General features: G+C 72.0%; 43 protein-coding genes (1 of these 43 running past the window's edge). 18 read left to right on the plus strand and 25 right to left on the minus strand.

The features are described from left to right. Both WMF43_RS35720 and WMF43_RS35725 read left to right on the plus strand, forming a co-directional pair. Positions 1 to 935, plus strand: partial view of a CotH kinase family protein gene (locus WMF43_RS35720; protein ID WP_437671617.1) — the 3' portion only. 679 nt of this gene lie to the left of the window's left edge; the window shows 935 of its 1,614 coding nt (coding positions 680-1,614); the start codon falls outside the window, past its left edge; it ends in the stop codon at positions 933 to 935. 142 nt (positions 936 to 1,077) lie between these two features. Then, positions 1,078 to 1,518: a GNAT family N-acetyltransferase gene (locus WMF43_RS35725; protein WP_437671619.1), complete on the plus strand. Its 441-nt coding sequence runs from the start codon at positions 1,078 to 1,080 to the stop codon at positions 1,516 to 1,518. A 39-nt stretch (positions 1,519 to 1,557) separates the two neighbouring features. Here the strand turns inward: WMF43_RS35725 and WMF43_RS35730 are convergent, their stop codons facing one another. The 4 genes from WMF43_RS35730 to WMF43_RS35745 all read right to left on the minus strand — a co-directional run bounded on the left by WMF43_RS35730 (position 1,558) and on the right by WMF43_RS35745 (position 5,927). After that, the gene (locus tag WMF43_RS35730) at positions 1,558 to 2,406 is read right to left on the minus strand and encodes a hypothetical protein (RefSeq protein ID WP_437684154.1); all 849 of its coding nucleotides are present in this window, start codon (positions 2,404 to 2,406) and stop codon (positions 1,558 to 1,560) included. Between the two features lie 148 nt (positions 2,407 to 2,554). Beyond that, positions 2,555 to 4,822 (minus strand): molybdopterin cofactor-binding domain-containing protein, encoded by a 2,268-nt coding sequence (locus WMF43_RS35735; RefSeq protein WP_437671621.1) that lies wholly within the window; start codon positions 4,820 to 4,822, stop codon positions 2,555 to 2,557. A 2-nt stretch (positions 4,823 to 4,824) separates the two neighbouring features. Continuing rightward, the gene (locus WMF43_RS35740; RefSeq protein ID WP_437671623.1) at positions 4,825 to 5,283 is read right to left on the minus strand and encodes a (2Fe-2S)-binding protein; all 459 of its coding nucleotides are present in this window, start codon (positions 5,281 to 5,283) and stop codon (positions 4,825 to 4,827) included. Continuing rightward, positions 5,280 to 5,927, minus strand: coding sequence for an Isoquinoline 1-oxidoreductase subunit (locus WMF43_RS35745; protein ID WP_437671624.1), 648 nt, complete (start codon positions 5,925 to 5,927; stop codon positions 5,280 to 5,282). The genes WMF43_RS35740 and WMF43_RS35745 overlap by 4 nt, the downstream gene beginning before the upstream one ends. A 627-nt stretch (positions 5,928 to 6,554) precedes the next feature. Between WMF43_RS35745 and WMF43_RS35750 the strand changes: the two genes are divergently transcribed. The 4 genes from WMF43_RS35750 (at position 6,555) to hrpA (ending at position 13,475) form a co-directional block, all read left to right on the plus strand. Beyond that, positions 6,555 to 7,967 carry a serine/threonine-protein kinase gene (locus WMF43_RS35750; RefSeq protein WP_437671626.1) on the plus strand — a complete coding sequence of 471 codons (1,413 nt, stop codon included), beginning with the start codon at positions 6,555 to 6,557 and terminating at the stop codon, positions 7,965 to 7,967. Positions 7,968 to 7,982: 15 nt separating this feature from the next. After that, positions 7,983 to 8,918 carry a PEGA domain-containing protein gene (locus WMF43_RS35755; protein ID WP_437671628.1) on the plus strand — a complete coding sequence of 312 codons (936 nt, stop codon included), beginning with the start codon at positions 7,983 to 7,985 and terminating at the stop codon, positions 8,916 to 8,918. After that, entirely contained in the window at positions 8,915 to 9,616 is a 702-nt protein-coding gene (locus tag WMF43_RS35760; protein ID WP_437671629.1) for a hypothetical protein, read from the plus strand. The genes WMF43_RS35755 and WMF43_RS35760 overlap by 4 nt, the downstream gene beginning before the upstream one ends. Positions 9,617 to 9,701: 85 nt before the next feature. Further along, entirely contained in the window at positions 9,702 to 13,475 is a 3,774-nt protein-coding gene (gene hrpA, locus WMF43_RS35765; protein WP_437671630.1) for an ATP-dependent RNA helicase HrpA, read from the plus strand. 94 nt (positions 13,476 to 13,569) lie between these two features. Here hrpA and WMF43_RS35770 read toward each other — a convergent pair whose 3' ends face one another. Then, entirely contained in the window at positions 13,570 to 14,133 is a 564-nt protein-coding gene (locus tag WMF43_RS35770; RefSeq protein WP_437671632.1) for a hypothetical protein, read from the minus strand. Between the two features lie 1,069 nt (positions 14,134 to 15,202). Here WMF43_RS35770 and WMF43_RS35775 point away from each other — a divergent pair. Continuing rightward, entirely contained in the window at positions 15,203 to 19,072 is a 3,870-nt protein-coding gene (locus tag WMF43_RS35775; RefSeq protein ID WP_437671633.1) for a serine/threonine-protein kinase, read from the plus strand. 348 nt (positions 19,073 to 19,420) lie between these two features. On the opposite strand, the gene WMF43_RS35780 is transcribed toward WMF43_RS35775, so the two are convergent. After that, positions 19,421 to 20,713: a hypothetical protein gene (locus tag WMF43_RS35780; protein WP_437671635.1), complete on the minus strand. Its 1,293-nt coding sequence runs from the start codon at positions 20,711 to 20,713 to the stop codon at positions 19,421 to 19,423. 489 nt (positions 20,714 to 21,202) lie between these two features. On the opposite strand from WMF43_RS35780, the gene WMF43_RS35785 reads away from it, so the two are divergent. Continuing rightward, positions 21,203 to 22,426 (plus strand): hydroxymethylglutaryl-CoA synthase family protein, encoded by a 1,224-nt coding sequence (locus WMF43_RS35785; RefSeq protein WP_437671637.1) that lies wholly within the window; start codon positions 21,203 to 21,205, stop codon positions 22,424 to 22,426. A gap of 39 nt (positions 22,427 to 22,465) precedes the next feature. Here the strand turns inward: WMF43_RS35785 and WMF43_RS35790 are convergent, their stop codons facing one another. The 8 genes from WMF43_RS35790 to WMF43_RS35825 all read right to left on the minus strand — a co-directional run bounded on the left by WMF43_RS35790 (position 22,466) and on the right by WMF43_RS35825 (position 32,496). Then, a complete protein-coding gene (locus WMF43_RS35790) occupies positions 22,466 to 22,876 on the minus strand; it encodes a hypothetical protein (RefSeq protein WP_437671638.1) in 411 nt (136 codons plus the stop codon). A 313-nt stretch (positions 22,877 to 23,189) separates the two neighbouring features. Then, positions 23,190 to 24,047, minus strand: a complete 858-nt coding sequence (locus WMF43_RS35795; protein WP_437671640.1) for an aldo/keto reductase — start codon at positions 24,045 to 24,047, stop codon at positions 23,190 to 23,192. Positions 24,048 to 24,210: 163 nt separating this feature from the next. Beyond that, positions 24,211 to 25,689: an NCS1 family nucleobase:cation symporter-1 gene (locus WMF43_RS35800; protein WP_437671642.1), complete on the minus strand. Its 1,479-nt coding sequence runs from the start codon at positions 25,687 to 25,689 to the stop codon at positions 24,211 to 24,213. 83 nt (positions 25,690 to 25,772) lie between these two features. Next, complete coding sequence (preA, locus tag WMF43_RS35805; RefSeq protein WP_437671644.1) at positions 25,773 to 27,161, minus strand: NAD-dependent dihydropyrimidine dehydrogenase subunit PreA; 1,389 nt, start codon at positions 27,159 to 27,161, stop codon at positions 25,773 to 25,775. Between the two features lie 3 nt (positions 27,162 to 27,164). Further along, positions 27,165 to 28,562, minus strand: coding sequence for an FAD-dependent oxidoreductase (locus WMF43_RS35810; RefSeq protein WP_437671646.1), 1,398 nt, complete (start codon positions 28,560 to 28,562; stop codon positions 27,165 to 27,167). Between the two features lie 30 nt (positions 28,563 to 28,592). Continuing rightward, positions 28,593 to 29,996, minus strand: coding sequence for a dihydropyrimidinase (gene hydA / locus WMF43_RS35815; protein ID WP_437671647.1), 1,404 nt, complete (start codon positions 29,994 to 29,996; stop codon positions 28,593 to 28,595). A 179-nt stretch (positions 29,997 to 30,175) separates the two neighbouring features. Then, complete coding sequence (locus WMF43_RS35820; RefSeq protein WP_437671649.1) at positions 30,176 to 31,048, minus strand: nitrilase-related carbon-nitrogen hydrolase; 873 nt, start codon at positions 31,046 to 31,048, stop codon at positions 30,176 to 30,178. Then, complete coding sequence (locus WMF43_RS35825) at positions 31,048 to 32,496, minus strand: CoA-acylating methylmalonate-semialdehyde dehydrogenase (RefSeq protein WP_437671651.1); 1,449 nt, start codon at positions 32,494 to 32,496, stop codon at positions 31,048 to 31,050. Before WMF43_RS35825 ends, WMF43_RS35820 begins: the two co-directional genes overlap by 1 nt. Positions 32,497 to 33,150: 654 nt before the next feature. Here WMF43_RS35825 and WMF43_RS35830 point away from each other — a divergent pair. Further along, positions 33,151 to 33,567 (plus strand): hypothetical protein, encoded by a 417-nt coding sequence (locus tag WMF43_RS35830; RefSeq protein ID WP_437671653.1) that lies wholly within the window; start codon positions 33,151 to 33,153, stop codon positions 33,565 to 33,567. 96 nt (positions 33,568 to 33,663) lie between these two features. Then, positions 33,664 to 35,979, plus strand: coding sequence for an Rv1355c family protein (locus WMF43_RS35835; protein ID WP_437671655.1), 2,316 nt, complete (start codon positions 33,664 to 33,666; stop codon positions 35,977 to 35,979). Positions 35,980 to 36,177: 198 nt separating this feature from the next. On the opposite strand, the gene WMF43_RS35840 is transcribed toward WMF43_RS35835, so the two are convergent. Both WMF43_RS35840 and WMF43_RS35845 read right to left on the minus strand, forming a co-directional pair. Then, positions 36,178 to 36,546 carry an STAS/SEC14 domain-containing protein gene (locus WMF43_RS35840; RefSeq protein ID WP_437671657.1) on the minus strand — a complete coding sequence of 123 codons (369 nt, stop codon included), beginning with the start codon at positions 36,544 to 36,546 and terminating at the stop codon, positions 36,178 to 36,180. A 60-nt stretch (positions 36,547 to 36,606) separates the two neighbouring features. Next, entirely contained in the window at positions 36,607 to 38,751 is a 2,145-nt protein-coding gene (locus WMF43_RS35845; protein ID WP_437671658.1) for a PilZ domain-containing protein, read from the minus strand. A 371-nt stretch (positions 38,752 to 39,122) separates the two neighbouring features. Between WMF43_RS35845 and WMF43_RS35850 the strand changes: the two genes are divergently transcribed. Together WMF43_RS35850 and WMF43_RS35855 are read left to right on the plus strand one after the other, a co-directional pair. Then, positions 39,123 to 39,911, plus strand: a complete 789-nt coding sequence (locus tag WMF43_RS35850) for a TerC family protein (protein ID WP_437684155.1) — start codon at positions 39,123 to 39,125, stop codon at positions 39,909 to 39,911. A 172-nt stretch (positions 39,912 to 40,083) separates the two neighbouring features. Continuing rightward, positions 40,084 to 40,542, plus strand: a complete 459-nt coding sequence (locus tag WMF43_RS35855; RefSeq protein ID WP_437671660.1) for a response regulator — start codon at positions 40,084 to 40,086, stop codon at positions 40,540 to 40,542. A gap of 51 nt (positions 40,543 to 40,593) precedes the next feature. Here the strand turns inward: WMF43_RS35855 and WMF43_RS35860 are convergent, their stop codons facing one another. Both WMF43_RS35860 and WMF43_RS35865 read right to left on the minus strand, forming a co-directional pair. Then, on the minus strand, positions 40,594 to 41,355 hold the full coding sequence (locus WMF43_RS35860; RefSeq protein WP_437671662.1) for a ferritin-like domain-containing protein: 762 nt from the start codon (positions 41,353 to 41,355) through the stop codon (positions 40,594 to 40,596). After that, complete coding sequence (locus WMF43_RS35865; protein ID WP_437671664.1) at positions 41,352 to 42,551, minus strand: hypothetical protein; 1,200 nt, start codon at positions 42,549 to 42,551, stop codon at positions 41,352 to 41,354. Before WMF43_RS35865 ends, WMF43_RS35860 begins: the two co-directional genes overlap by 4 nt. Positions 42,552 to 42,793: 242 nt before the next feature. Between WMF43_RS35865 and WMF43_RS35870 the strand changes: the two genes are divergently transcribed. From WMF43_RS35870 to WMF43_RS35885, 4 genes are all read left to right on the plus strand, one after another. After that, positions 42,794 to 44,329 (plus strand): deoxyribodipyrimidine photolyase, encoded by a 1,536-nt coding sequence (locus WMF43_RS35870; RefSeq protein WP_437671666.1) that lies wholly within the window; start codon positions 42,794 to 42,796, stop codon positions 44,327 to 44,329. A 191-nt stretch (positions 44,330 to 44,520) separates the two neighbouring features. Continuing rightward, positions 44,521 to 45,213 carry a VTT domain-containing protein gene (locus WMF43_RS35875; protein ID WP_437671668.1) on the plus strand — a complete coding sequence of 231 codons (693 nt, stop codon included), beginning with the start codon at positions 44,521 to 44,523 and terminating at the stop codon, positions 45,211 to 45,213. Between the two features lie 155 nt (positions 45,214 to 45,368). Next, the gene (locus WMF43_RS35880) at positions 45,369 to 46,928 is read left to right on the plus strand and encodes a protein kinase domain-containing protein (protein WP_437671670.1); all 1,560 of its coding nucleotides are present in this window, start codon (positions 45,369 to 45,371) and stop codon (positions 46,926 to 46,928) included. Further along, positions 46,919 to 47,956, plus strand: coding sequence for a tetratricopeptide repeat protein (locus WMF43_RS35885; RefSeq protein WP_437671672.1), 1,038 nt, complete (start codon positions 46,919 to 46,921; stop codon positions 47,954 to 47,956). The genes WMF43_RS35880 and WMF43_RS35885 overlap by 10 nt, the downstream gene beginning before the upstream one ends. A 32-nt stretch (positions 47,957 to 47,988) precedes the next feature. On the opposite strand, the gene WMF43_RS35890 is transcribed toward WMF43_RS35885, so the two are convergent. The 3 genes from WMF43_RS35890 to WMF43_RS35900 form a co-directional block, all read right to left on the minus strand. Beyond that, positions 47,989 to 48,804, minus strand: a complete 816-nt coding sequence (locus tag WMF43_RS35890) for a Uma2 family endonuclease (protein ID WP_437671674.1) — start codon at positions 48,802 to 48,804, stop codon at positions 47,989 to 47,991. A 315-nt stretch (positions 48,805 to 49,119) separates the two neighbouring features. Continuing rightward, positions 49,120 to 50,130: a hypothetical protein gene (locus tag WMF43_RS35895; RefSeq protein WP_437671676.1), complete on the minus strand. Its 1,011-nt coding sequence runs from the start codon at positions 50,128 to 50,130 to the stop codon at positions 49,120 to 49,122. 76 nt (positions 50,131 to 50,206) lie between these two features. Further along, complete coding sequence (locus WMF43_RS35900) at positions 50,207 to 51,538, minus strand: aminotransferase family protein (protein WP_437671677.1); 1,332 nt, start codon at positions 51,536 to 51,538, stop codon at positions 50,207 to 50,209. Between the two features lie 195 nt (positions 51,539 to 51,733). Between WMF43_RS35900 and WMF43_RS35905 the strand changes: the two genes are divergently transcribed. Then, on the plus strand, positions 51,734 to 52,519 hold the full coding sequence (locus WMF43_RS35905; protein ID WP_437671679.1) for a DUF481 domain-containing protein: 786 nt from the start codon (positions 51,734 to 51,736) through the stop codon (positions 52,517 to 52,519). A gap of 63 nt (positions 52,520 to 52,582) precedes the next feature. On the opposite strand, the gene WMF43_RS35910 is transcribed toward WMF43_RS35905, so the two are convergent. Next, positions 52,583 to 52,903 (minus strand): hypothetical protein, encoded by a 321-nt coding sequence (locus WMF43_RS35910; RefSeq protein ID WP_437671680.1) that lies wholly within the window; start codon positions 52,901 to 52,903, stop codon positions 52,583 to 52,585. Positions 52,904 to 53,659: 756 nt separating this feature from the next. On the opposite strand from WMF43_RS35910, the gene WMF43_RS35915 reads away from it, so the two are divergent. Next, on the plus strand, positions 53,660 to 54,133 hold the full coding sequence (locus tag WMF43_RS35915) for a hypothetical protein (RefSeq protein WP_437671682.1): 474 nt from the start codon (positions 53,660 to 53,662) through the stop codon (positions 54,131 to 54,133). Between the two features lie 47 nt (positions 54,134 to 54,180). Here the strand turns inward: WMF43_RS35915 and WMF43_RS35920 are convergent, their stop codons facing one another. The 3 genes from WMF43_RS35920 to WMF43_RS35930 form a co-directional block, all read right to left on the minus strand. Continuing rightward, positions 54,181 to 55,632, minus strand: a complete 1,452-nt coding sequence (locus WMF43_RS35920; protein ID WP_437671684.1) for a cytochrome P450 — start codon at positions 55,630 to 55,632, stop codon at positions 54,181 to 54,183. Positions 55,633 to 55,768: 136 nt separating this feature from the next. Then, positions 55,769 to 56,968 carry a threonine--tRNA ligase gene (gene thrS, locus WMF43_RS35925; RefSeq protein WP_437671685.1) on the minus strand — a complete coding sequence of 400 codons (1,200 nt, stop codon included), beginning with the start codon at positions 56,966 to 56,968 and terminating at the stop codon, positions 55,769 to 55,771. Positions 56,969 to 57,280: 312 nt separating this feature from the next. Further along, positions 57,281 to 57,610 carry a transcriptional regulator gene (locus WMF43_RS35930; RefSeq protein ID WP_437671687.1) on the minus strand — a complete coding sequence of 110 codons (330 nt, stop codon included), beginning with the start codon at positions 57,608 to 57,610 and terminating at the stop codon, positions 57,281 to 57,283. Positions 57,611 to 57,671: the final 61 nt, after the last annotated feature.

Genomic DNA, 57,671 nt, shown 5'->3' on the forward strand with positions numbered 1-57,671 from the left:
CCGATCGTCGCAAGGTCGTGCTCATCAGCACCTTCGACGACAACTCCTATATCCGGCAGCGCCTCGCCTACGACCTCTGGAACCGCCTCGACCCGGAGCACATCCAGATCAAGGCCTACAGCGCGGTGGTGTACCTCGACGGGCAGTACCTGGGGCTCTACACCGTGACGGATCACGTCGACGGCTACCTGATGGAGGATCACGGGTTCTCGCAGGACGGCAACCTCTACAAGGCGGTCAGCCACGACGCGAACTTCGCGCTGACGACGTTCGCGGACAGCCGCAAAGAGAAGGATACGCTGCACGACGGCTACGAGAAGAAGGAGGGCACGCCGCCCGAGGGCGAGCCGGGGGCGTTCGACGACCTGGAGGAGCTCGTGAGCTTCGTGGCCTCGACCGACCACGCCACGTTCCGCTCCGGGATCGGGTCGAGGATCGATCAGCGCGACTACGAGGACTGGTGGATCTTCGTCACGTTCATCATGGCCGACGACTCGGCCGGGAAGAACAGCTACCACTACCGCGATCCGGCGGCTGACGGCGTCTTCCGTTATGCGCCGTGGGACTTCAACGCGAGCTTCGGCCAGAGCTGGGAGACGGAGCGCATCTGGGCCCCGATGACGGTCGACTACCAGGGGATGAACGGCCTCTTCCGGCGCTTCCTCAACGAGCCCACGATCGCCGACCCGCTGCAAGCCCGCTACGGGCAGGTCCTGCACGGCGTGTTCGACGACGCCGCGATCCAGGCCATCATCGACGGCTACGTCGAGCGCATCGACGCGAGCGCGCGCCGGGACGAGGCGCGGTGGGGCGAGGTGTACCGGAGCTACGAGGGCTGGAGCTGGCGCGAGGACTTCACGACGTACGAGGAGGAGATCGCGTACGTGAAGGCGTGGATCTCGGAGCGGTGGCAGTACCAGGACGCGCTCTACTGAGCGCCGGCGGCAGGCCGGCGGCGCCGTCGCGACCAGGCTCCCGAGGGCAGGCGGGCGCGGCCGAGCCGAGCGCCCGCGCCCGCCGCGGTTCGTGGTAACGTGCGCCCCGCGGCGGGGGAGCGCGCTCCGCCGCGAGCACCCCATGGCCAACGAAGACATCGTCATCTCCTCGGACAAATCGCTCCTCGACGTCGACCGGATTCACACGTTCCTGTCGTCCGCCTACTGGAGCAAGGGGATCCCCCGGGAGGTCGTCGAGCGCGCCATCGCGGGCTCGTTGTGCTTCGGCGCCTACAAGGCGGGCGCGCAGATCGGGTTCGCCCGGGTGATCACCGACCACGCGACCTTCGCCTACCTCGCCGACGTGTTCATCGTCGAGGCGGAGCAAGGGAAGGGGTACGGCAAGGCGCTGGTCTCTCGCGTGATGGAGTCCCTCGCCCCGCTCCACCTCCGGCGGGCGATGCTGGCCACCGCCGACGCGCACGAGCTCTACCGGCGCTTCGGCTTCGCGCCGATCGAGAAGCCGGACAGGTTCATGGAGATCAACGTGAAGGACATCTACCTGTCCGGAAGGACGCGGTGACGGCGGCGGCCCGAGGATCGGCGCGCGGCGCGCCCCCTCCTACAGGGGAGGCGCTCCGTAGACGAGCTTGGCGCCGTCCTTGTCCCGCTGCGTGAGCACCAGATCGCCCACGTTGGTTCCGTTGCACTGCCAGTAGTGCATCACCGAGGCGGCATCGTAGCTGGTCAACGCCCGCCAGCTGCCGTCCTCGAAGCAGGGCCAAGCGCCGGACTCGGGCCGCGTATGCTCGTGCCGGAAGCCGAGCGTGTGCCCGAGCTCGTGCCGCAGGACGCCGCTCAGCGTGTAGGGCGCGATCGGGCCGAACGCGCCGGCGTCGACGAGCATGCTGCGGTAGGCGCGCGGGTAGCTCGGCAGGAAGGCCCGCGCGAGGTAGGGCTGCCAGACCGTGGGGCTCACGTCGAACACCACCGCGGGGTTGTTCGCGGCGCAGGCCCAGTCATGGGCGCTCAGGTGAGTGAAGTTGACGTCCGCCGCCGCCTCCCACGCCGCGGTGGCGTTCGCCATCGCCACGACCACGGCCGCGTAATAGCCCCCGAAGGAGGTGCTCACGCAGTAGGTGATGTTTCGTTTCTGGGCGTCGCTCCACCGATCGTCCGCGAGGCCCGCGCTCTGGACGATGAGCGCCCCCTGCTGCACGTGCGCCAGATAAAAATCCTCGAGCTGCTCGCGCGTCGCGATCGGCATGTCCCCGTCGACGATGTAGACGCCGGTGTCCGGCTCCCGGTACACGCCGGCCTCGAACTCCTCGAAGCTCGTGGCCGTGGTCCCCAGCTCCTCGCTCGCTGCCGGGGCGTGCTCCCCTGGGTCCCCGATGCAGGCCCCCAGGGCGAGCGGCATCGACGCGAGCAGCGCAAGCGCACCCGCTCCATGAAATGAAGTCCAATGCATCACGACACTCTCCTTGAAAGCTACCGGATTCGATTGGAACTCGGAGAGAGCGGCCTCACGCCCAGCAGGCCAGTGCCGCCAAGAGGGCCAGGCGGCGAGGAATCGAGCCGTTTCACGAGAGACGGGGCGGGCCCGCGGCCCGCCCCCGTCACAGCCCGAGGCGCCGCAGCGGGAGCTCCCGCGCGCGCTGCTTCGTCAGGGCGAACACCGCGTTCGCGATCGCGGGCGCGACGGGCGGCACCCCCGGCTCCCCGACGCCGCCGGGCGGCGCGTCGCTCTTCACGAGCTCCACGTGGATCCGCTGCGGCACCTCCGGGCTGCGCACGACCGGGTAGTCGCGGAAGTTCGTCTGCTCGACCGCGCCGCCCTTCACCGTGATCGCGCCGTGGAAGGCGATGCTCATCCCGAAGACCACCGCGCCTTCCATCTGCGAGCGCGCGCGGTCCGGGTTGATCACCGTGCCGGCGTCCGCGACGAGCCACACCTCGTCGACCTTCACCTTGCCGAGCGTGTCCTTCGAGACCGCGGCGACGACCGCCACGTAGGTGAGGAAGCTCCGGTGCGCCGCGAGCCCCACGGCGCGCCCCGCCTTGCGCGCGGCGCTCCACCCCGAGATCTCCGTCACGCGCTCGATCACGTGCCGCAGCCGGCCCACGTCGACCGGGTGCTGCTCGATCGGCGCCCCGTAGTTCGGGACCTTCTCGACGCCGAGCTCCGCGAGCGTCGCCTTGCGCGCCGGGCCGAGCACCTCGAGCAGCACGTCGCGCGGATCGGCCTGCCGCGCGTGCGCGATCTCGTCGATGAAGCTCTGCACCGCGAAGGCGTGGAAGATGTTGCAGACCGACCGCAGCCAGCCGATCCGGACGTGCGCCGGCGCGTCGCAGGCCTCGACGCGGACGTTCGGGGACGAGAGCGCGAGGTCGAGCACGCCGAGGCCGAGCTCCCCCTCGCTCGGCGTCTTCTGCTTCGCGTCGAACGTCGACGGGATCGGCGGGAACGCCGTCCGGTGCAGCCAGGCGCCGACCTTGCCGTCCGCGTCGAGCCCCGCCTTCAGGTGCTGCGCGCTCACGCTGTGGAAGTAGCCGCTCTGCACGTCGTCCTCGCGCGTCCACTGCACGCGCACCGGCGCCCCCATCGCGCGCGAAAGGAGCGCCGCCTCCGCGACGTAGTCCGGCTTCGACTTCCGCCCGAACCCGCCGCCGAGGAACGTCACGTTCACCGTGACCTTGGCCTCGTCCAGGCCGAGCGCGCGCGCCACCTCGGCGCGCGCCGCCTGCGGGTTCTGCGTCGGCGCCCACACCTCGCAGCCGTTCGCGTCGACCTTCGCCACCGCCGACGGCGGCTCCATGGCCGCGTGCGCGAGGTGCGGCACGTGGTACTCGGCCTCGATCGTGCGCGCCGCCTTCGCGAACGCGCCGTCCACGTCGCCGACCTTCCGCACCACCTTGCCGGGCGCGCGCACCGCCTGCGAGAGCGCCTCGCGGTAGCTCGCCGAGTCGTACGCCGCGTTCGCGCCGTGATCCCACTCGACCTCCAGCGCCGCGCGGCCGCGCATCGCCGCCCACGTCGTGTCCGCCACGACGGCCACGCCGCCGAGCGGCTGGAACCCCACCGCGCCGCCCTTCGGCGCCGGCAGCTCCACGAGCTTCTTCACGCCAGGGACGGCCAGCGCGCGGGCGCCGTCGTACCGCACGACCTTGCCCCCCACGACCGGCGGGCGCGCGATCACCGCGGTGAGCATGCCGGGCAGGCGCACGTCCGCGCCGAACTGCGCGCGCCCGGTGACGATCGCCGGCCCGTCGATCAGCGGGAGCGGGCCGCCGACGCGCTTGAGCTCCGCGTTCGGGCGCAGCGCCACGGTCTTTTCGTCCGGCACCGGCAGCTTCGCCGCATCGGCCACCAGCTCGCGGAAATCCAGCGAACGCTTCGACTTCGCGTGGTGGACGGCGTGCCCCTCGGCGACGCACTCGGCCGCGGGCACCCGCCACCGCTTCGCCGCCGCCGCGACCAGCATCGTGCGCGCCGTCGCGCCCACGCGCCGCATCTTCTCGTAGCCGTCGCGCACGCTGCGCGAGCCGTCGGTGTTCTGATCGCCGTAGGCCTTGTCGCCGACCGCCTGCACGATCGTCACGCGCGCCATGTCGGCGCCGAGCTCGTCGGCGATGACCACCGGCAGCGAGCTGCGGATCCCCTGCCCCATCTCCGACCGGTGGCAGACGATCGACACCATCCCGTCGTTCGCGAGGTGGAGGAACAGGCCCGTCCGGAGCCCCTGCGCCGCCGGGGCCGGCCCCGGCGCCGGCGGCGGCGCGGCCTCGGCGTCGGCCCCGGCGAGCCCGAGCGCGAGCCCGCCCGCCGCGAGCCCGAGCCCCGCGAGGAAGGAGCGACGGAGGAGGACGACGCGTTGCTGTTCCATCTTCACTCCGTGGGAAGGCCGGCGGCCTTGCGGACCGCCGCGCGGATGCGCGTGTACGTGCCGCACCGGCAGATGTTGCCGGCGAGCGATTTGTCGATGTCCTCGTTCGAGGGGCGCGGGTTCTTCCGCAGCAGCGCGGCCGCGCTCATGATCTGTCCCGCCTGGCAGAACCCGCACTGCGGCACGCCGAGGTCCACCCACGCGCGCTGCAGCGGGTGATCGCCGGTCGGGCTGAGCCCCTCGATCGTCGTGACCGAGCCGCCCGCGGCGCGCCGCACCGGCGTCACGCAGGCGCGCACGGTCTCGCCGTCGAGGTGGACCACACACGCCCCGCAGAGCGCCTGGCCGCAGCCGTACTTCGTCCCCGTCAGGCCGAGCACGTCGCGCAGCACCCAGAGGAGCGGCGTCTCCGGATCCACGTCGAGCTTCTGCTCGGCGCCGTTCACCTTCAGGATGATCATGGTCGGGCCTCCTCGGGCGGGCACGCGGCGCCCGCTTTCACCCACGCGTCGATGAGCGCGCCGAACACCGCCTGCGTGCCGGGCGCCTTCGTGCGGCCGTGGCCGGGCGCCCACCCCCACGCGACGAGCTCGTCGTGCGCGGAGTGCTCGACGATCTGCGCGAGCGTCTTCTTGCCGTTGCGCGCCGGATCCTTGATCTGCCCGCAGATCGCCGACGGCGACCGGCCGAGCCACGCCATCTCGGCGGGCGCGAGGTGCCAGCCCGGCGCCCCGGGCACACGCGCGAGATCGAGGTTGTGCGCCTGGTGGCACGACGTGCACTCCAGCGCCGCGACGCCGCGATCCCGCTCGCCGCGCTCCACCGGCGGATCGTGGCGAGCGCCGCTGTCGCCCTGGCGCGGGACGCCGTCGTGCGGGTGGCAGTTCACGCAGCGCGGGTGGAGCAGCACCTTGCTCGCCTCGAGGAAGAGCTGGGCCGCGCGCGCGTCGTTGTCCCGGATCGAGGCGAACGCCTCCGGGCCGCGGAGCTCGCCCGGGGCCGCGGGCGGCAGGACCGGCGCCGGCGCCTCCGCGCGAGGGGGGGCGTCGCACGCCGCGGCGAGGAGACCGACGCCCGCGAGGAGCGATAGGAAAAGTGGCTGCATCGGTCGGCGTAGAGTGCTGGCTCCGCGCCCGCAACACAAGACATATTCGGAACTTACGACCTCGGCGCCGCCCCCTGGCCATCCACCCTCGAGCGCTCCACGACGTCGTGTCGAAACGCGATCGCGCTCCTGGGCGGGCTCGTGAGGAAATACGCTAGGTTACCCATCTGTTCAGCGCCTGTGGCCAGCAGCCGAGAACTTGCCCTGTCGCACCGTCCCCCCGCCGGCCCCGCGGCGGCGAGCCCGCGGCCGAGGCGCGGAGGCCGCGGCGTGAAGCCCGCAGGCGCGCGCCGCGAGCGAGCCCGAGACCCTCCGAGACACCCTCCCTGAGCCCATGGCAGGATGCATCGCGAGACGCCCTTTCAGCCACGGCACACGCCTGTAGCGAACTGTCACGAGGGCTCCGGGGAGCGCGGCTCCACGCCACGATGCGGCGCGCCGACTCCCGTTCATCCACCCTGAACCGCCAAATCCAGGGTCATGGCTCGCCGCATGCAAGCGTCTCGACGCATGAGCAAGACGATGGGATTGGGCGAGGCTACTCAGGCATCCCCGTACCTGTTCGCCCCAGTTGAGGCAAGCTGCCACAGCGCGCCGTTCAGCGCGGAGCGCGGGCCGACGCCGGGGATGCAGGTAAGCCCTCAGCTCCGGCTCATCCGCGCGCTGGGCCAGGGCGGCATGGGGAGCGTCTGGCTCGCCGAGCACGTCGCGCTCAAGACGCACGTCGCCGTGAAGTTCCTCCGCGACGTGTACATGGACCACCCGCAGGCCGCCATGCGCCTCCAGCGCGAGGCAGAGGCCGCCGCCCGGATCCAGAGCCCCCACGTTGTGCGCGTCTTCGACCTCGGCTTCACCGATCAGGGAGTACCCTACATCGTCATGGAGCACCTCGAAGGGGAGACGCTCCAGGACCTGGTCGAGCGCCGCACGCGGCTCTCGCTCGAGGAGACGGTCGCCATCGTGCGCCAGATCGGCGCGGCGCTCGCGAAGGCGCACGAGGCGGGCGTCGTCCACCGCGACATCAAGCCCGAGAACATCTTCCTCGTGGGCGGCGAGCGCGAGCCGTTCATCAAGGTGCTCGACTTCGGCATCGCCAAGAACACCGCGGTGGACGCCGAGCGGCTCACCGTCACGGGCGCCATCATGGGCACGCCGCACTTCATGTCGCCGGAGCAGATGGCGGGCGGGGCGCGGGTCGGGCCGCACAGCGACCTCTGGTCGCTCGGCGTCGTCACCTACTTCTGCCTGACCGGACGAATCCCCTTCGGCGGGGCCACCATCGCCGCGGTGGCGGTCGCGATAGACCGCGGGCCGCCGCCGCCGCCGTCCCAGCTCGCCCCGGAGCTGCCCCCCGCGATCGACGCGTGGGTCCTCTCGATGCTCCAGGCGGACCCGGCGCGCCGCCTCCAGAGCGCCCGCGCCGTGCTCGAGTCCCTGGACGCCGCCCTCGGCGCGCCGCGCGACTCGCGGCCGACCCCGATCCCGACCGAGCGCATGCACCGCGAGCCGTTCGGGTCGGGCGAGGGGTTCCAGTCGCTCGTGACCACGCTGATGCCGCCCGGCATGATCGGCTCGTTCTCGCCGCGCGCGCGGGTGCGCGGGCGCACGTGGGCCATGGCCGCGGCCGCGCTGCTCGGGGCCAGCACGCTGGCGTGGGCCGGCGCCTCCGGCGTGGCCGGGCACGCGTCCGCCGCGCAGAGCGCGTCGCTCGCCGCGATCGGCGGCAACCCGGTCGGCGCCCTCCCGGTCGAGCGCCTCGCCGTCGCCGCCGACAAGCCGGCCGAGCGCCCCGCCCCCGTCGTCGAGCCGGCCGCTCAGGACGCGGCGGAGGCGGCGGCCGCGCCGGCGCCCGGAGCGCAGGGCGCTCCCGAGGCCCAGGACGCGCAGGGCACGCCGGGCGCGGCCCGGGCCCCCGGCGCCGTTGCGGCCGCCCCCCGCGCCGTTCCGGCTGCCCCCTCCGTCTCCCGGGCGGCGCCCGCCGACCCGCAGGCCAAGAAGGTCGCGCCCCGCACGCGCGCGCGCCGCGACCTCGGCTTCTGATCGAGGAGACCCACCATGGTTCCCGGGGACAGAACGCTGAGGATGCTCGTCTGCCTGCTCATCGCCGCCTCGCCGGCGGTCGCCTCGGCCAGACAGGACGCCGGCGACGGGCCGGAGGAGAAGATCCGCAGCGAGGCCCGGGAGCTCGTGTACCAGGGCGACGAGCTCTTCGCCCAGAAGAAGTACGCGGAGGCGCTCCGCGCCTACCAGCGCGCCGAGACGCTCATCCGCGTGCCCACGACCTCGATCGAGGTCGTCAAGACGCTCGCCGCGATCGGCCGGCTCAGCGAGGCGCGTGATCTCGCGGCCGCGATCGGCTCGTCGCACGCGGCCCCGGACGAGCCCTGGCCGTTCACGCAGGCGCGGCGCCGCGCCGACGCGCTGCGGGACGAGCTTGCCAACCGCATCCCCAGGCTGCGGGTGAACATCACGCCGACCGCCGCCGGCGCCCGTCTCAGGGTCGACGGCCAGGAGATGAAGCCGTCCGCCGAGGGCTCCCTGATCGACCCTGGCAACCACTGGATCGAGGTCCAGGCCGACGGGTATGTCAGCGCCCGGCAGCGGGTCTATGTGCCCGAGCGGGAGGTCACGACGGTCGACGTCGCCCTCGCGCCGGAGCCTCCGGGGCCTGGTTCCGGGACCAGGCCGTGGGTCGTCGGCGGGTTCATCACCTCCGGCGCCGGGCTGGCGCTGGGGCTCGGCGCGGGCGCGGCGTACCTGAGCGCGAGGGGCGACCTCGAGGACGCGTGCCGGCGGGGCGCCGCCGGCTGCTCCAGCGACGCGCGCAGCTCCGCGAACACGGTCGGCTGGGTGTCCAACGTGGGGTTCGGCCTCGCCGTGGCCGGCGCGGCCGTCGGCGGCCTCGCCCTGGTCCTCGACGCGAAGGCGCCGTCCTCGGCGGTCACGTGGGCGGTTGGCCCGGGCTACATCGGCGTTCGGGGGACATTATGATCAAGAGAGCGGCGGCATGCCTCGGCGCCTTCGCCGCGTGCGTCGCGGGGTGCCAGGTCGTCGCCCCGCTGCCCAGCGTGAACGACGGCGGCGATGGCGAAGGCGGCGCGCTGGTGAGCGACGGGGGCGACGGCGACGCGGCGCGCGACGCCGGCGAGTCGAGCTACGAGGGCGACCCCTCGCCGGACCCGCCAGACCCGACGGGCCCCTGCAAGGTCGACGCGTGCTCGACGCACTGCGTTGGGTCGATGGCCCTCTGCGAGCTCGCGCCGCAGTACCCGTCGGTCAACGCATGCTGCACGATCTGCGACGCGATGCCGTCGCCGGCGGGCTACGCCGGATGCCGCGACGTGCAGACCGGCGATCCTGCCGGCTGCACCGAGGCCGGTCCGCTCGGCCCGGAGAGCGACGACGAGTGCATCGGCGGCTGCGAGGCGCTCTGCACGGTCTTCGCGGCCCGCTGCCCGGCGAGGATGCCGGACATCGACACCTGCATGGTCCTGTGCGCGCTCTGGCCGAGGCCGGAGGTGTTCAACGCGTGCGGCCGGCTCGACGACGAAGGGTCGCTCGACTGCCGCGTGCAACAGCTCTACATCGCGCTGGAAGAGCCGGACGAAGAGAAGCTCGACCAGGTATGCCGCGACGTCCTGCAAGGCCGTTGCCCCAAGCCGCAGTGCAAGGCCGGCGCGCTGGATTGACGGCCGTCGGTGGACGGGGCGCCGCTGCCCCGGGCGCGGCATGGAACAGCGCGCCGCGGCGGGAGGTGCTACCCCCTCGCCCACCGTGACCTCTCGCGTTCGCCAGGAAGAGTTCTCCCCCGAGCCGCGCGCCGCCGGCGACGCGGCCTCGCCCCCGCCCGCGTCGGGAGGCCCCGTGCGTTTTCCCGAGGAGCTGCCCATCTCCGCGCGGGTGCTCGACATCGCCCGGGCCATCGAGGGAAACCCCGTGGTGATCGTCGCCGGCGAGACCGGCTCGGGCAAGACCACGCAATTGCCCAAGATCTGCCTCGCCATGGGGCGCGGGCTCTCCTCCCGGATCGGCGTCACCCAGCCGCGCCGCATCGCGGCGACCAGCGTCGCGGCCCGCGTCGCCAAGGAGCTCGGCGTCGAGCTGGGCAAGGAGGTGGGCTACAAGATCCGGTTCTCGGACCGCACGAGCCCCGCCACCTACGTCAAGTACATGACGGACGGCATCGTCCTCGCCGAGATCCAGGGCGATCCGCGGCTCCTGGCCTACGACACGTTGATCATCGACGAGGCCCACGAGCGCAGCCTCAACATCGATTTCCTGCTCGGTTATTTGAAAAAACTCTTGCCGAAGCGGCCGGATCTCCGCGTCATCATCAGCTCTGCCACGCTCGAGACCGACCGGTTCGCCTCCTATTTCGGCGGGGCGCCGGTCATCGAGGTCTCCGGCCGCACGTACCCGGTGGAGGTCATCCACCGCGCCCCGGAGGGCGGTGAGCCCGAGATCGCCGACGCCGTCGCGAACACGGTCGAGGAGATCACCTCCATCGATCCGCGCGGCGACATCCTCGTGTTCCTGCCGGGCGAGCGGGAGATCCATGACACGATGGCCGAGCTGGAGCGCCACGGGCTGCCGCACACGACGCTCCTGCCGCTCTACGGGCGGCTCCCTCAGGGCGATCAGCAGCGCGTGTTCCAGTCGCTGCCGGGGCGGCGGATCGTGCTCGCGACGAACGTGGCGGAGACGTCGCTCACGATCCCGGGCATCGTGTACGTGGTCGACTCGGGGCTCGCCCGCGTCAATCGTTACAGCCCCCGCACGGGCGTCACCCAGCTCCAGATCGAGCCCATCTCGCGCGCGAGCGCCGATCAGCGCAAGGGGCGCGCGGGCCGCGTGCAGAGCGGCGTCTGTTTCCGGCTCTACCCGGAGCAGGACTACCAGGCGAGGCCGGCCTACACCGATCCGGAGATCCTGCGCGTCGGCCTGTCGGGCGTCATCCTCCAGATGAAGGCGCTCGGGCTCGGCGACATCGAGGATTTCCCCTTCCTCGACGCGCCCTCGAAGCGCGCGATCGACGAGGGGTACCGGGTGCTCGAGGAGCTCGGGGCGATCGACGAGTCCGGCGGGCTCACGGACATCGGCGGGAAGCTCGCGCGGCTGCCGCTCGACCCGCGGCTCGGCCGGATGGTGCTCGGCGGCGAGCGCGAGGGGGCGCTGGCCGAGGTGCTGATCATCGCCGCCGCGCTCGGGGTGCAGGACCCGCGCGAGCGGCCGCTCTCCGCGCAGCGGCAGGCCGACGAGGCGCACCGGAAGTTCAGGGACGAGGGCTCCGATTACGCGGGGCTCCTGAAGCTGTGGAGTTTTTACCAGGACGCGCAGGGCAGGCTGACCCAGAACCAGCTCCGCAAGGCTTGCCGCGACCACTTCGTCTCTTACCTCCGCATGCGCGAGTGGGTCGACGTGCACCGCCAGATCAGCCGCATCACGCGCGAGATGGGCTTCTCGCCGAACACCGCGCCCGCCAAGGGGGAGGCGATCCACCGCGCCCTCCTGCCCGGGCTGCTCAGCCGGATCGGCATGTGGAACCAGGAGAACAGGGTCTATCTCGGGGCCCGCCAGACGCGGTTTCAGCTCCACCCCTCCTCCGGCCTCGCCAAGAAGCCGCCGGCGTGGATCATGGCCGCCGAGCTGGTCGAGACGTCGCAGCTCTTCGCCCGCATGGCGGCGAGCGTCGATCCCGCGTGGCTCGAGGCCGCGGCCGGCCCGCTCTGCAAGCGCAGCTACAGCGATCCTCACTGGGCCGCGAAGCCGGCGGCCGTGATGGCCCGGGAGCAGGTGACGCTCTACGGCCTGCCGATCGCGCGCGACCGCAGGGTGGATTACGGCCCCATCGATCCCAGGTCCGCGCGCCAGATCTTCCTCCTGCACGCGCTGGTCCGGCAGGAGTACACGACGCGCGCGCCCTTCATGGAGGACAACCGCCGGCTCTTCGAGGAGGTCAGCCGGCTGCGCGACAAGGCGCGCCGGAGCGAAATGTTGGCCGACGAGCACGCGCTGGAGCTCTTCTTCGACCGGCGCGTGCCCGAGGGGGTCTACAGCGGCAAGACGTTCGAGGCGTGGCGGAAGGAGGCCGAGGCCGAGGATCCGCGGGTGCTCCACCTCTCGCTCGCCGACGTCCTGCTCGACGAGGCCGCGGAGCTGTCGCCCGAGCGTTTCCCGGACGAGCTCGAGCTGTACGGCGCCCGGGTGCCGCTCTCGTACCGCTTCGACCCGGGCGAGGACGACGACGGCATCACCCTCTCGCTCCCGCTCGTGCTCCTGCCGCAGGCCGATCCCGACGAGCTCGAGTGGATGATCCCCGGCTGGCACGTCGAGAAGATCGCGCTCCTGCTCGAGTCGCTGCCGAAGGCGATCCGCAAGGCGCTCGTCCCGCTCCGGGAAGTCGCCCGGGACATCGCGGCGGATCTGCGCCCGTTCCAGGGCCCGCTGCGGCCTGCGCTCGCGCGCGCGGTCGAGGAGCGCACCGGCGAGCGCGCGCCGCCCGACGTGTTCCGCCCCGAGGATCTCCCGCCCTACCTGCGCTTCTATTTCCGCGTGATCGGCGAGGACGGCCGCGTGATCGGCGAGGGGCGCGACCTCCGGGATCTGAAGGATCGCCTGTCCGGCCGCGCGCGGGAGGCCTGGGCGCGGGTCGGCAAGGCGGGTCTGGAGCGGGACGGCCTCACGTCGTTCGGCGTCGAGGCGTTGCCCGAGCGCGTGCCGGTGGACGTCGGCGGGCAGAGGGTGTTCGGTTATCCGGCGCTGGTCGACGCGGAGACCTCGGTGTCGCTGCGCGTGCTCGCCTCGCGGGCCGCGGCGGTCGAGGCGACGCGCGGCGGCCTGCGGCGGCTGATCCTGCTGCAGATCGGGGGCAAGATGAGCCAGCTCGAGCAGCCGCTGCGCAGCGCGGTGGCGGTGAGCGGCCTCGGCGCCAAGGTGGCGCCGGGCGAGCCGGGCCTCGCGCGGCAGATCGCGCTGCGCGCGCTGGACGAGGCGTTCCAGCTCGGCGACCCGGCCTCGTTCCCGAGGACCCGGGCCGCCTTCCAGGCGCGGCTCGACGAGGGCCGGCGGTCGCTGCAGGGTGTGCTGGGGAGGCTCGCGGGCCTCGCGCGGGACATCGGGGTGGAGCTCGATCGCGTGCAGTCGATGCTCCGGTCGATGACGGGCAAGCCCGGCGCCTCGCGGCCGGCGCTCGACGACGTGCGCACGCAGCTCGATTTCCTGCTCCCAGTGGGCCTCTTCCAGCGCGCCTCCCTCGACCGGCTCGCGCACCTGCCCCGTTACCTCCGGGCGATGCAGGTGCGGCTCGAGCGCCTGCCCAACGGCCCGCAGAAGGACCAGGCCAAGGCCGCCCAGGTGCTGCCGTTCTGGCAGGACTGGCTCAAGCACCACGACGGGCTCCGCCGGAAGGGCGCGCCGGTCGAAGAGCTGGAGTCGTTCCGCTGGATGATAGAGGAGCTGCGGGTATCGCTCTTCGCGCCCGAGCTGAAGGCGGCTGTCCCGGTGTCGCCGCAGCGGCTCACCGAGCAGTGGAAGCGGCTGATGGGCTAGGCCGCTCCCCCCGGAAGTCCGGCCAGGGTTGGCCGGACTTCCACCCCGCGTCCTGTCGACGCAGGGACCTGGGCGGGAGCTCTGCAGCGCGGAGCTACTCGCCGCACCCCTGCCCGCACGTGAGGAGCGCGCGGCAATCCGTGTTCGCCGCGCAGCCATCCACGACGTCCGTGAGGCAGGCGTCCGGCTCTGCGCCGCCCCCGAGGACGCCGTTCAGGCAGTTCACGCACGCCTCGGTCGGCTCTGCCTCCGGGTTGATCGTCCCGTCGTCCGCACACGCGTCGGTCGCGGCGTCCTCCGTGTCACACACGTCGTTGCACGTAGCCCCTTCCCCGCAGGCACAGGACTCGACGACCAGCCTGGACAGCTCCGCATCCCCCTCTTCGTGCTCCGCAGAGCAACACTCGAAGCACGCGTCTTCGGCCAGGTCGGCGCACTCGCTGCCGGAGCCGCCTCCGCCATTGCCTCCTCCGCCCTCGTTTCCTCCGCCCGTCCCCGTGCCCGTCGTGACGGTCGAGCTCGCGGAGGTGGTGGTCGTTCCGCCGGGCCCGCCGCCCGCGCCGCCCTCACCCCCCGAGCCTCCACCGCCGCCGTCGTCCGAACAGGCCGCCACCGCGCACACCGAGACCAGAATCGCTGCGAACTTAAGGCTCTTCATGAATGGTTCTCCTGACACTGACGGTTACGCTGCTCCGACGCGAACGAGGAGGCGGCGAACGCCGCCGCTCTTGCGGAGCGCCTTCTCCAAGCTCCGGCACCGGTTCGCGGCGCCGAGCCTCTCCCTACACTAGAAATTTTCAGAATGATATCTGCCGCGTGCACACGGCGTCCCTCATCCCGCCGGCGGCCCTACGCCGACAGCGGAACATAACTGTGATTTCAATCACAAAACACGCACAGGGACTCCAGCGGCAAGGTCTTTGTACAGGGGGAATAAACGGTAGCACGTCGGAAACGTGTGCAATTCCAACCCAGCGTTGGAAACCTGCTCTCGATTCGTTTCCCATGGAATCACGCTGCGAAGCGACATGCGCAGATGGGTTCGCGGCGTGTCTCTCCAGCGATGACGCCGTCTGCTCGCGCATCTCCCAATCCCCGGCGAGCGCGGCCGGCATCAACCAGACGAGCTCGTGGGTCGAAGGCCACTCCGGCCTGACATCGCGCGCGTGTTAGGCCGATCCCAATCGAGGAGCACCGCAGATGTACGTGCCCTCGCCGAACGAGCTTGGTATGCCGTGACAAGCTCTCTTCACCTCCCATCGAAGGTCCCCCTCAGCGCCGTCGGGAGGGTCCGCGCTCGCCGGCGTGGCGCGGGCGGGCGCGCCGAGCACCGACCGAGGTACCATAAGCCCTCCGAGGGCGAGGCGCCCCAGGCGCGCCTTGTGTGGCGCGCTCCATAACGCCTCAGCCATCAAGGCCCGAAGGGAGACATGCCGGGCGGTGTTCTCAGCTTCAGCTCCCGCGCCCCCGTCTTGGCGGATGGCCAGCGCCCGCCCGCGCCACGCCGGCGAGCGCGGACCCTCCCGACGGCGCGTTCGTCTGGGCACCACCGCCGTTCTCCCTCCCTAGCGCCCCACGCCCATCATTTCGTCGAGGTTTCCGCCCAGCTTTCCCGAGCACGTACGCCGCCTTGCGCCCCCGCCGCGCTGAATGAGCACTGGACGCAGCGCGCGCCTCGCTGGCACGCTGGTAGACGAGAAGGACCATCGTCGGGACCTCGGCGACCGATGCAGGCAGGAGAACTCATCGACGACCGCTTCTGCATCGAGCGCCTCGCGGCCTCGGGCGGCATGGGGAGCGTCTACCGTGCGACCGACCTGACGACCGGCGCCCCCGTCGCGGTGAAGATCCTGAACGCCGAGGGCGCGCAGCACCTCGGCCGCTTCGCCCGCGAGGCGCAGGCGCTCGCGGCCGCCCGGGTCCCCGGCGTCGTGCGGTACGTCGCCCACGGCGCCACCGCGTGGGGCCAGCCGTACCTGGCCATGGGGTGGCTCGACGGCGAGACCCTCTCCGAGCGGCTCACCCGGGAGGGCGTCACCCTCGACGAGACCGTCGAGCTCGGCCTGCAGGTCGCGCGCACGCTCGGCGCCGTCCACAAGCTCGGCATCGTCCACCGCGACCTCAAGCCGAGCAACCTGCTGCTCGAGGGCGGCTCGCTCGATCGCGTGGTCCTCATCGACTTCGGGCTGGCGCGCGTCGCGGCCGACGAGCCGCTCACGGTCGCGGGCCTCATCCTCGGCACGCCGGGGTACATGGCCCCGGAGCAGGCGCGCGGCGAGCTGAACGTCGACGCCCGCGCCGACGTGTTCGCCCTCGGCTGCATCCTCTACCGGTGCCTGACCGGCCGCGCCGCCTTCCAGGGCAACGCCGGCCTCGCCGTGCTGATGAAGGTCCTCCTCGAGGACCCGCCCCGCGTGCGCGAGCTCCGGCCCGGCGTCCCGGCGGCCCTCGACGCCCTCATCGCCCGCATGCTCGCCAAATCCCCGTCCGACCGCCCCCGCGACGGCGACGCCGTCGCCGCGAAGCTCGCCGCGATGAGCGGCCCCGAGAGCCTCGCCCGGCCCCACTCCTCGACGCGGGCGGTGGAGCTCACGACCGGCGAGCGGCGGGTGATGTGTCTCGTCGTCACCCGCGAGCGCCCCGCCGAGGGCCCCGCCGCGGAGGAGCCCCGCCGGGCGCAGCTCTGGCAGCTGCACGACGTCGCCGAGCAGTACCGCGGCGAGCTCGAGCTCCTCGAGGGCCGGTCGCCGGTCATCGTGCTCTCGGGCGCGGGCGCGCCGACCGACCTCGCGGCGCGGGCCGCCCGCTGCGCGCTCGCGCTCAAGGCGCTGCTCGGCGACGCCCCCGTCGCGCTCGCCACCGGCCGCGCCGAGCTCTCCGCGCGCCTGCCCGTCGGCGAGCTGATCGACCGCGCCTTCCAGATGCTCTCGGAAGGCGAGGACGGCGCCGCCAGCGCGAGCCGCGCGGGCGTCCGCATCGACGAGGTGACCGCCGGCCTGATCGGCGCCCGCTTCGACGTCGCCGAGGACGCCGCGGGGCGCGTGCTCCACGCCGCCCGCGACGAGCGGACCGCGCAGCTGCTCGGCCGGCCCACCACGTACGTCGGCCGCGAGCGCGAGCTCGCCATGCTCGTCGCCGAGATCGACCGGTGCATCGACGAGGGCGCGGCGGGCGCGGTGCTCGTGACCGCCGAGGCGGGCATGGGCAAGTCGCGCCTCCGGCAGGAGCTCATCCGCAAGCTCGACGAGCGCGGCGACCGGATCGAGGTCTGGATCGGCCAGGGCGACCCCATGGGCGCGGGGTCCGCCTTCGGCCTGCTCGCGAGCGCGCTCCGCCACGCCCTCGGCCTCGACGATCGCGAGCCGATCGAGGAGCGGCAGCGCACGATCCGGCGCCGCGTGGAGCGGCTCGAGGGCCTCGACGCGCCCCGCGTCGCCGCCTTCCTCGGCGAGCTCGCGGGCGCCCCGTTCCCCGACGAGAACGACGTGCAGCTCCGGCTGGCGCGGCGCGACGCGGCGCTGATGGGCGACCAGCTCCGCCTCGCCTGGGAGGACTTCCTCGAGGCCGAGTGCCGCGCGTGCCCGGTGCTCCTCGTGCTCGAGGACCTCCAGTGGGGCGATCTCCCCACGGTCACGCTGGTCGAGGGGGCGCTGCGCCGCCTCAAGGACATGCCGCTGCTCGTGCTCGCGCTGGGGCGGCCCGACGTGCACCGGCTCTTCCCGAAGCTCTGGGAGGGCCGGCTGGCGCACGAGCTCCACCTGACGCCGCTGCCGCGGCGCGCGAGCGAGCGGCTCGTGCGGGAGGCGCTCGGCGCCGACGCGCGGCACGACCTCGTGGCGCGGCTCGTGGAGCGCGCGGACGGCAACGCGTTCTTCCTCGAGGAGCAGATCCGCGCCGCCGCCGAGGGCGCGAGCGAGGGCCTGCCGGAGACGGTGGTCGCCATGGTGCAGGCGCGCCTGGAGACGCTCGACCCGGAGGCGCGGCGGCTCCTGCGGGCGGCGAGCATCTTCGGCGAGACGTTCAGGCCGAGCGCGGTCGCCGCGCTGCTCGGGAGCGTCGAGATCGCGCCGCTGCTCGCGGAGCTCCAGCGGCGCGAGGTGATCACGCGCCGGGGCGAGGGGCGGCAGCGGGACGACGCGGAGTACTGCTTCCGCCACGCGCTCGTGCGCGAGGCCGCCTACGGCATGCTGACCGCGCGCGACCGGCGCATCGGCCACGCGCTCGCCGGCGGCTTCCTGGAGGCGGCCGGCGAGGGCGATCCGATGGTGCTGGCGGAGCATTTCGAGCGGGGCGACGAGGCGGCGCGCGCCGCCGAGTGGTACCTGCGCGCGGCCGACAAGGCGCTCCGCGGCAACGACCTCGCCGCGGCGATCGCCTGCGCCGAGCGCGGCATCACCTGCGGGCCGGAGCCGGCCACGGTGGGCGCGCTCCGCCTCGTCCAGGCCGAGGCGCTGCTCTGGCGCGGGGATCCAGCCCTCGCGGAGCAGCGCGGGATCGAGGCGACCCGGTACCTCGCGCCGGGCTCCGTGGCCTGGTTCTCCGCCTTCACGCAGCTCGCCGGGGCGGGGCACAAGCAGGGCGACTACGCGCGCGTCGAGCGCTGGATGATGGTGGTCCTCGGCGCGGAGCCGCTCGCGGGCGCGCGGGTCGCGAGGAGCACGTGCCTGCTCGAGGGGGCGATCGTGCTGCTCCTCGGGGGCCGCTACGCGCGCGTGGACGCGCTGATCGACGCGGTCGAGCAGGCGACGGAGGACGACCCGTCGGCCGCCGACCTGATGACGGAGGCGAAGCTGCTCTACCTGCACGGGCTGCTCCGGCAGCACAACGGCGATCCGAGCGCGTCGATCGCGAGCCTCAGCGCGGCGCTCCGGGCGTTCGAGGACATCGGCGATCGCCGCGAGGCGTGCCGGGCGCGGCTCAACATGGGCATCTGCTACGTCGAGTTCGGGCATTTCGAGGCGGCGGTGGGGGTGCTCCGCGCGGCGCTCGAGGAGGCGGAGCGCATGGCGCTCGACGACCGGGTCCCGAGCGCGCTCCAGCACCTCGGGCTCGCGCTCGCCCACACGGGCGAGGTCGACGCGGCGGAGGCGGCCCTGCGCAGCTCGATCGAGGCGCTGCAGCGCCGGGGCGACGCGCGGCGGGAGTGCGAGGGGCGGCTGCAGCTCGCGCGGGTCCTGCTGCTCGCGGGCGCGCCTGCCGCGGCCGAGGCCGAGGCCGAGGCGCGGGCGGCCGAGGCGCTCGCGGGGGCGGCGCCGGAGCGGCGGCCTCTGGCGATCGCGGTCCGGGCGCGCGCGCTGCTCGAGCTCGGGCGCGCGGGCGAGGCGCTCGCGGCGGCGGCGGAGGCGGCGGCGCTGCTCGAGGCGGGGCGGCGCGAGGAGGACGGGCTCCTGGTGCAGCTGGTGCACGCCGAGGCGCTCGCGGCGGCGGGGCGGAGGGGCGAGGCGGAGGGCGCGATCGCGGCGGCGCGCAACGGGCTGCTCGTGCGGGCCGGGCGGATCAGCGATCCGGCGTGGCGCGAGCGGTTCCTCCGGGACGTGCCGGACCACGCGCGGATGCTCGCGCTGGCGCAGCGGTGGCTCGAGGACGGGGGCTCCTAGGGGGCGTCGCGGCGAGAGAGGGCGTCGCGCGGGAGAGGTCGAGCCAAGCCGGCGCGCCGTCGGGTGGGCCCGCGCGGCGGGGGCGGGTGGGCGCTGGCCAATCGGCAAGACCGGGGCGAGGGAGCTTGCGCAGGGGACACCACCCGGCATGTTTCCCTTCGGGCCATGCCACCTGGGACGTTTCGTCGCGCGCCACACAAGGCGCGCCTGGGACCTCGAGGTCCCTGAAACCTTATGGCACCTTGGTCGGTGCTCGACGCGCCCACCCGCCCCCGCCGCGCGGGCCCACCCGACGGCGCTGAGGTTGGGTCGTTGGGGCGAGGGGCGCGGCGGATTAGGTCTTGGGGGTCAACGGGCGTCCTCGGGGTCGCAGCCGTAAAGGACGTCGATGTGGGCGGTGGGGTCGGACTGGACCGAGAGGCACGCATCCTCGCAGAGCTTGATGGTGTCGTTCTCGATGTAGAACGCGTCGGTCTGGCAGGCGTCCAGGCCGGCGACCTGATCGAACGAACGCGCCTCGCCGCCCGCGCCGGGGGTGTACTGGACGACCACGGTCGAGAGGTCGATGACCTCGCCCGGGGGGGAGGCGGGGATCTCGAACTCGCACGCGACCTCCGCGCCCGAGATGACACCCTCGGCGATCGCCTGGAAGACCACGTCATAAGAGCTGGTCTGGCAGAGCGGGAACCGAAGGCCGCCGGTCCGCTGGCTCAGCGACTGGTAGCCCGTGCCGGGGCGGACGGCGGTGCCGCACGTCTCGAGGACAATGTCGCCCTCGGGCGGGTACGCGTCCGTCGCAGGGTCGTTCTCGTGGAGGCCGATGATGCTGTGAAAGACGTAGTTGCGCGCGGTGGCGTCGCCGAAGACCGCCGGCTGCAGCTTGAACAGCAGATCTTCGAACGTCGCGGCCACCTCCTCCCAGGGCAGACGCTCGTCGTCGATGTAGAGGTTGCGCGGGAGGTGCGTCGTCTGACAGCCGACGTTGTCGTCGGTGATCACCACGAACACCTTGAGCGACTCCGGACGCACCCACTCCGACCAGCCGAGCGGGGCGAAGCCGAAATCGTCGGGCAAACCGCCGTTGTAGGTGCCGAGGAGGTTGCAAATCGCGTCGTGGCTCCGGTTCTCGAGGCTGTAATGATAGAAGTGGGGGGGGTTGTGGCCCGGCTGCGACGGCACCGGGTCGCAGGTCGCAGAGCTGAGGGGGGCGCCGACGCACACGGAGTCGTCGACCCTCGGGTCGCCGTGATGGGCGAGCATGATGACGCGGTAATCGATGCCGCTCTCGCCGATGATCGCGGCGAAGCTGTCATTGATGTTGTTCTGCACGCTGATGATCTCGTCCGCCATGCTGGGCGAGTTGTCGATCATGAAGACGATGTCGACCGGCCGCTTCGTGAGCGTCGCCTCGGCGACCGTGGCGACACACGCGGTGTCGGGCGTCACCGGCCCAGAGCCCCCCATGTTGCCCTCATAGTCGAGCCCGGCGCCGCCGCCGGCGCCGCCGTCGCCGGCGCCGCCGGCCCCGGCGGTCCCGCCGCCGGCGCCGCCGCCGGCACCCCCACCGCCGGTGTCCCCGGCCGTCGCCCCTACTTCGCCGTCCGCGCCGGAGTTGCAGGAGCAGCCTGCCGCGCCGGTCATCGCCAAAAGACCCAACCCAAGAAGCGGAATCAACACGGTAGACCGGGAGAGCTTCACATGAACCTCGAGCGCTAGGGCGCAAGAGCGCGCGATACTAGGGTAAACAAACCCGACGCGCGGGTGGTGAACCAAATTGAGCTTCATGCGATTTTTTCTCGGCTGCTGTTCTTGGGAGGGCTTCGTCGCGCCGTCGAGGTCGTCCGTGTCGTGAGGATCGTCAGGGTCACCGCCGTCCCTTTCAACACGTTACGTACACGCTGCATGGCGTGACGTGTGCCGCGCTGTGCGCCCTGCTCCCGCGGCGCGAGCGCGGCGGGCGTTGCGCCCTGCTCCCGCGGCGCGGGCCCGGCGCGGCCTCGGCCCGCCGACCCGGCCTGCACGATCCGGCGTTGCTCGGCGGGCTCGGCGGGCTCGGCGGGCCAGCGGGCTCCTCCGAGCTTCCCCGCCCGCTCGATGGTCTCTGCACAATGCTTCCCTACGATGCAGGGTATGAGCGTACGTCATGGCTTTCCCCCCATCGGCATCGATGCGATCGCCCTCGGCGTCCCGCGCCGCTTCGTCGAGCTCAGCGAGCTCGCCGAGGCCCGGGGCGTCGCGCCGTCCAAGTACCTGACCGGCCTCGGCACCCGCCGGATGGCGATCGCGGCGCCCGAGGAGGATCCGATCACCCTCGCGGTCAACGCGGCCCGCCGCCTCTTCCTGCGCTCGGGCGCGAGCCCGGCGGACGTCGGGCTCTGCGTCGTCGGGACCGAGACCGCCGTGGATCACTCCAAGCCGGCAGCCTCCTTCCTGCACGGGCTGCTCGGGCTGCCCAGCGCGTGCCGGGTCTTCGAGGCCAAACACGCCTGCTTCGGGGGCACCGCCGGCCTGCTCAACGCCGTGGACTGGATCGCCTCCGGCTCGGCCCGCGGCCGCGCCGCGCTCGTCGTCTGCTCGGACGTGGCGCGCTACGCGCTCGGCTCCGCGGGCGAGCCGACCCAGGGCGCGGGCGCCGTGGCGCTGCTCGTGCGCGAGCGCCCGCGGCTGCTCGCGATCGAGGTCGGCCAGACCGGCTCGTACGCGCGCGACGTCTACGATTTCTGGCGGCCGCTCCACCACAAGGAGGCGCTCGTCGACGGCCACTTCTCGGTGCAGTGCTACCTCGACGCCCTCGCCGGCGCCTACGCCGAGTGGCGCCGGCAGGACGACCAGGGCGAGCCGCTCGCGCGCACCTGCTACCACGTCCCCTACGGCAAGATGGCCCGCAAGGCCCACCGGCACCGGCGGACGATCGACGGCCTCACCGAGCAGGCCGCCGACGAGAGCTTCGCCGTCGAGGTGGAGCCGTCGCTCGAGCTGCCAGCGCAGATCGGCAACATCTACACGGGCTCGCTCTACCTCGCGCTGGCGTCCCTGCTGAGCGCAGAGGCCCGCGACCTCGAGGGGAAACGCATCGGGCTCTTCAGCTACGGGTCGGGTAGCTGCGCCGAGTTCTTCGCGGGCAGGGTCATGCCGGAAGCCGGAGCGCTCGTGGCCGCGCTCGAGATCGACGGCCCCCTCGCGGAGTGCCACCGCACCTCCGTCGCCGAGTACGAGGCGCTGCGCAGGAACGACGAGGCCGCCGACCGGCGGCCCGCCCCAGAGGACGCCGAGCGAGGCGGCCCGAGCCTGGACCGCCGCGCGGTGTACCTGGGGCTCGACTCGAGCGAGCGGCGCGTCTACGCGAACGCGTAACCCCCCGCGAGGCGCAAGGAGCAGGGCGGGCGCGCTCGCTCAGCCGGACGAGAGATCACCCAGCGTGAAGACCTCCGCCCCGCCCCCCGTCGCGACGAGCACGCGCATCAGGTCGCGCTGCATGGACTTTTTCAGCTCGGCTGCAAACGGCTGCATGACGGGCGCCAGCGATCCCAGGACGTCGACCAGCGCCGAGCGCGGCACCACGCCGACCAGGAACGGCGAGCGCTCGCGGGACGTCAGCGAGGCGCGGAGCGCGCCCTCCGGGTCGAGCCTCCCGTCGCGCTGCTGCAAGCCGGCCGCGATCAGGTAGCCCGTCGGCTCGCGCAGGCCGAGGATATACCCCGACAGCGCCGAGATGGAGCCGCGGCGCGGCGTCTCGCGCACGAGGCGCGCGAACGCCGGGCGGTGCTCGTCGAGCACCTGGGCCCGCTCTTCATGCGGCGTCATGGGCGACCTCCCCTCCCGCCACGAGGGCGAGGCGACAAGGCACACCGCCGCGCGACGAGGCGCGGGGGAACGGCCGCAGGATGCTGAACGCGGGCGCGCTCAGCGGGTTTTCCGTTGCACGATGTTTCGGAACCATGGACCTCCAGCGAGGGGCTCTGCCCTCACTGCTTCCAGTTCCGAACACCGCGCCGCGCCTATCACGGAATCGACCACGGAATCGGCCACGGGATCGACCACGGGATCGACCGCAGGAGCGCCCGAGCCCGTGGAGGGCGAGGCGGCGAGGCCGGCCGGGGCGAGGCCGCGGCGCCGCTCAGACGAAGAGCGGCGCCATCCCGAGCGAGCGCAGCTGCGCTTGCATCTCCGCCTCCGGGGGGCGCGCCTCGTACCGCGCCGCGGCGTCCAGCACCTTGGGCAACACGTGGATGTCGCCCACCGTGTTGAGGAAGATGCCGGGCCGGCTCAGCACCCAGTGCACCGCCTTGTCGATCTCGCGCTGCTCCTCCATCGGGCGATACCAGGTGGCGCGGCCCCGCGGATCCTCGCCCCACGGCTTGTGGACGATCGACTTGATGGTCTGCACGGCCACGTTGCGCCGCGCGCACGCGGCGAGCAACACCTCGACCTCCGAGGCATACGTGCTGTCCTGGGACAGGATATAGCTGTACGGGAGCAGCACCGTGTCGAAGTCGAAGCGCTCGAGCGAGCGGAGGTGCATCCTCGCGGCGGAGAGGCCGTGTCCGGTCACGCCGATGAAACGAACGAGCCCCTGCTGCCGGGCCTCGATGACGGCCTCGAGCGCCCCGCCGGGGCCCATCGCCACCTCCCACTCCTGGGGCTCGACCAGGCAGTGGAGCTGCAGGAGATCCACGCTGTCGACGCGCATCCGCTCGAGCGAGCGGTGGATCTCGGCGCGCGCCTTCTCGTAGGTGCGCTCTCCGGTCTTCGTCGCCAGGAAGAACTGGCCCCGGTAACGGGCCAGCGCCGGCGCGAGGCGCACCTCGGCGTCTCCGTAGCTGGCGGCGGTGTCGATGTGATTGACGCCATGCTCGAGGAGCAGGTCGATCGTCGCGTCCGCCTCCTCTTGCGTGACGCGGCCCAGGGCCGCGGCGCCGAAGAGGGCGCGTGTGCTCATGTGTCCGGTGCGGCCGAAGGGGAGCTTCTCGATCATCGCGCCGAGGGTACTCCACCTCGGACTTCGAACGAAAGAGGGCCCCGGGGCCGCGCTCCGCTGCGCCGACGCGCCGCCGCGCCGCCGGGGCATCAGGGGCAGCCCACGCGCGGCGCTGGCGGTTCCACCCCTCCCCTCCTCACTCCCTTCCTCACTCCCCTCCTCAGCCCGCCGGCGACGCCCCCCGCGCGGCGCGCGCGGCCGTGGGCTCCGCCCGGCCGGCCAGCGAAAACAGCGTGTAGAGCCCTCCCGAGACGAAGAACCCCACGAACCACGCGTAGGTGTAGATCGCGCGCAGCACCTCGGGGACGCCGTCCTTCATCGAGGGGATCGCCTCGGCCAGGAAGCCGGGCAGGTTGATGAGCACGCCGACGGCGAGCGCCGCCATCGCCCGCCAGTTGACCCCGCCCTGGAACTCGTACGCTCCGCCGCGCCGGTACAGGTCGGCCACGTCGAGCCGCATCTTCCGGACGACGAAGTAGTCGGCGATCATGATCCCGCCGATCGGCCCGAGGAGCGCGGAGTAGCCCACGAGCCACGTGAAGATGTACCCCTGCGAGGACTCGATCAGCCTCCACGGCAGGATCACCGCGCCGAGGATCGCCGTGATCACCCCGCCCGCCCGGGCGGAGATCCGGTGCGGCGCCAGGTTGGAGAAATCGTTCGCCGGCGAGACGACGTTGGCGGCGAGGTTCGTCGACAGCGTGGCGACCGAGAGGCCCAGCATCGCGAGGACCATGATGAAGGCCCCGCCGATCCGCGCGAGCAGCTTCACCGGATCCCAGATGAGCTCCCCGAAGATGAGCGGCGTGGCCGAGGTGACCGCGACGCCGATGAACGAGAACAGCACCATCGTCGCCGGCAGGCCGAGCGCCTGGCCGAGCGCCTGATCGCGCTGGCTGCGCGCGTACCGCGTGAAGTCCGGGATGTTCAGCGAGAGCGTGGCCCAGAACCCGACCATCGCGGTGAGGCCCGGCGCGAACACGCGGAGGAACTGCCCTTCAGGGATCCTCGACGGCTGCGACAGCATCGGGCCGAACCCGCCCGCGCGCGAGTACGCCCAGACGAGCAGCACGAGGCCCATCACGATGAGGAACGGCGCCGCCCAGCTCTCGAGGAACTTGATCGACTCCGTGCCTTTCAGGATGAAATACAGATTGATCAGCCAGAACACCGCGAACCCGAGGAGCTCCCCGGGCTGGATGCCGATCGCCCCCTTGAACGCCGCCGAGGTGAGCGGCGCCTCGACCGAGGGCAGGAGCGCGACGAGGAGCTGCCAGAGCGCCTGCCCGCCGAGCCACGTCTGGATGCCGAACCAGCCGCAGGCCACCAGCGCGCGCAGCACCGCGGGCACGTTCGCGCCCGCCACGCCGAACGACGCGCGGGCGAACACCGGGAACGGGATGCCGTACCGCGTGCCCGCGTGGGCGTTCAGGATCATCGGGATGAGCACGATGACGTTGCCGAGCGCGACACACGCGATCGCCTCCTTCCAGCTCATCCCCTGATCGATGAGCCCGGAGGCCATGGTGTACGTGGGGATACACACGGCCATGCCGATCCAGAGCGCCGCGAAATGCCCCAGCTTCCACGTGCGCGCCGCCTCCGGCGTGGGCGCGAGATCTTCGTTCGTCAAGGACATCGATGCTCCTCCTGAAAGCCCGCCGGCGCGTGTCCGGGATCAGGTCGTCGCGAGCTCCAGGCCGGCGGGTGAGGAGCTCGATGTCACGCGCTCCGCGCCCGGGCGGTCGTCTCCAGGCCGCCAGGCACGAAGTCCGTCCCCTTCTGGACGCGATCGTTCCACGTCTCAGGCGGCTTGCCCGAGGGTACCTCCTTCATGGTGATGCACCCGGCCACCGGGCACACCAGCGCGCACAGGTTGCAGCCGATGCACTCCTCCTCGTCCACGAACGGGACGCGCGACGGCGCGGCCTCCCCGCTCGGGTTCGGCGTCGCGACCCGATCCGGGATGTGCTTCGGCAGGTGCGTGTGGCCCGCCGCGCGCGCCTCCGCCTCCGTCCGCCCGGGCAGGTGGATGCACTGGTGGGCCCCGTCCATGCAGGCCACGTAACAGAGCTGGCAGCCAATGCACTTGTCGGCGCCGATCTCGGCGACCACGCGGTACGAGAGGTCGAGCTCGCCCCACTCCTGGACCTGCGGGATCGCCCGGCCGCGGAGCTCGCTCACCGAGCTCATGCCGTGATCGTCGAGCCAGTCGCTCAGGCCCTCGATCATCTCCTCCACGATGCGGTAGCCGTAATGCATCACCGCGGTGCAGACCTGCACGCTGGTCGCGCCGAGCGCGATGAACTCCGCGGCGTCGCGGTAGTTCGAGATGCCGCCGATGCCGGAGATCGGCAGGCGGCCCACGGCCGGGTGGCGCGCGAGCTGGCTCAGGAGGTGGAGCGCGATCGGCTTGACCGCAGGCCCGCAGTACCCGCCGTTGGTCGATGCGCCGCCGACCCGCGGGAGCGGGACCATCCGCTCCAGATCGACGCCTATCAGCGACTTGATCGTGTTGATCAGCGAGATGCCGTGCGCCCCGGAGCGGAGCACGGCCTCGCCCGGCTCGACGATGTCGCCCACGTTCGGCGTGAGCTTCACGATGACCGGCGTCGTCGCGAACTCGACCGCCCAGCGCGCGATCTCCTCGAGCACGGCCGGCTCGTTGCCCACGGCCGAGCCCATGCCGCGCTCGCACATGCCGTGCGGACAGCCGAAGTTGAGCTCCAGCCCGTCGGCGCCCGTGTCCTCGGCCTTGCGGATGATCTCCCGCCACTCGTCCTTCGTCTCGACCATGAGCGAGGCGATGAGCGCGTGGCCCGGATACCGCCGCTTCACCTCGCGCATCTCCCTCAGGTTCACCTCGAGGGGGCGGTCGGTGATGAGCTCGACGTTGTTGAGCCCCATAAGCCGCATGTTGCCGTAATCGATGCCTCCAAAGCGGCTCGACACGTTGACGATCGGGTTTCCGAGCGTTTTCCAGACGGCGCCGCCCCAGCCCGCGTCGAACGCGCGCCGGACCTGGTCGCCGGTGTTGGTCGGCGGCGCGGACGCCAGCCAGAACGGGTTCGGGCTCTTGATCCCGGCGAAGTCGATAGACAGGTCGGCCATCGCTCAGCTCCCTCGCGGCGCGGGGGCGGGCGGCGCGCCGCCGGGCCGCTCCCCCCTCGCCATGATCGCCTCGTGCATCGCGCGCGCGGCGATCTTCGCCTCGGCCACCGCGTTGACGACCTCCTTGCCGCCGTTCACGCAGTCGCCGCCGCTGTAGACCCTCGGGTTGCCCGTGCGGTGCGTCGCCGGGTCGACCACCACGCGCCCCCGCGCGTCGAGCGCCACGCCCTCGAAGGCGAGCGCCACCCGCGTCGCCCGGCTCTGCCCGATCGCGACCGCGACGAGGTCGGCGGGCAAGAGCTCCTCCGCGGCCGCGGGGCCCTGCGCCGGGCCGCCCGCGCGCAGGGCCGTGGCCGCGACCCGCAGCCCGACGACCCTGCCGCCGTCCCGCACGACCTCGACCGGCGCCCGGTTCTCGATGAGCCGCGCGCCGGCCACACGCGCGCCCTCGAGCTCGTGCGCGTAGCCCGACATCTCGGCCTCCGAGCGGCGGTACACGATCGCCACGTCGACCCCGAGCAGCGCGAGCTCGTGGGCGACGTCGAGCGCCGTGTTGCCGCCGCCCACGACGACCGCGCGCCGCACCCCCGCGAGGTCGAGGCGCGGATCCGCCTTGAGCCGCTCGATGAACGAGGTCGCGCCCACGACGCCCTCGCCGTCCTCCCCGGGGATGCCGAGGCGCGCGTCGTCGCCGAGGCCGAGCCCGAGGAAGACCGCGTCGAACTGGGCGAGCAGGTCGCCCGCGGAGACCTCCCCCGGCGCGGCCGCCTGCGCCACGACCGAGACGCCGGTGCGGAGCTCGATCTCGCCGAGCGACAGCACCCACTCGAGCTCGCGGAGCGCCTCGTGGCCCTTCATCTTGTACGGCGCGATCCCGAGCGTGTTCAGGCCGCCGGGGATCTCCTTGCGCTCGAAGATCACCGCGCGGTGCCCCTCGAGGGCGAGGTAACCCGCCGCGGCGATCGACGCGGGGCCCGCGCCCACGAGCGCGACGCGCCGGCCCGTGGGCGGCTTCGGCCGGAGCAGCGCGGGGCCCTGCGCGAGCGCCGCCTCGACCGCGTAGCGCTGGAGGCGGCCGATCGCGATCGGCGCGCGCCCCCACGTGTTGTAGACGCAGTCGCCGGCGCAGAGCACCTCCACCGGGCAGGCCTGCCCGCACGACTGGCCGAGCAGGTTGGCCGTGAGGATCGTCCGGGCGGCGCCCTTCACGTTGCCCGTCGCGATCTTCCGGATGAAGCTCGGGATGTCGATGGCCGTCGGGCAGGCCTTCACGCAGGGCGCGTCGACGCAGTAGAGGCACCGGTTCGCCTCGGCGACCGCCTCGGCCTCGGTGTAACGCGGGTTCTTGTCCTCGAATCGCTCTTCGATCCGGCCGGACGGGAGGGAGGGCGCTCTGGTCATGCTGGTGCTCGCGCGTCTCTGGGCCCGCGGCTACGCGGCCCGGGAGCCCTGGGCCTTGTCGAGCCGGCGCGGGAGGTAACGCCCCGCCCCGCGCTCCACGTCGAGCTTGCCGTCCGCGAACTGGACCCGCCCGTTCACGATGACGTGCGTCGGCCTGCCCTTCACCTCGAAGCCCTCGAAGATGCTCCGATCGCACCGGTGGTGGTGCGTCTTCGCGGAGATGGTGCTCGTCCCCTTCGGGTCGAAGACCACGAGATCGGCGTCGCCGCCCGGCACGATCGAGCCTTTGCGCGGGTAGAGGCCGAAGATCTTGGCCGGCTGCGTGGAGAAGAGATCGACGAAGCGGTGGACGTCGATCCGCCCCTCGAGCACCCCGTAGGTCCAGAGCAGGGCGAGGCGGTTCTCGATGCCGGCGGCGCCGTTCGGGATGCGCGAGAAGTCGTCCTTGCCCATGTCCTTCTGGCCGACCTGGTTGAAGGGACAGTGGTCGGTCGCCACGGTCTGGATGAGCCCTGTCGCGAGCGCGGCCCAGAGCGCGTCCTGGTGGCCCTTCGGCCGGATCGGCGGGCTCATGACGTAGGCCGCCCCCTCGAAGCCGGGCTTCTCGTAGACCGAATCGTCGAGCAGGAGGTACTGGGGACACGTCTCGGCCATGACCACCTGGCCCCGGCCGCGGGCCTCGGTCACCGCGGCGAGCGCCTCCTTGCAGGTGAGGTGGACGATGTAGATCGGCTCGCCGATCATCCGGGCGAGCATGATCGCGCGCCCCGTCGCCTCCCCCTCGATCGGCGCGGGGCGGCTCTCGGCGTGGTAGCGCGGGTGGGTCTTGCCCTCCTTGAGGAGCTTCTTCTGGAGCGCGACGACGGCGTCGCCGTGCTCGGCGTGCACGGTCACGAGCGCGCCGAGGCCCTTCGCGGCCTCCATCACCTGGATGAGCTCCGGGTCGTCGACGCCGATGGCCCCGCGGTACGCCATGAAGGTCTTGAACGACGGGATGCCGTGCTCGCGCGCGCAGACGGCCATCTCCGAGAGCGTCTCGTCGCCGAACCACGTGACCGCCATGTGGAAGGCGTAGTCGGCGACCGCCTTCTTCGCCTTCTCCTGCCACATCGCGAGCCCGTCGAGCAGCAGCTGCCCGCGGCTCGGGATGACGAAGTCGATGATCGACGTCGTGCCGCCGGCGACGCCCGCGGCGGTGCCCGTCTCGAAGTCGTCGGAGCTCTCCGTCCCCATGAACGGCAGCTCCATGTGCACGTGGGCGTCGACCCCGCCCGGGAAGACGAGCTGGCCCGAGGCGTCGATCACCGTGTCCCCCGCCCGCTCCTTCGCGAGCTCCGGGCCGACCGCGACGATCTTCCCGTCCTCGCAGTAGACGTCGCCGACGAACCGATCGCTCGCTGTGATGATCTCGCCGTTCTTGATCAGGATACCCATGTTGCTTCTCCGCGGGTGCGCGCCTCGCGCGGCGACCCCTCTCGCGGGGAGCGCCGCCGGGGCGGGGGGGAACGCCGGGGGAGCGTGCCGGCCGCGACCAGCGCCCCGGCGCTGCTGGTGCCTTCGCGGTGGAGCGCGCGCAGGCCGGCTCGCGCACGCGCGCTCTCCGCAGCTCGCCCTCAGGGCAGCTGCTTCGTGAGCTCGCCGTAGCTCTCGGGCCGGCGGTCGCGGTAGAACTGCCACGTCCGGCGGACCTCCTCGATCATGTCGAGGTTCATCTCGGCGACGACGAGCTCGTCCTTGTCCTCGCTCGCCGTCGCGAGGAAGCTGCCCCGGGGGTCGCAGAAGTAGCTCGTCCCGTAGAACTTGCCGATGTTCCACGGCGCCTCCGTGCCGACGCGGTTCGAGGCGGCGATGAAGTAGCCGTTGGCCACCGCGTGCGCGGGCTGCTCGAGCTTCCAGAGGTACTGGGAGAGCCCGGCCACCGTCGCCGACGGGTTCCACACGATCTCGGCGCCGTTCAGGCCGAGCAGCCGCGCGCCCTCCGGGAAGTGGCGATCATAACAGATGTACACGCCGATGCGCGCGTACCGCGTCTGGAATGTCGGGTATCCGAGGTTGCCCGGCTTGAAGAAGAACTTCTCCCAGAACCCGTTCGTGTGCGGGATATGGGTCTTCCGGTACTTGCCGAGGTAGGTGCCGTCGGCGTCGACCACGGCCGCCGTGTTGTAGTAGACGCCCGCCATCTCCCGCTCGTAGATCGGGATGATCATCGCCATCTTGTACTTCTTGGCGTAGGCGGTGAGCCGCTCGACCGTGGGGCCCGGGACGGGCTCGGCCACGTCGCACCACGTCGCGTCCTGCGAGGGACAGAAATAGGGCGTATTGAAGACCTCCTGGAGACAGAGGATCTGCACCCCCTTCTTCCCCGCCTCGTCGATGAACGGCAGGTGCTTCTCGAACATCGCGTCGCGGATGGCCGTGACGGAGGCGCCCGCGTCGCTCGCCGGCGTGGAGCACTGGATGAGCCCGCCAAGTACATTTCGTGCCATCAGAACCACCTCGTGATGACGATCTTGCGCTCTGTGTAGAAGTCGATGGCGGTCGGGCCGTGCGCCTTGAGGTCGCCGTAGAAGCTGCCCTTCTGGCCGCCGAACGGGAAGAACGCCATGGGCGCCGCGACGCCGATGTTGACGCCGACCATGCCGGCGCCGACGCGGTGCTGGAACTCGCGCGCGGCGCGGCCGCTCGAGGTGTAGATCGAGGCCGCGTTGCCGTACTCGCTGCGGTTCGCGATCGCGATCGCCTCGTCGAGATCGGCCGCGCGCATCAGGCACGCGACGGGGCCGAAGATCTCCTCGGTCGCGATCACCATCCCCGGCCGCACGTCGTCGAAGACCGTGGGCCCCACCCAGTTGCCGTCCGGATACCCCTCGACCTTGGCGTCGCGGCCGTCGAGCAGGAGCTTCGCCCCCTCGGAGACGCCCTTGTCGATGTACGAGATCACGCGGTCGCGGTGCGCCGCCGAGATCACCGGGCCCATGGTCACGCCCGGCTTCGACCCGTCGCCCAGCACGATCGCCTTGGCCTGCCGGACGAGCCCGTCGCGCACGGCGTCGTGCGTGTCGCCGACGCACACGACGACGCTGCCGGCGAGGCACCGCTGGCCGGAGCAGCCGTAGATCGACTCGGCGAGGTTGGCGATCGCCTTGCCCGGGTCGGCGTCGGGCATGACCACGAGGAAGTTCTTCGCGCCGCCGAGCGCCTGGACCCGCTTGCCCGCCTCCGCGGCGGTCTTGTACACGTGGCGCGCGACCGCCGACGAGCCCACGAAGGAGACCCCGGCGATGTCCTTGTGCGCGCAGAACGCGTTCACGACGTCGCGCCCCCCGTGGACCAGGTTGACGACGCCGGGCGGCAGGCCGACGCGCTCGATCAGCTCGAAGATGCGCTGCTGCGAGAGCGGGACCTGCTCCGACGGCTTGAGCACGAACGTGTTCCCCGTGGCGATCGCGTACGGCAGGAACCAGAGCGGGACCATCGGCGGGAAGTTGAACGGCGTGATCGCCGCGAACACGCCGAGCGGCTGGCGGACCGTGTGGCAGTCGATCCCGGACGCCACGTCCTCGAGGCCCTGCCCCATCAGGAGCGCCGGGATGCCGGCCGCGTGCTCGACGTTCTCGATGCCGCGCCCGAAGTCGTTCTTCGCCTCGGTCAGGGTCTTGCCGTGCTCGGAGGTGCAGATCGCCGCGATCTCGTCGCGGTGGGCGTCGAAGACCTCGCGGAGCTTGAAGAGGTAGCGCGCCCGCTGCAGCGGCGGCGTCGCGCTCCAGCCGGGGAACGCCGCCTGCGCGGCCTTCACCGCCGCGTCGACGTCCGCCGTGGTCGAGAGGGGGACCTTCGCGAGAGATTCCCCGGTCGCCGGGTTCTTCACGTCGAGGTGCGTCGTCCCCGAAGAGCGAGACCAGGCGCCGCCGACGAAGTTTTCCAGCACGCGCATCGCGGACGAACCTCCCCAGGCGAAGGGGGTCGCATTGGCCTCCAGAGCAGGCAGGGCGCTGGCCCTGGCCTGCCGGGCAATACAACCCACGGATGATCGAGCGCTACATGCGGTTGGGGGCCTCCGTCAAGCCTTGGAGCAACACGCCTCGCGGAGCGGCCTCAGGAGGGAGATCCCCCACGCGCACTTCGTAGTATAACCTACAGGGTGGTTGGTGACCTCTCGTGCAACTGCCGAGCAAGACGTCATGAAATCCTCCGGAAATAACTCGGGTGCGCCCTGGTCGCGCGGCGGCAGCGCGGGCGCCGGCGCCGGCGCGCTCGGGCGGCGTCCTCCGCGGACGCGTCCCGGGCCGCAGCCGCGCGCGCCCGGCGCGCCGGAGCCCTCGGCCGCGCGTCCCCGGGCGCGCCGCGGCGGCGCCGCGCGCCACGCGCGCCATGCCGCGGGATGGCCGCCGCGTCGCGCTGGCCACCGCGTCGAAAGTCGCTCCAGGTCGTTGCCCCGGATCTCGAACCGTCCTACGTGCAACGACGTGGACTTCGCGAGCCCTTGCCCGGCGCTGGACGCACGGCCGTCCCGGGGGACGCCGTCGCGATCTGGCGGCTCGGCGGCACAAGGACGTAAGATCGACGCGCGCTCGGCGGCGGTGACACGATGAGCCACCCCAGCATGCTGTTCGACACGACGGAGCACGTGCTCATCGCCGTCCACGGCCGGGAGCCGCCGAACGACGAGGACTGGGAGGCGTATATGCAAACGGTGTTCGCCCTCCCCGCGAGCTGCTCCAAGACTCTGGTCGTGACCGCCGGCGGGGGCCCCAACGCGAAGCAGCGCGCGTCCATCAACGAGTTCGTCAGCAAGCACACGCTCACGGTGGCAATCTGCACGGACGCGCTGCTCGTGCGGCAGATCAGCACGGCGCTCAGCTGGTTCAACCCGAGAGTCAGGTCGTTCCGGGGCAACGACATCGCGGCCGCGCTGCGGTATCTCGATGTCGGCGGGCCCGAGGCCGCGCTCGTGCACCACAAGGTCGCGCGGATGAGGCTGGAGATCGAGGGCCGGCCGCGCTGACCCGGGGGGCCTGAGCCCGCCGGTATCCATGCGCGGCGCGCGCCGGCGCCCGAGCCTCTCGACGCCGGCGCGCGCCGCGGATACCGGTGGGCTGCGATGAACCCGACCCGCTGGCATCAGATCCTCGTCGAACGTCGGCAGTCCCAGGCGCCCTCGACCGCGTGGCGTCCCCGCTTCTTCCGGCCGGCGAACGCGGCAGACGCGGAGGAGCTCGAGCGCCTGCTCCGCGACGACGTGCGCGTCCAGGTCTTCGACACGATCGACCGGCAGCTCGCCGATCTGGTGAAGACCCGGCACCCTCGCCGCAAGCTCGATGAGCGCAGCGTCGAGCGGCTCGTGGAGGAGCACCTCGGGGGCGCCCCGCGCGAGGCCTACGGCGTCTGGGTCCACTACCCGTGGTCGCACCGGCTCGTGCACCTGCTCGACGAGGCGGAGTTCATCGAGCTGCGGACGAACCGCAACAAGTACAAGATCAGCGGGGAGGAGCAGGCGGCGCTCGCCGGCCGGCGGGTCGGCGTGGTCGGGCTCTCCGTGGGCCAGTCCGTGGCGCTGACCGTCGCGCTCGAGCGGAGCGCCGGAGAGCTGCGCATCGCGGACTTCGACCACCTCGATCTCTCGAACATGAACCGGATCCGGACCGGCGCGCACAACCTCGACCTGCCGAAGGTGGTCGCCACCGCGCGCGAGATCGCCGAGCTCGACCCGTTCCTCCAGGTAAGGTGTTTTTCCAAAGGGATCACCGCGGAGAACATGGATGACTTCCTGCTCGAGGGGGGCAAGCTCGATATCGTGATCGAGGAGTGCGACAGCCTCGATATCAAGCTCCTGGTCCGCCGCGCGGCGCGCGCCCACCACGTCCCGGTCGTGATGGACACGAGCGACCGGGGGCTCATCGACGTCGAGCGGTTCGATCTGGAGCCGGATCGGCCGATCCTCCACGGGCTCGTCGGCGACCTCACCCCCGAGCAGGTCCGCGGGCTGTCGACCGAGGACAAGGTGCCTTACGTCATGCAGATCATCGGGCACGACACGGTCTCGCCCCGGTTCGCCGCCACGCTCGTCGAGGTGGAGCAGACGGTGAGCACGTGGTCTCAGCTCGGCTCGGCGGTCGTGCACGGGGGGGCGGCGGCCGCGGACACGGCGCGCCGGATCCTCGCCGGGGAGCCGGTGCCGTCGGGGCGGTACTACGTCGATCTCGAGCAGATCATCGGCGGGGGGCGGCCGGAGGCGGCGCACGAGGAGCGCGAGGACCGCGAGGAGCGCGTCGCCCGCCTGGATCCGGCGTCGCTCGCGCTGCCGGCCGGCGGGGCGGCGGGCGCCGTGGAGCTCGACCGGGGGCGGCTCTCGCGGCTGGTGGAGGCGGGGATCGCGGCGCCGTCGGGCGGCAACTGCCAGCCGTGGTTCTGGGTCTACGAGGGGCGCCGCCTCGGGCTGTTCCACGATCGCGCGCGCTCGGAGTCGCTCGCCGACTTCCAGGGGGCGGGCGGCGTGGCCGCGCTCGGCGCCGCGGCCGAGAACGTCGTCCTCGCGGCGCACCAGGAGGGCCTGCACGTGCGCGTGTCGCCCTTCCCGCGCGACGGCGACGAGGCGCTCTCGGCGACGTTCGAGTTCTTCGACACGCCGGTGAGCGGCGCGGAGGCACACGCGGCCGACGGCCTGTGGGACGCCGTCGGCCTGCGGCACACGAACCGGCGCCGCTGCGCGCGGGCGATGCTCGCCGAGGAGCACGCGGCCGCCCTCGACGCCGCGGTGCGGTCGGTCCCCGGGGCGAGGCTCGCGCTGCTCGATGCGCCCGCGCAGCTCGACGAGATCGCCGCCCTGATCGGCGCGGGCGACCGCATCCGGCTGCTCGCGAAGGGCACCCACGCCGACATGATGAAGGAGCTGCGCTGGACCGAGGAGGAGGCGCGCGCGACCCGAGATGGCCTGTTCGTGCGCGCGCTGGAGCTCTCGCCGACGGATCTCGCGGGGCTCCGGATCTGCCGGGACTTCCGCGCCATGGAGCTCGTGCGGCGCTGGGGCGGCGGGCGGCGTCTGGAGGAGGCGGCCGAGAAGGCGATCGCCGGGGCGATGGCCGTCGGGCTGATCACGATGCCTCGGACGGGGCTCACGGACTATTTCCAGGGCGGGAGGGCGCTCCAGCGAGCGTGGTTGACGGCGACGCAGCGAGGGATCGCGGTCTATCCGATGGCGACGTTGCCTTACATGTTCGCGCGGCTGATCCGCGGCGGCGGCGACGGGATGGATCCGGAGACGGTGGAGGTGGCGCGGCGGCTCCGGGAGCGGTATGTGCGGCTGTTCGACGTCACGGACGCGACGGGGGAGATCCTGCTGTTCCGGCTGGCGCTCGCGGGGGAGGTGTCGACTCGGTCGCTCCGGCGTCCGCTGGAGGACGTGCTGCTCGTGCGCTGACGGTGGGGCTCTGAGGGGACAGCGGGCTAGTTCCGCCTGTCAGAGGTCATGGCAGGGATCACGGCGAGAGAAGAGAGATTTCAACGCAAAGGCGCAAAGGCGCAAAGGCGCAAACCAGAATTTCTTTGTATTTTTGCGCCTTTGCGCCTTTGCGTTGAAATCTTCTCGGGATCCCTGCGAGACTCGTGACGCTCGGAACTAGGGGGCGAGCAGCCAGGCGCGCGCGGCGGCTGCGTCCTTGAAGATCTTGAGGCGATCTCCGATGCCGGCCTCGCGGGCGATCCGGTTCGCTTGCAGCGCGGCGAGGTCGCTCTGGACCAGCTCGGCGATGCGGATCACGCCCATCTCGGCCGAGGTCGCGTCGAGCTCGCGGAGGAGCTCGGTCGCCTCCTCGGAGGCGATGGAGAAACCACGTAAATCCGCGAGGATACGGACCTTTCGCCCGTAGAGCGAGCGGAGGGCCTTGCCGTAGTCCGCGGCGTACGCCTGCGCCTCCTCCGTGCGCAGGACGCCTTGCAACGTGACCTCGACGAGGGCGTTGATCTTGTCGATCTTGATTTGGTACATGTCTCGTCGTCGCGGAAGCGGAAACTGGAGCGGGGCGGCGGCTTACGCGGGATCAGGACGTCATCGATGCGGCTGCTTCGGCATGGTGAGCCGGTAGATGTGCTCCATGAACTCCGGGACGAGATCCATGGAGATGATCCACAAGCGGCCCTCCCCGAGGTCGTTGAGGCTGGCGTGGCCGGTGTAAGCGAGGTGGCCGCGCTCGCCGAAGTGGACGAACGACGTCCGATGGTGCCGCTGGAACCAGACGCAGGCGGCGTCGAGCAGCGCGCTGAACGCGGCGTCGCCGCCGGGGTGCAGGGGGATGAGGCGGACCGAGTCGAGCAGGCGGAAGAGGTTCGTGCCGAGCTCCCCGAGCTCGAGCACGGCGGCCGCGACGGGCGCGCCGTCCCGGCGCGCGACGAGCAGCGCGCGGTCGCGCTCCAGGCCCGCGCTGCGCCAGCGCTCGATGCACGGGCCCATCGCGAAACGGTCAGGGACGAGATCGAGCGCCTCCGTGTACATGCGCGGCGACACCTCCCCGAGGTGATCGAGCAGCTCGGACTGCTCCCGCGCCGTCGCGTCGCTGATCTCGAAGGGGCCGCCTGACCACGCGGCCTCCTGCGCGCCCTCGGGCACGTCGACGCCGAGGAGGCGGAACGGCAACGACAGCACATGGCCCGTCCGCTCATGCTGGCGCGCGAACTCGAAGAACGACCGCTCGCTCCACGGGACGTGCGCCTCGGCGTAGATGATCACCCACCGGCACTCGGGGTCGGCCTGCGCGTGCTCGAAGCAGCGCGTGAAGATGTCGCGGAGCACCTGCCGGGAGCTCAGGTTCGACGTGCTCCTCGGCTTCTTCGCGAGCTGATGGAGCATCCACGTGCTGTGGTACGGCTTCATGATCGAGAAGTTGCCCTCGATCCCGTGCTCGGAGAGGCAAGCCACGTTGTACAGGAGGTGCGGCACCGCCGCGGCCCGCTGCGCCATCGTCAAGAAGCTCGGCTTGATGGCCTCGAAGTGCTCGGGGCGCCGCCCGGACAGGTTGAAGTAGCCCGACAGGTTGAAGAGCTCCCAGAGCTCCGCCTGCCACACCGCCCCCCCGTAGGTCGTCGCGTGCAGGATGCGCGACACGAGCCGGAGCCAGCGGCGCTCGTCCTCGCGCCGCGCGGCGACCACGTGGACGCTGCAGAGCTGGGCCGGGGCGTCCTCGGCCTGGGACACCGACCGCACCTCGCCCTGGAGGTGGATGACGCCGTCGTCGCCGTCCGGGAGCTCCAGCGCGAGCTTCAGCCTGGGCTGGAGCGGCGGCTGCCCCGCCACGAGCGCGAGCCGGAGGCCCGAGAACGACACGTCCACGACCTCCGCCTCCATCGGCGGGAGGTGCAGCCAGTGGGGGTGCAGGAAACGCGCGGTGAGCTCCACCTCGACGCCCCGCTGCTGCAGGCTCCTCCGGAGGCGCTCCATCCGCTCCGGCAGCGGAGAGACGATCTCGCCCGGGCGCACCTGCTCCGCCCTGGTGCTGAACCGGAAGACGGAGTTGTGCCCGGCGATCTCGACCGCAGCGGCCTCGTTCCAGCCCTCGATCCCGAACCACCGGACCGTCCCTACCCCCACCTCGCTGAGCATCACGCACAGGGGCGGCGCGCTCTCGGCGGCGCGGCGGACCACGCCCTTCTTCCGGAGCAGGAAGCTCAGGATGTCGCGCACCCGCCGCGGGTCGTCGATGATCTCGCGCACCTGCGCGGCCTCCGCGGCGCACGGCCTGAAGAGGCTCGCAGCGGCGGCCTTCGCCGCGCCGGCGTCCACGAGGGCGCTCAGGATGTCGCGGATCCTACCGCTCGCGCGGGGCGGGACGTCCTGGAACGACAGCGCCACGAGCGGGCCCCGCAGGCCCATCGACTGCAGCGCCAGCAAGGCGGGGAGCGGACCGACCTCGACGTCGCGCCAATACAGGCGCACGGTGACGACGCTGCCAAAAGGAAACGACGTCTGGTAGTCAGGCTCGATCCAGGCCCCCATGGAGCCGAGGAGCACGATCGGGTAGCCGGGATCGAACCCCTCGATTCGCGCCCAGACCGTGTCGCCCTCCAGCCAGCACGCGTGCGGCGCCTCGGCCGGATCGTAGCCGCCGAGGAGCGCCGGCCCGAGCGCGAGCCCGCCGGCGCCGGCGCGCGAGGTCCAGCCCTCGTCGCCCGCGAAACCTCGCTTCGGGACCCCCGTCACGAGGCCGTCCCCCCCGGCATACGACCCCCTGTCTCCGGTGAGCCCCAGTCGAGCACGCCATGTTGCCCCCGCGGCGACGCGCCGGCGCCGCGTGAACCGGCGAGCTCGCCAGCACCCCTCAAGCGCTCACCCGGGTGCCATGAAGAAAGCAGATCCACTTGACACTTTGTACTTCCATAGCATGTCTACAGGAGCTCGCACTCCTACGTCAAGCGTCCCTCCGCGCCTCCCACGGCGCGGACGAGGGCGCGCAGGGCGTTCAGCGCGCGCGTCGGGATCTTCGGCCCTGAACGCCGGAGCAAGCTCCCCGGAGGCCGCGGGGGAGATCGCGCGCTGCTCCTCGTGCTACAAAGGCCCCCCAAATGCCCGACATGAGCGCCTTCCTGCACGCCGACGGCTGGATCACCTTGGCGACCCTGAGCGCGCTGGAGATCGTCCTCGGGATCGACAATATCGTCTTCCTGTCCATCATGACGGCGAAGCTGCCGGCGCATCAGCAGCCGGTCGCGCGCCGCATCGGCCTGCTGCTCGCCCTCGGGATGCGGCTGCTCCTGCTGCTCGCGATCTCGTGGGTGATGGGGCTCAAGGCCACCCTGTTCACCCTGCTCGGACACGGCTTCAGCGGGCGTGACCTGATCTTGCTCGGCGGCGGTGTGTTCCTGATCGGCAAGGCGACGCACGAGATGTTCGACAAGCTCGAGGTCGAAGAGGCCAAGGACGATCAGCCGAAGGGCAAGGGGGGCTCCTTCGGGGCCATCATCGCGCAGATCGTGCTGCTCGACATCGTCTTCTCGCTCGATTCGGTCATCACGGCGGTCGGCATGGCGCAGCACATCTCCATCATGATGGTGGCCATGTTCATCGCGGTGGGCGTGATGCTCGTCTTCGCCGGGCGCATCGGCGCGTTCATCCACCGCCACCCGAGCATGAAGATCCTCGCGCTGAGCTTCCTCCTGCTCATCGGCGTGGTGCTCGTGGCCGACGGCATGGGCCAGCACATCAGCAAGGCCTACATCTACTTCGCCATGGCCTTCTCGCTCGGGGTCGAGCTCGTCAACATGCGCCTGCGGCTGCGCCAGCAGCCGGTGCAGCTGCACACCAAGCGGGGAAACGCGCCGGGGCTCTTGCCGGCCGACGGGCAGGCCCAGCCGAGGACATGACGGAATGCGGCGAAGCGCGGTGGCCGCCGGGCGCGGGAGGCAGGCTCCGGGGGCCGCCGGCGCGAGCTCCGGGAGAGCCTGTAAACAATTCGCACAGAGAGGACGCCCGAGGGTCGACGACGACAGCGGCCGGTCCCAGAAGTGACACCGGAGAGTCTCCACCGAGGTGAGCGTGAGCGACGAGCAAGGGGACACACAACCAGGAAGACGGCGGCGGGTCGTCATCATCGACGACGACGATGCCATCGTCGAGACGCTGCAAGAGGTGCTGCTGGCGGAAGGGTACGACGTCGAGGGCTACACCGACCCGATCGAGGCCCTGGAGCAGCTGCGATCGCAGCCGCCGCCCGACGTCATCGTCCTCGACTGCGTGATGCCGGCCATGGATGGGCCGCGCCTCATGGAGACGCTCGCGGCGGAGGGGAGCGCGGTGCCGGTCGTGCTCGTCACCGCGCTCAGCGATCCCGGCTTCTTCATCGACCCGAGCCACCCTCAGGCGGCGAGGGTCATCAACAAACCCTTCGACCTGGAGCAGCTGCTCGAGACGCTCGACGACCTCTCGAGCGGGACGCCGGTGAGCGCGCCGGGCTCGCACCGGCACGCGCGGGCCGCCTCGACGCAGCAGACCTAGGCCCGGCCGCGCGGGGCGCGGGTCAGGCGCGCGCCGCGCGGCCGATAGGGGTCAGGCCGCCTGCTGCGGCGAGGTCGGGGCGGTGGGCTCGCCGCGCGCGCGCAGCGCGAGCAGGCTCGACAGCCACCGCCGGCAGAGCTCGAGGTGGCGCGCCTCGTGCTGCTCCGCGACGCGGAACTCGGCCGCCATCTCGGTGTGGCCGTAGGCGGTGGTCAGGTCGATGAGCATGCGCCAGCTGTCGTTGTCGGTGAGCTCGGCGATGAGCAGCGCCTCCAGGCTCTGGCCGAAGCTGATCCTGGGCTCGACGGCGACCGAGAGGATGCCAGACGACGCGAGGCCGACCAGGTCGGCCCCCGGCGTCATCGCGGTCGGGTCGGCGCCGAGCCGCACCATCGCGTCGCACACCAGCGCCGCGTGCCGCAGCTCGTCGTCGCGGATCGCCTCGAGGTCGGCGCGGGTGGGGCCGCCCTCGAAGCTGCCATCCGCGTCGTACTTGGCGATCAGCGCCTCGTAGGCGCGCGTGCCCGACCGCTCGAACGCGAGGCGCTCGCCCAGCTTGTCGATGAGGACCGCGGGCGCCCTGCCCTGGATGAGCTGCCCCGCCGCCTTGACCATGCCCTTGAGGCTCGCCGGCGGCGGGACGCTGCCGACCGCCCCCGACTCCCTCGCGTACGTGGTCCTGACGGCGGCGGCGTCGGCCTCGCTCCCAGGGGAGCTCGGCGGGACCGCCAGCGCGGCCTCGATGAGCTCCTTGCTGTCGAGCGGCGAGGTCGCCATGCCGGTGGTGTTCGTTCCCATCGTGATCTCTCTCATGGCGTCGCCTCCTTCTGCCCGTCCACCTGCGCCGCGCGCCGCGTGAGCTCGGTGCCCGGCGTATACTGGTACCCCGCGGCGACGATCTCCGAAGGAGAACCGGCGGAGTTCATCTGCTGCCGGTAAGCGAGCGTCGCGGCGCTCTCCGGGATGACGTTCGGATCGACGATCTGCTCGCCGACCGCGCGGTAGTGCACCTCCCGGGAGAGCACCTCCCGCACGAACTGCCGCTGGCTCCTGTGGGAGACCGGCGTCGGGAGCGAGGCGGGCAGGAGCTCGGCCGCGTCCCGCTTCTCGATCCGGTTGAAATGCTCGATCGCCACGTGGAGCTGCCCGAGCTCGTAGTCGAGGAACCGCTCCCAGATCTGCTTGATCCGCGCGTTCTGCTCCTGATGGAGGCAGCTCCAGTAGTTGTAGACCTCGTTGGCCTCGTGCAGGACCCACTTCTCCAGCCAGGTCTCGTCGGGATCGATCATCGCCTCGTACTGAGTGACGTGCTGCTCCTCGATGGAGTCGATCTCGGCGTACAGGAGCCGCGCCACCGGATCCGCGAAGAACGGCCCGACGTTCGCGTAGTAGTTGTGCGTCTGCTGCTCGGCGGCCATGATCGTGAGCGCGTTGAGCTTCGTGATGAGGCTCGCGGTACGGCGGTCGTACGGCGCGCGCACGTCGTCCTGGGGGTGGCGGTGCTCGACCGCGGTGGGCCGCCCCGGCGTCACGTCGGTGTAGGATTGCAGGATGTTGTTGGAGTCCTTGCCCTCCAGGCGGTCGAGGAGCGCCGAGTAGCGATAGAGGTGGTCGTAGTCCTCGAGCATGCCGAAGCGGTAGACCTGCGCGAGGTACGGATCCGGCTCGGCCAGGGCCGCGTGCGCGGTGATCTCGATCGCGACCTGCTCGTAGCCGATCGTCGTCTCGAGCGGCGACTGGTCCGGCGGGTTGAGCCAGTTGACGGTCGTCATCTGGTGCTGATCGATGCGGCGCACCTCGGCCAGCACGCGCCGGAGATCCCGGTTCATGCGGGCGAAGCTGTGCAGAAACCGCACGCTCTCCATCTCGATACCGTTCATCAGGATGACGCGAACGCGGGTGAACGCGTCATCGTCGAGCTTGCTGAACGGAACCTGGACGAGCTCGCGCCAGTTGAACGACTGGCGCTCGAGCGGTATCCCCCGCTCTTTCAGGATATCAAGAGCCATCTTGCCCCTCCTTGCGTGTCGTGCTCCGTGCCTCGATGAACGACCGCCAATTCGGTACCTGAGGCCGCCCCCGCCGCAGCGCAAGCGCGCCTTCAGGCGCGCTGTCCATGGTTTGTCCACGCGCCGGGCCGCGCGCTCGGGCGCCGCCGGGGCTCGCGCGCGTCTCGATCCTGCGCGCGCCGGGCGGGTCCGTGCTAGTCCGGCGGGGGCGCGCCGAGCGCGCGCAGGAGGAGAGAGCCGACGTGATCGCGAGCAGCGTCCCCGAGCTTCGGATCCGCACCCGCAACGCCATGCCCGTGCGCGAGGGCGGCGATCACGTCCTCTACTGGATGATCGCGAGCCGTCGGACACGCCACAATTTCGGGCTGGAGCGCGCGGTCGCGTGGGCGACGGCGCTCGATCGGCCGCTCGTGGTGCTCGAGGCGCTCCGGTGCGGCTACCGCTGGGCGAGCGACAGGCTGCACCGGTTCGTGATCGACGGCATGGCGGACAACGCGCGCCGGTTCGCGGCGGCGGGCGTCCTGTACCACCCCTATGTCGAGCCCGCCGAGGGCGCCGGAAAGGGGCTGCTCGGCGCGCTCGCGGCGCGGGCGTGCGTGCTCGTGACGGACGACTTCCCGTGCTTCTTCCTCCCGCGCATGGTCGCCTCGGCGGCGCGGCAGGTGCCGGTGCGGCTCGAGCAGGTGGACTCGAACGGCCTCTTGCCGATGCGCGCGGCCGATCGGGTGTTCACGACGGCGCGCTCCTTCCGCATCTTCTGGCAGCGGGTGATCGCCGAGCACCTCGGCGCGCCGCCGGCGGTCGATCCGCTGAAGGAGGCGGAGCTCCGGCCGGCGCCGCCCCTCCCCCGCGCGATCGCGCGGAGGTGGCCCGCGGCCTCGCCGGCGCTGCTCGGGGGCGACCCGGCCGCGCTCTCGGCGCTGCCCATCGATCACGCGGTCCCGCCGGCGCCCTGCCGTGGCGGCCCGGAGGCGGCCGGCGAGCGGCTCTCGCGCTTCATCGCGGACCGGCTACCGCGCTACCTGGAGGAGCGCGATCACCCCGACGCGGGCGCGGCGAGCGGCCTGTCGCCGTACCTGCACTTCGGCCACCTCGGCGCGCACGAGGTCTTCGCCGCGGTCGCGCGCCGCGAGGGCCTCCGCCCCGGCCGGCTCGGCCGCGGCGGAGGCCCCGCGGGCGGCGAGAAGAGGCCGAGCGGCAGCCGCGAGGGTTTCTGGGGGATGAGCCCCTCGGCCGAGGCGTTCCTGGAGCAGCTCGTCACGTGGCGGGAGCTCGGGTTCAACGCCTTCGCGCTGGGGGCGACCGAGGGCGACGGGCCCCGGCCCGCGTGGAAGCGCGATCCGACCGAGTACGACTCGCTGCCGGACTGGGCGCTCGCGACGCTCGCGAAGCACGAGCGCGACGCGCGCCCGCGCGTCTACCCGATCGAGGCGCTCGCGGCCGGCGCGACCTACGATCGGATCTGGAACGCGTCGCAGGTCGAGCTCCTCCGCGAGGGGCGCATCCACAACTACCTGCGGATGCTCTGGGGCAAGAAGATCCTGGAGTGGTCGAGGACGCCGCGCGAGGCGCTCGCGGCGATGGTGGAGCTCAACAACCGCTATGCGCTCGACGGCCGCGATCCCAACTCCTACTCGGGTATCTTCTGGGTGCTCGGCCGCTACGATCGGGCCTGGGGCCCGGAGCGGCAGATATTCGGCACGGTGCGGTACATGTCGTCCGAGAACACGGCGCGCAAGCTGCATCTCAAGGAGTATCTGGCGCGGTATGGGCGGTGAAACGCCGTCGACACCGGCGTGTCATGGTCCGCCGCGCGCGGCGCGCAGCGCGCGGCGCCCGCCGCGCGCCGCGCCGTCCGCCGGCGGCCGTCCAGCGTCGTCGTCCGGTCCCGGCCGTGGTGGACGGCCTCACGCGTCGGGGGCGGCGGCGCGGCGCGGGGGCGCACGCGGGGTTCGACGCGGCCGCCGAGGTGAGCTATCGAGCGGGCGTGGATCTCCTCCGTGAATTTTTCAGCAGGCTGCGGGAGCTCGAGTCGCTCCTCCAGTGGGGCGGCTACCCCGTCCTGATGATCATCATCTTCGCCGAGACGGGGCTGCTCGTTGGGTTCTTCCTGCCGGGGGACTCGCTGCTCGTCACGGCCGGGGTGCTCGTCAACGCGGGGCTCATCAACCCGCTCGGGCTCACGAACTTCGAGAACCTCCTCCTGATGAACGTCACGCTGATGGTGATGGCGATCGTCGGCGACGCCGTGGGCTTCACGATCGGGCGGCGCGCCGGGCCGAGGATCTTCACGCGCGAGCAGTCGCTGCTGTTCCGCAAAGACCACCTGATCGCGACGCAGCGCTTCTACGAGAAGCACGGCGGCAAGACGATCATCCTCGCGCGCTTCATGCCGTTCGCCCGGACGTTCGCGCCGGTCGTGGCCGGGGTGGGGCAGATGCAGTACCGGCGCTTCGCGATGTTCAATGTCGTGGGCGCCGTGCTCTGGATCTTCTCGATGACCTTCCTCGGGTACTTCCTGGGCAAGGTCTTCAACGCGAAGCAGATCGAGCGGGTCGTCTACCTCATCATCTTCGTGTCGGTGGCGCCGGTCCTTTACGGGGCCATCAAGCACAGGCTGCAGCAGAAGAAGCCCGCGACGGAGCTCGAGACGGGGCCGTAGTCGGCCGCTGCCGGCGAGGCGTCGGAGCGCGGCGGCGGCGCCGGCCGCGCGGGCGGGTTCCGCGGAGCGCGGCGTGACGCTGGCGACGGAGAGGGCCGGCGAACCGCCCGCCTCTTGTACTCCGCACCACCCCCCAGCTACGCTCTCCTCCCACCATGCAGCAGCCGCCCGCCGTCCCCGCTGGCGTCCCCGTTCCCGGCGACGTCCTCGCGGGCAAGTACCGTATCGAGCGCGTGCTCGGCGCGGGCGGCATGGGCGTGGTCCTCGCGGCCTGGCACCTCGTCCTGGAGCGCCGCGTCGCGGTCAAGTTCCTCCTCCCGGAGGCCGCCGCGCTGCCCGACGCCGGCGCCCGCTTCCTCCGCGAGGCCCGCGCCGCAGCCGCCCTCGACGGCCAGCACGTCGCGCGTGTCCTCGACGTCGGCACGCTGGACACGGGCGCGGCCTACATGGTGCTGGAGTACCTGACCGGCGAGGATCTCGGCCAGGTGCTCCAGGCGCGCGGCACCCTGCCGCTCACCGAGGCCGCCGACTACCTCCTCCAGGCCTGCGAGGCGCTCGCCGAGGCCCACGCGCGCGGCATCATCCACCGCGATCTCAAGCCGAAGAACCTCTTCCTCACGCGCCGCCCCGACGGGACCCCTCTCCTCAAGGTGCTCGACTTCGGCCTGTCCAAGTTCATCGCCACCGGCGACTCCGTCAAGGAGGCGAGCCTGACGGCGACGGGCCTCATCATGGGCTCCATCCATTACATGTCGCCCGAGCAGATCCGCAGCCTGAAATACGCGCATGTGCGCACGGATCTCTGGGCGCTCGGCGTGATCCTGTATCGCATGCTCACGGGGCGGCACCCGTTCGAGGGGGACAGCATCACCTCGGTCACGGCGGCGATCATGATGGATACGCCGACCCCTCTCCTGACGTTGCGCCCGGACCTGCCGCCGGCCGTCGGGGCGCTCGTGAGCCGGTGCCTCGTGAAGGACCCGGCCGCCCGCGTCCAGAGCGTGACCGAGATCGCGCGTGTGCTCGCGCCGTTCGCGACGCAGCGCGGGAGGCTCTCGTTCGAGAGCATCGACCGGCTCCTGCCGGAGGTCGCCTCGCCCGCCGGCTCGCCGCCGGGCCCGGGCGCGCCCGCCGGGGCGCCGCGCGTGCCCAGCGCGCCCTCCCCTTCGTGGCCAGGAGCCCCCGAGGCGGCGACCGCCCCCATGCCGGATCGTCCAGGCGCGCCGTCGTCGCCCGGCGGCGAGGCGGCCGGGGTGGCCCATGCCACGTTGCCCCACGCGTCCTGGGGCAACACCACGCGGGCCCGCGTGCCGCGGAGCCGCGTGGCGCTGCTCGCCGGGGTCGCCGGCGCGCTCGTCCTGACCGGGGTCGCCATCGCGTGGCGGCTGTCGGCGAGCGGGCCCGTGGACGGCAGCGCTCTCGCGGCCTCGAACGCGGCGCCCGAGCCCGTGACTGCCGCCGCCGACGCGCCAAAGCCGGACGAGCCGTCGCCCACCGTCACCCCCACGCATACCGCGCCCGTCCCGCCTGAGCCCACCCCGCCGCCCTCGGCGAGCGCCCTCGTGAGCGCCTCGGCGAGCGCCAGCACCAGGCCTCCAGCGCCTCTGCCGAGGCCGACGTCGGAGAGGCCGAAGCCGCCCGCAGGCCCCGCGTCCTCACCGAAGCCGGCACCACCACCGACGAAGTCCACGGATCCAGGGAAGAGATGGGATTGATGAGGCAAGCAAGAGTTCCTGCCGCGACCCGCTGCGTGGTTTCACTCGCCCTGGTCTGCGCGATCAGCCAGGCGGCGCTCGCGCAGACCACGACCCCGAAGGCCCAGGCGCAGGCGCTCTTCGAGGAGGGTCGCGCGGCGGTGGAGGCGGGGGATTGCGCCCGTGCGATTCCGCTCTTCCGCCGGAGCCAGACCACGTTTCCGGCGCGCGGCACGCTCTTCAACCTGGCGCAGTGTGAGGCCAAGCTCGGGCGGGTCGCCAGCGCATCGCAGCACTTCAAGGAGTTGCTCACGCAGCTGCCTCCCGGCGACCCTCGTTTGCCCATTGCTCAGAAGGAGGTCACGGACCTCGAGCCGCGCCTGCCGAAGCTCGTGCTCGAGCTTGCCCAGGGCGCGCCGTCGCCCTCGGAGGTTCTCCTCGACCAGACGCCGCTCACGCCAACGAGCCTCGGCGGCGAGTTGCCGGTCGATCCTGGGGATCACGTGATCGTCGCGAGGTGGGTCGGCGGCGGGCAAACCGAGGCGCGCGCGTCGCTCCCGGAGGCTGCGCGCAAGGTCGTGCGCCTCGAGCCGCCGGCCGCTTCGCCGTCCGGCGATGCCCCGTCACCCCTTGCGGCCGACGCCAACGCCAAGGCACCGCCGGCCGCCTCGCCCGCGCTCGCTCAGGAGGCCGGGCCCGCGCCGGCGCCCGCCTCCAGCGGACGGCGAACGCTGGCGTTCGTGGTCGGCGGCGTCGGCGCCGCGGCGCTGGGCGGGAGCCTCATCGCAGGGGCGCTTGCCCTCGGCACGAAGGGTGACCTCGAGGACGAGTGCAAGGACCCCGGCGCATGCAGCCCAGAGGGCATGGACCTCAAGGCGCGCGGTCAGACGCTCACCACCACGGGCACCGTGCTCGGCGCCGTCGGCCTCGCCGGCATCGGCGCCGGCCTGGTGCTGCTCCTGACGGCCCCGGAGCAGGGCACCTCCGTCGCCCTCACGCCCGCGATCCTGCCGGGCGGCGGCGGCGCGGTGCTGCGCAGCCGGTTCTGAGCTCCTCCCCCGGGCTGGCGACGCCCGCCGGCTCAGCCCCGATCCACCGCCGCGGCGAATGCCTCGGCGCTCGCCGCCGTCGCCGCGCTGGCCAGCCAGCGCTCCAGCGCCGCCGGCGCCTCGCACGCGAGCACCCGCGCGCGCACCGCCTCCGGGATGGCGAGCCCCCGGGCCGACAGCACCGCGAGGACCGCGCGCGCCTGCGTGTGCGCCTGCGTGCGCGCCTGCACCCACTCGTCCGTGAACCGCGACGCGTCGCGCTCCTCGAACAGCGCCGCGACGGGCACCGCGCCGAGGCCGTGTTTGCCCAGCTCCGGCAGGAGCGGCACCTCCGCGCCCGGCCGGTAGGTGACCGGCGCCGTCCCCGGCCGCAGCACCTCGAGCTCTCGCCGCTCCGCGTGCGCGATCCACACCGACGGCCAGTCGTGCTCCAGGTAGAGCTTCACCTTCTCGTCGAGGTAACGCTTCGACTGCGTGCCCCGGATCTCCACGGCCAGCACCGGCGTGCCCCGGTAGGCGTCGTTCCGCGGCGACGCGAGATCGCCCACGAGCACCACGTCCGGCGCCCGCAGCGACGGCCCCGCCGGGTCGGTGAGATCGCAGTAGACGTCCGTCATCACCGTGAGCCCCTCGCGCGCATGCGTGCGGAAGAGCGCGGCGAGGATCGCCATCACGATGCCGTGGATGTCCTTGCTCCCCATCTGCTCCACCAGCTCCCCGCGATGCAGCTCCCACGGGCTGCCGTCGTAGCAGTCGTCGGCCGTGCCCAGCCGGCGGCCGGTCGGACCGAAGTCTCGCAGCTCGATCGGCCCCGTGTTCCGGGGAGGACGGTTGGGCAGCGCATTCATGCCTGGGAGCATAGCACGGCCCATGCAGCCCCGGTCCATGCCCGGGGCGCTCCGCAGACCCGCAGTCGCCTGAGCCGCAGCCCCCCTGGCCCGCCGCCGCTTGGATCACGCCTGCAAGGCGATCTGCAAACGGAATGTGCGACCACCTCGCAATGCGCCAACACGTCACAGCCGCTGTTCGGGTGAGCGCCCCTGCCGTGCACGCCCGTCGAGGCGTGCGCCAGAGTCCGCAGGGCCGGCGCGCTGCCCCGATGATCCTCTACACAATCAACAACACCACAACACCACGACAACCAACGGCACCACAACACCGCCTCAGAAGGCGGCGGCGCCCGAGAAGATCAGGTTGGCCTCGGGCGCGCTGGCGATGGGCACCTCCGTGACCTGGGCGGTCGCGCGGTCGATCCCATAGATGGTCCCGCGGCTCGTGAACCCGTAGAGCTGCCCTTCCCAGTAGGCGAGCCCGCCGAAGCTGTCGATGCCCGTGCTCCCCAGATCGAGGATCACCTGACCGGAGGCGGGATCGAGCTCGACCAGGTGGTCGGGGGCGCCCTCCGGCTGGTTGCCCGGCTGGCTGATGGCGTAGAGCTGCTTCGTGTCGGCCGCCACGACGAGGTCGGCGGACGATCCCGAGATGTAGGGGTTCAGGTTCACGAGGGCCGTCGCCCGCCCGGTGCTCGGGTCGAGGCTGGCGTACTGCGTCGAGTAGCCGCCCCCTGATTTCTCGACCAGCGCGACCAGGGTCTCGCGCGCGGGATCGAGCACGCCGGCCGGGACGACCCCGAGGGACGACGGGTAGATGTCCTCGCCGACGGCGCCGATGAAGGTGCACGCGCCGCTCGCCGGGTCGATCGAGAGCAGCTGGTAGGGATACCCTGAGCTGCTGCCCACGCCGACCATCTTGCCGTCGCCGGTGATGGCGATGTCCGTGACCGACGCCCCGTCGCGGTCGCCGATGCAGTCGAACGGCCCCACGCGCACGAGCGACGCCGCCTTCAGGTCGAAGCGGTAGAGCGCGCTCCAGGTGCTCACGTAGATGCCGGCCGCCTGGGCACCTCCGCCCTGCCCGCCGCCGCCACCATCCCCGCCGCCTCTCCCACCGCCGCCCTGCCCGCCCCCGCCGTCTTCGCCGCCGCCGCCCTGCCCGCCCCCGCCTTCGCCGCTGCTCACGCTGCTGGTCTCGGCCCCGCCGCCGCCGCTGCCTTGCCCGCCGCTGGCGCCGCCGCCCTCGCCGCCGCCATTGGAGGCGAACTCACGGACCTTGGAGGAGCACGCCGGGGCACCCGACAGGCTCAGGACAGCTGCGATCGCGAGGGCTCGATTCATGCGCCGAGAATTGCATCGGGGGCGCGCCGCGCAAGCGGGAACAGGCGCTGAGTCGGCGTCGCGGCGCCGCCGCGCCTCAGGCCGTGAGCCGCTGATCCGCCACGTCGAGCGCCGCGTCGAGCGCGGCGATCCCCTCGTCGATCTCGGCCTCGCTGATGATGAGCGGCGGCGCCACGAGCAGGTGGCTCACCCACCCCATGATGGACACCCCGCGCTTCGCCGCCTCCGCGACCACCGCGTCGACCACGAGGGGTCGCCGCGCCGCCTTGTCCTGCGGGACGTTGAACGGCTCCTTCGTCGCGCGGTCCTTCACGAGCTCCACCGCCCAGAACAGGCCCATGCCGCGCACGTCGCCGATCGACGGGTGCTTCTCCTTGAGGGCGCGGAGCTTCTCGCCCACGAGCGCCCCCATCGCCGTCGAGCGGTTCAGGAGGTCCAGGCGGCGATACTCGTCGATCGCCGCGATCACCGGGGCGAGGGTGAGGGGGTGGGCCTCGTAGGTGTGGCCGTGGGCGAACATGTTGTCGTCGAAGAAGTCGGCGATCGCCCGGGAGGTCGCCACGACGCCGAGCGGCGCGGCCGCGTTGGTCACGCCCTTCGCGGTGGTCAGGATGTCCGGGACCACGCCCCAGTGATCGACCGCAAACCACTTTCCCGTCCGGCCCCAGCCGCTCATCACCTCGTCCGCGATGAGGAGCACGCCGCGCTTCTTGGCGACCTCCGCGATCCTCGGCATGTACTCGGGCGGCGGGATGAGGACGCCGTTCGTGCCCACGATCGGCTCGACGATCACCGCCGCGACGTTCTCCTCGTGGTCGATCATGTAGGCCAGGTAGTCGGCGCACGCGACGCCGCACTCGGGGTAGCTCCGGCCGAGCGGACACCGGTAGCAGTTCACCTCCGGCCCGAACACCACGCCCGGGATCTTGCCGGTCGGCTCGATGAACCAGCGCCGGAAGTCGCCGGTCGCGGCGACCGATCCGGCCGTGGAGCCGTGGTACGACGTGTAGCGCGCGATGATCTTGTGTTTGCCCGTGTAGAGCCGCGCCATCTTGAACGCCGCCTCGTTCGCCTCCGTGCCCGAGGTCGCGAAGAAGAACTTGTCGAGCCCCTTCGGCATCACCTCGAGCAGCTTCTGCGCCGCCCGCGCCCGGACCTCGCACGTGTGCGCCGGGCTGATGTACGCGAGCTGCCGCGCCTGGGCGCAGATCGCGTCGATCACGGCCTGGTTCTGGTGGCCGAGGTTCGAGCAGATGAGCTGGGAGGACATGTCCAGGTAGCGCTTGCCGGACGCGTCCCAGAAGGCGCAGCCCTCCGCGCGGGTGACGTGGATCGGCTTCCAGCCGCGCTGGGCGCGCCACGTGCCGTAGGTGTGTCTCGTGGTCAGCTCGATGATGTCGTCGCTCATGGCCACCTTTGCGGTTCGAGGAGGTGCTCAGGGTAGAGGGTGATCCGCCCCCCTCGCACGACATTTCCCCTGCATCGCCCGCCCGCCCGCGCGCTGGAGCCCGGTCCCGTCGCGTGCCTCGCCGTCGCCGTCGTGAAGTCGGGACGGCGCCGTCGCGCTCGCGCCGCGGCGCCAGATACTCTAAGAAGGGCGGTCGTGGTCCGTCCTTATCACCTCGTCTTACCCTGGCTCGCTGTCGCGCTCGAGCTCGTCACCTCGCCGGCCAGCGCCCAGATCGTGAACGTCCACCCGCTCGTCGCCGCGAACGGAGGCAAGGAGGGGCTCTCCGTCACCGTCGACGGCTCGGCCGACGTCCGGACCGGCAACACGCGCCTGCTCGCGCTCGGCGGCAGCGCCACCGCGGGATACCGCGCCGGCCGGCACCAGGTGTTCCTCATGGCGCGCGCCGAGTTCTCCCAGGAGGCCGGCGATCCGATCGTGAACAAGGACCTCGAGCACCTCCGCTACCGCCTGTCCGTCAAGGGCCCGCTCGAAGCGGAGGTGTTCCTGCAGCACGACCGCGACGCGTTCCGGCGGCTCGCGCTGCGGGCGCTGGCCGGCGCCGGGCCGCGGCTCCGCGTGGCGCCGATCCCCGGGTTCGAGGCGGCCCTCGGCCTCGCGCTCCTGCTCGAGCACGAGCGGCTCTCGTCGGGCGCCGAGCCGGACGCGGGCGACGAGGTGTTCGACGCCCGGCTGTCGACGTACCTCGTCCTCGCGACGTCGGTCACGCCGCACCTCACGCTCGGCAACACGTTCTATCTCCAGCCGCGGCTCGACCGCGCCGGGGACGTGCGCGTCCTCAGCGAGAGCTCGCTGCTCGCGGCCGTGACGAAGCACGTCTCGGTCAAGATGTCGCTGAGCTCGGCCTACGACGCCCAGCCGCCGGCGGGCGTGCTCCCGCTGGACGCGACGCTCAAGAGCGCGCTCCAGCTGAGCTTCTGAGCCGCCCCGCGCCGGCGGCGGCCCGTGCGCCGCCGGCGCGCCTCGCCCCGGCGCGCGGCCGCGTCAGCTCGCGGCCCCCCCCTCCGCGCTCGCCACGTCCCGCAGGCGCGCGACGCGGTACTCCAGCCGGGAGACGATGTCTTCCCTCGTCGCACCCTCCCCCACATCCATCAGCACCTTCTGGCACATCGCGCACATCTGAAGCAGGTGCGAGCGCAGCTCCTCGGGCGTCGACCGCCCGCTCTTCAGCTCGTCGATCCGCCGCGCGAGCGCCTCGTTCTCGTGGCCCGCCTTGGCCGGATCCTCCGCGGCCGCCGGATCATTCCAGCGCGCCGCGCTGGCCTCGCACAGGAAACACGCGCCTTCGATCGGTTTCTGCAGCATGGCTTGGCTCTCCTCGTCTTCCAGTGGGTCTCGAAGGACATCCTGGAGCCGTTCCCCTGGATCACAAGCGGGCCCTGCCCTCACCAGCGCGGACGCGCCGGGTCCGCTCGGCCGACGACACCTTCCGCGCGATCGCCGTGCGATCGCGGACCCGACGCGGCGCGCGTCCACGCCGCTCCTCCGCCGCGTCGACCAGCGGCGCGCGGCCAGGGGCGGCCGATCGTGGACACCGCTCCTTCATCGACGCCTCTCGTCAACACCTCATCTCGACACCATGAAACGCTGTTTTCTGCGAGACGTCGTCCGCGTTTCCACGCCGAAACCTCGGCAGGAAGCCGGCTCCTCGCCGGAGATTCCCACGAGTAGCCCTCCGTGTTGAGGCGGCTATCGCGCGATCTCTGCGTGGCAAAACACGACACGGCGGCGGAATGCATGCCTCTGTCACACACCGAAATCCTCGCAGATTTCAGGCAGATACGACCGAATTACCGCTCGCGCGTGGCCACCAACGTCGATTTCCTGCGAATTCCATGGTGGCTGTCTTGACGAAGCAGGATTCGAATTTTACTATACAGCTGTCCGCCAGGGAGACTGGCCTCGATCCTGTCGTGCCAGGAGCACGCATCGCAGTCCGAATTCGTTCGCCGTGCCGTGCCGCCATCGCAGCACTGGCGGCGACGATGGTGGGCGCGATGCGGATCGAGCCAGCGTGACGGAGATCCATCGATTTCGGATCGATGCAAGGAGTCCGGCGACATGCAACGCATCCACGATTCATCACGCGAGCGCTCAATCGCGAGCGCCCTCGCGGCAACGCTCCTCATCGCGCTCGCGGGGTGCAGCGATCCTGCGCTGGGCGCGACGGTGCCCGACGCCCCGGCGATCGGGCCGGCCGCGCCCGCCCCCCGCTGGGAGCGAGCTTCACGTGCGGAGCGGCCCGACACCGCCGCGATCGAGCGCGATGCGCTGCTGCGGGAGGCCGGGCGCCTCGCGGAGATCAGGGCGATCCTGGCGCGATCGCCGGAGGCGCCGCTCTCGGTGCTCGACGAGCACCAGGCCGAGTTCCCGGCCGGCGCGCTCGCCGCGGAGCGGGAGATCATCGCCATCGACGCGCTCCTGCGCCGCGGGAGCGGCGGGGACGCGCGCGCCCGCGCGCAGGACTTCCTCGCGCGCTTCCCGTCGAACCCCCACGTCGAGCGCGTGCGCCGCGTCGCCGGGGCCGCGCCGTGACGTGACGACACGAAGCCTCCCCGCGCCGGGAGCCAGGGCTGCCGCGGTCAGGCGGAGCCGAAAGGGCACCTCGCCGCCGCGGCCGCCTCCGGCGCCGCCCCCGCTCCATGCGCCTCCGGGGCCGCATCGCCGGGCCCGTCCGCGGCAGCGCGGCTGTCCGTGTCCGCCGCCCGCCGCTGCCGCTCCTCCTCCAGGATCATCGGCACACGCCCGCTAGGCCCCATGGTGACGCCCCGGCGCACGTGCCGGAGAGGGGCCGGGCTCTCGAGCCGGAGTGTATACCTCCCGAGGAACGTGCCGAGGATGACCTTCATCTCGTACATCGCGAACGCCGCGCCCAGGCACCGGCGCGCGCCGCCGCCGAAGGCGATGAACTCGAAGGGAGAGAACTTCCGGTCGAGGAAGCGGGAAGGGCGGAATCGCTCGGGCGACGGGTAGATGTCCTCGCGGCGATGCACCAGCAGCGGGGAGGCGGCGATCGCCTCGCCGGCCGGGATCGTGTAGCCCTTCACATCGAACGGCCGCTTGACCACGCGGCCGGTGTCGACCACCGGCGGACAGATGCGGAGCGTCTCCAGACACACCGCTTCCAGGTACGGGAGCGCCGCGAGGGCGTCGGGCTCGGGCGCCGGGCCGAGGTCGTCGATCTCGCCCCGGACGCGCGCGAGCACGGCCGGCTCGCGGTGCAGCCAGTACATCGCCCACGCGAGCGCCACGGCCGTCGTCTCGTGGCCCGCGAAGAGGAGCGCCCGGAGCTGATCGGCGATCTCGATCTCGCTCATCGCCCCGCCGTCGTCATAACGGGCGCTCATCATCAGGCCGAGGATGTCCTGCGACGTGTCCCCGGCGCCGCGCCGCCGCTGGATCTCCTCGACGAGCAGCGCCTCGAGCGCCTTGGCCGCACGCTGGTTGCGCGCCCAGGGGCCGAAGCCGCCGAAATCGCGGCGAAGGGCCGGGATCAGGAGGTAACTCGAGCTCATCGAGTCGATGAGCCGGAGCACGGCCTCGCGCGTCCTGCCGACGCGCGCCTCGTCCCGCACGCCGAAGACGACGCGGATGATCACGTCGAGCGCGATCGACTGGGTCGCCGCGAGCATCGAGAACGAGCGGCCCGGCCGCCACCGCGACGCCACGTCGAGGCTGATCTCCGCGATCTCCTTGCCGTAAGCCCGCATCGCGCCGGCGTTGAACGGCGGCGTCAAGAGCCGCCGGTCGCGCCGGTGCCGGGCGCCCGCCGTGACCACGATCGAGGTCGCGCCGAAGATCGGCTCGGTCAGCTGCGCTCCCCAGACGTCGAAGTCGTCCGGATCGGCCGTGTACACCGCGCGGACCACCTCCGGATCCTCCGTGATGGTGAGCGGGCCATTCAGCGTCTTCACGCGGAACGTGGGACCATGCTCGGCCGCGAGCCGCTTGAACAACGGCTCGGCCGAGATGAACCCGGAGTGAAGGAAGTCGATGAGGCCGAACGATTCCGGCCCGGGCGGCAGAGGGTTCATCGCGCTGCTCCGTGGAGGGGTGGGAAGGGTCGTCTCCGTGCCCCCGGCCGCGAGGCGGCGAGGAGGCCGGGGAACCCGTCCGACACGCGCGTCGGCGATCGGTTCCCCGGCGCAGTATCCCAGCAATCGCCGGCGCTCAGGCGTGCGGAGCACACCTCCGCGCCACCTCGGCGACGGCCTCCTCGAGCGGGAGCTCGCGCTGGTGCCCGCCGTCGCGCTCCCGGAGCGCGACGGCGCGGCGCTCGACCTCGCGCTTGCCGGCGATCGCGACGAGCGGGATCGCGGCCTCGTGCGCGATCGCGATCTTCCGCGAGAGGCTGTCGTCCCCCGCGTCGAGGATCGCGCGCACGCCCTTCTGCCGGAGTAGCTGCAGGATCTCCTCGGCATAAGGTCTTTGTGCGTCGGTCACCGGCACGACGACGACCTGCTCCGGCGAGAGCCAGGGCGGCAGCGCGCCCCGGTAATGCTCGAGCAGGATGCCCAAAAAGCGCTCCACGCTGCCGAACAGGGCGCGGTGGAGCATGGCCGGGCGCCGGCGCGCCCCGGACGAGTCGACATAGGTGATGTCGAAGCGCTCCGGCAGCACGAGATCGAGCTGGATGGTCCCGCATTGCCATTGCCTCCCGAGCCGGTCGCGCAGCACGAACTCGAGCTTGGGCCCGTAAAAGGCCCCCTCCCCGGGCTGCATCCGGCAGTCGAGCCCCGCGCTGCGCGCCGCCGCGGAGAGCGCCGCCTCCGCCCGATCCCACACGGCGTCGCTCCCGACCCGGCCTTCCGGGCGTGTCGAGAAGCCGACGATCATCTCCTGGAAGCCGAAGCCGGCATAGAAGTCGCGGAGCGCGCTCGCGAAGCGCACGACCTCGCCCTCGATCTGCTCCTCGAGGCAGAAGATGTGGCCGTCGTCCTGGGTGAACTGCCGGAGCCGGAAGAGGCCGTGCAATGTGCCGCTCGGCTCGTCCCGGTGCACGAGGCCGAACTCGCCGATGCGCAGCGGCAGATCCCGGTACGAGGGCACCATGCGCGAGACGAGCTGCATGTGGCCCGGGCAGCTCACCGGCTTGACGGCGGCGGCGTGCTCGTCCTCGGCGAGCCGGAACATGTTCGAGGAGAAGCTGTCCCAGTGGCCGCTGGCCTTCCAGATCGCCTGTCGCAGGATCTGCGGTGTGCGGACCTCGCGGTAGCCGTCGCGCACCATCTGGCGCCGGACCGCCTCCTCCAGGAGGCGGTACAAGGTGAACCCGCGCGGGTGCCAGAACACCATGCCTGGCGCCTCCTCCTGAAGGTGAAAGAGGTCGAGGCGCTGGCCCAGATAACGATGATCGTCTTCGTCGAGCATGGCAGTCTCCGTCAGGCTGTGGCCGGCCGGACGGAGCGCTGCACGCGACGGGCCCCGTCCGGATACCGGCGGGGCTTGGTCTCTCGCGTGTTCGTCAGTTCACCGCACGCACACGAGACCAGGCCCGCCGGTGCGGGTCGTCGTCGTCGTGGTCGCGGTGAACTTGGCGCTCACGAGCCGTGTTGTAGGACCAGGCGGCGAGCTCGTCAAGCGCGCCACAGACTTCAGCCGCCGGCGCCCGCCCGCGAGCGCGCCGCCGGCGTCGGTCTGCCGGTGCGCCGCCGGCGTCGGTCTGCCGGCGCGCCGCCGGCTTCACGCGCCGGCGTCGACCCGGAAACGCGGCGCGTCGATGCGCTCGCCCCGGCACTCGGGGCAGCGGCTCGGCTTCGTGAACGAGCGCCGCTCGTCGAACGCATAGCCGCAGCGCAGGCAGCGCGCCGGCGCGATCGAGAGCCGCTCGCCGCGGGCGCGCAGCGAGCGCGCGAGGTGCTCGAGGTGCGGCGTCACGTCGCGCTCGCGCATCCCGAGGCGGGCGGAGAGCTCCCACGCCGTCGCGGACGTCCGGCGGAGCTCCTCGAGGAGCGCCTGTCGCACCGTCTCGGAGCGAGGCGCCGGGCTGGGAGGCGGCTTCGGGTGGCTCATACGTTCCCACAGCGTGACATCCTGGGCGCGGCGGACCAGCGGCGGATCCCGCGCGGGCATT

Origin of the sequence: Sorangium sp. So ce131, from assembly GCF_051519095.1 — a bacterium.
GTDB lineage: Bacteria > Myxococcota_A > Polyangia > Polyangiales > Polyangiaceae > Sorangium.

Bases quoted from the DNA above. Each gene is read 5' to 3' on its own strand.
- WMF43_RS35810 (WP_437671646.1), bottom strand. From the start codon at position 28,562: ATGACCAGAGCGCCCTCCCTCCCGTCCGGCCGGATCGAAGAGCGATTC.
- preA (WP_437671644.1), bottom strand. From the start codon at position 27,161: ATGGCCGACCTGTCTATCGACTTCGCCGGGATCAAGAGCCCGAACCCG.
- WMF43_RS35725 (WP_437671619.1), top strand. From the start codon at position 1,078: ATGGCCAACGAAGACATCGTCATCTCCTCGGACAAATCGCTCCTCGAC.
- WMF43_RS35920 (WP_437671684.1), bottom strand. From the start codon at position 55,632: ATGAACCCTCTGCCGCCCGGGCCGGAATCGTTCGGCCTCATCGACTTC.
- WMF43_RS35930 (WP_437671687.1), bottom strand. From the start codon at position 57,610: ATGAGCCACCCGAAGCCGCCTCCCAGCCCGGCGCCTCGCTCCGAGACG.
- WMF43_RS35820 (WP_437671649.1), bottom strand. From the start codon at position 31,048: ATGGCACGAAATGTACTTGGCGGGCTCATCCAGTGCTCCACGCCGGCG.
- WMF43_RS35800 (WP_437671642.1), bottom strand. From the start codon at position 25,689: ATGTCCTTGACGAACGAAGATCTCGCGCCCACGCCGGAGGCGGCGCGC.
- WMF43_RS35760 (WP_437671629.1), top strand. From the start codon at position 8,915: ATGATCAAGAGAGCGGCGGCATGCCTCGGCGCCTTCGCCGCGTGCGTC.
- WMF43_RS35915 (WP_437671682.1), top strand. From the start codon at position 53,660: ATGCAACGCATCCACGATTCATCACGCGAGCGCTCAATCGCGAGCGCC.
- WMF43_RS35730 (WP_437684154.1), bottom strand. From the start codon at position 2,406: ATGCATTGGACTTCATTTCATGGAGCGGGTGCGCTTGCGCTGCTCGCG.
- WMF43_RS35740 (WP_437671623.1), bottom strand. From the start codon at position 5,283: ATGATCATCCTGAAGGTGAACGGCGCCGAGCAGAAGCTCGACGTGGAT.
- hydA (WP_437671647.1), bottom strand. From the start codon at position 29,996: ATGGGTATCCTGATCAAGAACGGCGAGATCATCACAGCGAGCGATCGG.
- WMF43_RS35895 (WP_437671676.1), bottom strand. From the start codon at position 50,130: ATGAATCGAGCCCTCGCGATCGCAGCTGTCCTGAGCCTGTCGGGTGCC.
- WMF43_RS35840 (WP_437671657.1), bottom strand. From the start codon at position 36,546: ATGTACCAAATCAAGATCGACAAGATCAACGCCCTCGTCGAGGTCACG.
- WMF43_RS35825 (WP_437671651.1), bottom strand. From the start codon at position 32,496: ATGCGCGTGCTGGAAAACTTCGTCGGCGGCGCCTGGTCTCGCTCTTCG.
- WMF43_RS35750 (WP_437671626.1), top strand. From the start codon at position 6,555: ATGCAGGTAAGCCCTCAGCTCCGGCTCATCCGCGCGCTGGGCCAGGGC.
- WMF43_RS35900 (WP_437671677.1), bottom strand. From the start codon at position 51,538: ATGAGCGACGACATCATCGAGCTGACCACGAGACACACCTACGGCACG.
- WMF43_RS35890 (WP_437671674.1), bottom strand. From the start codon at position 48,804: ATGAATGCGCTGCCCAACCGTCCTCCCCGGAACACGGGGCCGATCGAG.
- WMF43_RS35775 (WP_437671633.1), top strand. From the start codon at position 15,203: ATGCAGGCAGGAGAACTCATCGACGACCGCTTCTGCATCGAGCGCCTC.
- WMF43_RS35880 (WP_437671670.1), top strand. From the start codon at position 45,369: ATGCAGCAGCCGCCCGCCGTCCCCGCTGGCGTCCCCGTTCCCGGCGAC.
- WMF43_RS35780 (WP_437671635.1), bottom strand. From the start codon at position 20,713: ATGACCGGCGCGGCAGGCTGCTCCTGCAACTCCGGCGCGGACGGCGAA.
- WMF43_RS35795 (WP_437671640.1), bottom strand. From the start codon at position 24,047: ATGATCGAGAAGCTCCCCTTCGGCCGCACCGGACACATGAGCACACGC.
- WMF43_RS35835 (WP_437671655.1), top strand. From the start codon at position 33,664: ATGAACCCGACCCGCTGGCATCAGATCCTCGTCGAACGTCGGCAGTCC.
- WMF43_RS35735 (WP_437671621.1), bottom strand. From the start codon at position 4,822: ATGGAACAGCAACGCGTCGTCCTCCTCCGTCGCTCCTTCCTCGCGGGG.
- WMF43_RS35770 (WP_437671632.1), bottom strand. From the start codon at position 14,133: ATGAAGAGCCTTAAGTTCGCAGCGATTCTGGTCTCGGTGTGCGCGGTG.
- WMF43_RS35830 (WP_437671653.1), top strand. From the start codon at position 33,151: ATGAGCCACCCCAGCATGCTGTTCGACACGACGGAGCACGTGCTCATC.
- WMF43_RS35910 (WP_437671680.1), bottom strand. From the start codon at position 52,903: ATGCTGCAGAAACCGATCGAAGGCGCGTGTTTCCTGTGCGAGGCCAGC.
- WMF43_RS35850 (WP_437684155.1), top strand. From the start codon at position 39,123: ATGAGCGCCTTCCTGCACGCCGACGGCTGGATCACCTTGGCGACCCTG.
- WMF43_RS35790 (WP_437671638.1), bottom strand. From the start codon at position 22,876: ATGACGCCGCATGAAGAGCGGGCCCAGGTGCTCGACGAGCACCGCCCG.
- WMF43_RS35865 (WP_437671664.1), bottom strand. From the start codon at position 42,551: ATGGCTCTTGATATCCTGAAAGAGCGGGGGATACCGCTCGAGCGCCAG.
- WMF43_RS35745 (WP_437671624.1), bottom strand. From the start codon at position 5,927: ATGCAGCCACTTTTCCTATCGCTCCTCGCGGGCGTCGGTCTCCTCGCC.
- WMF43_RS35785 (WP_437671637.1), top strand. From the start codon at position 21,203: ATGAGCGTACGTCATGGCTTTCCCCCCATCGGCATCGATGCGATCGCC.
- WMF43_RS35885 (WP_437671672.1), top strand. From the start codon at position 46,919: ATGGGATTGATGAGGCAAGCAAGAGTTCCTGCCGCGACCCGCTGCGTG.
- WMF43_RS35860 (WP_437671662.1), bottom strand. From the start codon at position 41,355: ATGAGAGAGATCACGATGGGAACGAACACCACCGGCATGGCGACCTCG.
- thrS (WP_437671685.1), bottom strand. From the start codon at position 56,968: ATGCTCGACGAAGACGATCATCGTTATCTGGGCCAGCGCCTCGACCTC.
- WMF43_RS35755 (WP_437671628.1), top strand. From the start codon at position 7,983: ATGGTTCCCGGGGACAGAACGCTGAGGATGCTCGTCTGCCTGCTCATC.